44 protein-coding genes and 2 rRNA genes (2 of these 46 cut by a window edge) are annotated in these 57,671 nt (G+C 38.1%); 25 read left to right on the top strand and 21 right to left on the bottom strand.

The window, feature by feature from the left end; genetic code table 11:
- From LK994_RS07475 to LK994_RS07445, 7 genes are all read right to left on the bottom strand, one after another.
- Nucleotides 1-571 carry the start of an MBL fold metallo-hydrolase RNA specificity domain-containing protein gene (locus LK994_RS07475; protein ID WP_229762271.1) on the bottom strand. It extends 833 nt beyond the left edge of the window, so the window shows 571 of its 1,404 coding nt (coding positions 1-571); it begins with the start codon at nt 569-571; the stop codon falls past the left edge of the window.
- Between the two features lie 78 nt (nt 572-649).
- Nucleotides 650-1,138, bottom strand: coding sequence for a DUF4442 domain-containing protein (locus LK994_RS07470; RefSeq protein WP_229762270.1), 489 nt, complete (start codon nt 1,136-1,138; stop codon nt 650-652).
- 13 nt (nt 1,139-1,151) lie between these two features.
- A complete protein-coding gene (locus tag LK994_RS07465; RefSeq protein WP_229762269.1) occupies nt 1,152-2,726 on the bottom strand; it encodes a C1 family peptidase in 1,575 nt (524 codons plus the stop codon).
- Nucleotides 2,727-2,866: 140 nt separating this feature from the next.
- Entirely contained in the window at nt 2,867-4,075 is a 1,209-nt protein-coding gene (gene lysA, locus LK994_RS07460; protein WP_229762268.1) for a diaminopimelate decarboxylase, read from the bottom strand.
- 96 nt (nt 4,076-4,171) lie between these two features.
- Entirely contained in the window at nt 4,172-4,948 is a 777-nt protein-coding gene (scpB, locus tag LK994_RS07455) for an SMC-Scp complex subunit ScpB (RefSeq protein ID WP_229762267.1), read from the bottom strand.
- A gap of 80 nt (nt 4,949-5,028) precedes the next feature.
- The gene (gene atpG / locus LK994_RS07450) at nt 5,029-5,910 is read right to left on the bottom strand and encodes an ATP synthase F1 subunit gamma (protein WP_229762266.1); all 882 of its coding nucleotides are present in this window, start codon (nt 5,908-5,910) and stop codon (nt 5,029-5,031) included.
- A gap of 102 nt (nt 5,911-6,012) precedes the next feature.
- Nucleotides 6,013-6,720: a hypothetical protein gene (locus tag LK994_RS07445; RefSeq protein ID WP_229762265.1), complete on the bottom strand. Its 708-nt coding sequence runs from the start codon at nt 6,718-6,720 to the stop codon at nt 6,013-6,015.
- A gap of 263 nt (nt 6,721-6,983) precedes the next feature.
- Here LK994_RS07445 and secA point away from each other — a divergent pair, with 263 nt between their 5' ends.
- The 15 genes from secA to LK994_RS07370 all read left to right on the top strand — a co-directional run bounded on the left by secA (nt 6,984) and on the right by LK994_RS07370 (nt 24,461).
- Nucleotides 6,984-10,313, top strand: a complete 3,330-nt coding sequence (secA, locus tag LK994_RS07440; protein ID WP_229762264.1) for a preprotein translocase subunit SecA — start codon at nt 6,984-6,986, stop codon at nt 10,311-10,313.
- Between the two features lie 118 nt (nt 10,314-10,431).
- Nucleotides 10,432-11,355: a deoxyribose-phosphate aldolase gene (deoC, locus tag LK994_RS07435; RefSeq protein ID WP_229762263.1), complete on the top strand. Its 924-nt coding sequence runs from the start codon at nt 10,432-10,434 to the stop codon at nt 11,353-11,355.
- Between the two features lie 115 nt (nt 11,356-11,470).
- The gene (locus LK994_RS07430) at nt 11,471-12,952 is read left to right on the top strand and encodes an aldehyde dehydrogenase family protein (RefSeq protein WP_229762262.1); all 1,482 of its coding nucleotides are present in this window, start codon (nt 11,471-11,473) and stop codon (nt 12,950-12,952) included.
- 57 nt (nt 12,953-13,009) lie between these two features.
- Nucleotides 13,010-13,912: an aldehyde dehydrogenase family protein gene (locus LK994_RS07425; RefSeq protein ID WP_229762261.1), complete on the top strand. Its 903-nt coding sequence runs from the start codon at nt 13,010-13,012 to the stop codon at nt 13,910-13,912.
- An 11-nt stretch (nt 13,913-13,923) separates the two neighbouring features.
- Nucleotides 13,924-14,412, top strand: a complete 489-nt coding sequence (locus tag LK994_RS07420; protein WP_229762260.1) for a hypothetical protein — start codon at nt 13,924-13,926, stop codon at nt 14,410-14,412.
- Nucleotides 14,413-14,425: 13 nt separating this feature from the next.
- Nucleotides 14,426-15,610, top strand: coding sequence for a M20 metallopeptidase family protein (locus LK994_RS07415; RefSeq protein ID WP_229762259.1), 1,185 nt, complete (start codon nt 14,426-14,428; stop codon nt 15,608-15,610).
- A 90-nt stretch (nt 15,611-15,700) separates the two neighbouring features.
- Nucleotides 15,701-18,043 (top strand): NADP-dependent malic enzyme, encoded by a 2,343-nt coding sequence (locus tag LK994_RS07410; RefSeq protein WP_229762258.1) that lies wholly within the window; start codon nt 15,701-15,703, stop codon nt 18,041-18,043.
- Nucleotides 18,044-18,214: 171 nt separating this feature from the next.
- Nucleotides 18,215-18,952 (top strand): MlaE family ABC transporter permease, encoded by a 738-nt coding sequence (locus LK994_RS07405; protein WP_229762257.1) that lies wholly within the window; start codon nt 18,215-18,217, stop codon nt 18,950-18,952.
- A gap of 118 nt (nt 18,953-19,070) precedes the next feature.
- Nucleotides 19,071-19,880 (top strand): ABC transporter ATP-binding protein, encoded by an 810-nt coding sequence (locus tag LK994_RS07400; protein WP_229762256.1) that lies wholly within the window; start codon nt 19,071-19,073, stop codon nt 19,878-19,880.
- A 196-nt stretch (nt 19,881-20,076) separates the two neighbouring features.
- Nucleotides 20,077-20,952 (top strand): succinate--CoA ligase subunit alpha, encoded by an 876-nt coding sequence (sucD, locus tag LK994_RS07395; RefSeq protein ID WP_229762255.1) that lies wholly within the window; start codon nt 20,077-20,079, stop codon nt 20,950-20,952.
- 356 nt (nt 20,953-21,308) lie between these two features.
- Nucleotides 21,309-22,124 carry a choice-of-anchor V domain-containing protein gene (locus LK994_RS07390; RefSeq protein ID WP_229762254.1) on the top strand — a complete coding sequence of 272 codons (816 nt, stop codon included), beginning with the start codon at nt 21,309-21,311 and terminating at the stop codon, nt 22,122-22,124.
- A 19-nt stretch (nt 22,125-22,143) separates the two neighbouring features.
- Nucleotides 22,144-22,524, top strand: coding sequence for a c-type cytochrome (locus LK994_RS07385; RefSeq protein WP_229762253.1), 381 nt, complete (start codon nt 22,144-22,146; stop codon nt 22,522-22,524).
- Nucleotides 22,525-22,533: 9 nt separating this feature from the next.
- Entirely contained in the window at nt 22,534-23,070 is a 537-nt protein-coding gene (locus LK994_RS07380) for a YceI family protein (protein ID WP_229762252.1), read from the top strand.
- Between the two features lie 49 nt (nt 23,071-23,119).
- Nucleotides 23,120-24,016 carry a DUF5777 family beta-barrel protein gene (locus tag LK994_RS07375; RefSeq protein WP_229762251.1) on the top strand — a complete coding sequence of 299 codons (897 nt, stop codon included), beginning with the start codon at nt 23,120-23,122 and terminating at the stop codon, nt 24,014-24,016.
- A gap of 28 nt (nt 24,017-24,044) precedes the next feature.
- Nucleotides 24,045-24,461 (top strand): OB-fold putative lipoprotein, encoded by a 417-nt coding sequence (locus tag LK994_RS07370; protein WP_229762250.1) that lies wholly within the window; start codon nt 24,045-24,047, stop codon nt 24,459-24,461.
- Between the two features lie 74 nt (nt 24,462-24,535).
- On the opposite strand, the gene LK994_RS07365 is transcribed toward LK994_RS07370, so the two are convergent.
- From LK994_RS07365 to rpsF, 5 genes are all read right to left on the bottom strand, one after another.
- Entirely contained in the window at nt 24,536-24,949 is a 414-nt protein-coding gene (locus tag LK994_RS07365) for an RNA recognition motif domain-containing protein (RefSeq protein WP_229762249.1), read from the bottom strand.
- A 170-nt stretch (nt 24,950-25,119) separates the two neighbouring features.
- Nucleotides 25,120-26,730, bottom strand: a complete 1,611-nt coding sequence (locus LK994_RS07360; protein WP_229762248.1) for a L,D-transpeptidase family protein — start codon at nt 26,728-26,730, stop codon at nt 25,120-25,122.
- 138 nt (nt 26,731-26,868) lie between these two features.
- A complete protein-coding gene (rplI, locus tag LK994_RS07355; RefSeq protein ID WP_229762247.1) occupies nt 26,869-27,315 on the bottom strand; it encodes a 50S ribosomal protein L9 in 447 nt (148 codons plus the stop codon).
- A 74-nt stretch (nt 27,316-27,389) separates the two neighbouring features.
- Complete coding sequence (rpsR, locus tag LK994_RS07350; RefSeq protein ID WP_262907911.1) at nt 27,390-27,653, bottom strand: 30S ribosomal protein S18; 264 nt, start codon at nt 27,651-27,653, stop codon at nt 27,390-27,392.
- A gap of 2 nt (nt 27,654-27,655) precedes the next feature.
- A complete protein-coding gene (rpsF, locus tag LK994_RS07345) occupies nt 27,656-28,009 on the bottom strand; it encodes a 30S ribosomal protein S6 (protein ID WP_229762246.1) in 354 nt (117 codons plus the stop codon).
- A gap of 520 nt (nt 28,010-28,529) precedes the next feature.
- On the opposite strand from rpsF, the gene LK994_RS07340 reads away from it, so the two are divergent.
- From LK994_RS07340 to LK994_RS07315, 6 genes are all read left to right on the top strand, one after another.
- Nucleotides 28,530-28,829, top strand: a complete 300-nt coding sequence (locus LK994_RS07340; RefSeq protein ID WP_229762245.1) for a hypothetical protein — start codon at nt 28,530-28,532, stop codon at nt 28,827-28,829.
- Between the two features lies 1 nt (nt 28,830).
- Entirely contained in the window at nt 28,831-29,187 is a 357-nt protein-coding gene (locus LK994_RS07335) for a hypothetical protein (RefSeq protein ID WP_229762244.1), read from the top strand.
- 272 nt (nt 29,188-29,459) lie between these two features.
- A complete protein-coding gene (locus tag LK994_RS07330) occupies nt 29,460-29,963 on the top strand; it encodes a hypothetical protein (protein WP_229762243.1) in 504 nt (167 codons plus the stop codon).
- A gap of 326 nt (nt 29,964-30,289) precedes the next feature.
- Nucleotides 30,290-31,534: an outer membrane protein assembly factor BamB family protein gene (locus LK994_RS07325; RefSeq protein ID WP_229762242.1), complete on the top strand. Its 1,245-nt coding sequence runs from the start codon at nt 30,290-30,292 to the stop codon at nt 31,532-31,534.
- A 153-nt stretch (nt 31,535-31,687) separates the two neighbouring features.
- Nucleotides 31,688-32,926 (top strand): peptidase U32 family protein, encoded by a 1,239-nt coding sequence (locus LK994_RS07320; protein ID WP_229762241.1) that lies wholly within the window; start codon nt 31,688-31,690, stop codon nt 32,924-32,926.
- A gap of 3 nt (nt 32,927-32,929) precedes the next feature.
- Nucleotides 32,930-33,151 carry a ferredoxin gene (locus tag LK994_RS07315; RefSeq protein WP_229762240.1) on the top strand — a complete coding sequence of 74 codons (222 nt, stop codon included), beginning with the start codon at nt 32,930-32,932 and terminating at the stop codon, nt 33,149-33,151.
- Nucleotides 33,152-33,187: 36 nt separating this feature from the next.
- Here the strand turns inward: LK994_RS07315 and LK994_RS07310 are convergent, their stop codons facing one another.
- Nucleotides 33,188-35,617, bottom strand: a complete 2,430-nt coding sequence (locus tag LK994_RS07310) for an outer membrane beta-barrel family protein (RefSeq protein WP_229762239.1) — start codon at nt 35,615-35,617, stop codon at nt 33,188-33,190.
- 177 nt (nt 35,618-35,794) lie between these two features.
- On the opposite strand from LK994_RS07310, the gene LK994_RS07305 reads away from it, so the two are divergent.
- Nucleotides 35,795-36,319 carry a DinB family protein gene (locus LK994_RS07305; RefSeq protein ID WP_229762238.1) on the top strand — a complete coding sequence of 175 codons (525 nt, stop codon included), beginning with the start codon at nt 35,795-35,797 and terminating at the stop codon, nt 36,317-36,319.
- Nucleotides 36,320-36,361: 42 nt separating this feature from the next.
- On the opposite strand, the gene hemN is transcribed toward LK994_RS07305, so the two are convergent.
- Entirely contained in the window at nt 36,362-37,735 is a 1,374-nt protein-coding gene (hemN, locus tag LK994_RS07300) for an oxygen-independent coproporphyrinogen III oxidase (RefSeq protein ID WP_229762237.1), read from the bottom strand.
- Between the two features lie 265 nt (nt 37,736-38,000).
- On the opposite strand from hemN, the gene LK994_RS07295 reads away from it, so the two are divergent.
- Nucleotides 38,001-41,708 carry a M36 family metallopeptidase gene (locus tag LK994_RS07295; RefSeq protein WP_229762236.1) on the top strand — a complete coding sequence of 1,236 codons (3,708 nt, stop codon included), beginning with the start codon at nt 38,001-38,003 and terminating at the stop codon, nt 41,706-41,708.
- 354 nt (nt 41,709-42,062) lie between these two features.
- A complete protein-coding gene (locus tag LK994_RS07290; protein ID WP_229762235.1) occupies nt 42,063-43,289 on the top strand; it encodes a GDSL-type esterase/lipase family protein in 1,227 nt (408 codons plus the stop codon).
- Here the strand turns inward: LK994_RS07290 and LK994_RS07285 are convergent.
- The 4 genes from LK994_RS07285 to LK994_RS07270 form a co-directional block, all read right to left on the bottom strand.
- Nucleotides 43,278-44,918 carry an MBOAT family O-acyltransferase gene (locus tag LK994_RS07285; RefSeq protein ID WP_229762234.1) on the bottom strand — a complete coding sequence of 547 codons (1,641 nt, stop codon included), beginning with the start codon at nt 44,916-44,918 and terminating at the stop codon, nt 43,278-43,280. The genes LK994_RS07290 and LK994_RS07285 overlap by 12 nt on opposite strands.
- Nucleotides 44,919-44,935: 17 nt before the next feature.
- Nucleotides 44,936-46,297 carry an SGNH/GDSL hydrolase family protein gene (locus LK994_RS07280; RefSeq protein ID WP_229762233.1) on the bottom strand — a complete coding sequence of 454 codons (1,362 nt, stop codon included), beginning with the start codon at nt 46,295-46,297 and terminating at the stop codon, nt 44,936-44,938.
- A 15-nt stretch (nt 46,298-46,312) separates the two neighbouring features.
- Nucleotides 46,313-46,810: a glucosaminidase domain-containing protein gene (locus LK994_RS07275; RefSeq protein WP_229762232.1), complete on the bottom strand. Its 498-nt coding sequence runs from the start codon at nt 46,808-46,810 to the stop codon at nt 46,313-46,315.
- 75 nt (nt 46,811-46,885) lie between these two features.
- Complete coding sequence (locus tag LK994_RS07270) at nt 46,886-52,990, bottom strand: alpha-2-macroglobulin family protein (RefSeq protein WP_229762231.1); 6,105 nt, start codon at nt 52,988-52,990, stop codon at nt 46,886-46,888.
- 245 nt (nt 52,991-53,235) lie between these two features.
- Here LK994_RS07270 and LK994_RS07265 point away from each other — a divergent pair, with 245 nt between their 5' ends.
- Entirely contained in the window at nt 53,236-53,949 is a 714-nt protein-coding gene (locus tag LK994_RS07265; RefSeq protein WP_229762230.1) for a DUF4476 domain-containing protein, read from the top strand.
- A 60-nt stretch (nt 53,950-54,009) separates the two neighbouring features.
- On the opposite strand, the gene LK994_RS07260 is transcribed toward LK994_RS07265, so the two are convergent.
- The 3 genes from LK994_RS07260 to LK994_RS07250 all read right to left on the bottom strand — a co-directional run.
- Nucleotides 54,010-54,861: a diacylglycerol/lipid kinase family protein gene (locus LK994_RS07260; protein WP_229762229.1), complete on the bottom strand. Its 852-nt coding sequence runs from the start codon at nt 54,859-54,861 to the stop codon at nt 54,010-54,012.
- A 103-nt stretch (nt 54,862-54,964) separates the two neighbouring features.
- Nucleotides 54,965-55,076 (bottom strand): 5S ribosomal RNA (rrf, locus tag LK994_RS07255).
- 113 nt (nt 55,077-55,189) lie between these two features.
- Nucleotides 55,190-57,671 (bottom strand): 23S ribosomal RNA (locus tag LK994_RS07250); it runs 396 nt beyond the window's last position.

The following is a 57,671-nucleotide window of genomic DNA, read 5'->3' as shown; positions in this document are numbered from 1 at the left end:
TGCCCACATCACCGCTAAAAGTCAATCGTTTTGTTTTGCCGTTTTCCGTAACTTTTAAATGTACTGCAGCGCTACCTATAATATGGCCTGCATCAGTGTACATCACTTCTATATTCTCATCGATCTTAAACCATGTATCATACTGTACTTCTACAAAAGCATCCATTGCATTGAGTGCATCAATTGTTTCATATAAAGGCTTCACATAAGGCAACCCTTGTTGTGCTCTTTTTTTATTTTCATACTTGGCATCATTTTCCTGTATACCTGCAGAGTCTTCGAGCAACGCTGCTGTCAATTCCCTAGTGGCAGGAGTACAAAATACCTTTCCGCCAAAACCATCTTTTATTAATTTCGGAATAAGACCACTATGATCTATATGTGCATGTGATAAAATAAGATGCGTTACTTCTCCCGGCTCAAAACCCCAATGACGATTCATGCCATCGGTATCTTTACCCATGCCCTGAAACATACCACAATCCAATAAATATTTTTTACCATTACTAAGCGAAAGCAGATGCTTGGAACCTGTTACAGTTCTTGCTGCACCATGGAAAGCTATTTTCATCGTTAATTATTTAATTGTTTGTTACACGATTTTTTATGCCAGCATCACAATTATATTATCAATAACTTTTGTATGCTATTAATTTTTCTTGGCTTTGAATGACCATGTAATATAGAACTCTGCCACCAATTCTCCTGCACTATTTTTACCCGTTGACTTTACTTTAACAATCCTGCTTTCGCCGGTTTGTATAGCTTCGTCAACCGTTTCTGCAATCAATTTTCCATCTTCGCAAATAAATGCTGTGGGCCCTATAGCTTTTTTAAAATAATTAGCTTCCATACTTACCACTAACATTGATACAGCAGGTTTTCTTTTGTACGTGTTCATCATGGCTAACAAACCTGTGCTCAACTCTGCAGCCATTGCCAAGCAGGCAAAATAAGTTGATTTAAAAGGATTTTGTGAAAACCATTTATACGGCACCGTTACTATTGCTTTTTCTCTGGAAATACCTAATACGCTTACGCCGCTGAAAAATGCGGAAGGCAATTTAGAAAATAGAAATAGCCTGAATTTAATTGGATGTTTTACAAGGTCTATGAAATATTGTCTGCCATCTATCATAATAATAATATTATTATTGCTTATCAATCTCCACTACACATCCCACTACATTATTCTTTTCAGATGCATCGGCTTTAAAATATATAGCGCCTGTATTGGTACTGTTATATTTTACATTTTTGATAGATGCAGAACTGATCACTTCATTTAATTTACCGGCAAAACTTGATTGTGTACTTGAATTAATAGCTGTGTTCAACGCATTATAATCGAGAGGTTGTTTACTCACCACCACTCCCATAAAATCTTTATTTCCCACTTCATCGGCTCTGATCGATTCTTTACGTGGAAATAATCTTGTACCAGTAATGCCACAATAGGGCGAGTGAATTGGTTTGTAGGGAAACAACACAAAGCTGCTGCCATCTGCTTTTGGTGTAAATAAATAGATATAACACTCGATGGCATTTTTAATTTCTATTTTAAATTTAGTTCCTTTTTTGATGGGAGATGTGGTTGCAAAAGTATTGCCGCTGCTTACTCTTAATGGTATATTTTGCTTGGTGTCATTATCTACCAAGCCCACACTACATTCAAAATCTACATTCAATGCAGCTCCTGATTTTGGCATTGGATCAACTCCATACGCCTCTCTAACGAATTGTTTAAAGTCGCCATATTTTACCCAGCCGATTCCATTTTCACCCCACTCATGTCCCCAGCTATTCATTATCTGAAAAGCACCACCTTCTAATCCGTCATCATAACCTATCACACACAGCGCATGCCCGCCAAAACCCATTTGCGAATAATCATCACTGTTAGGATGCCATACTTTTTGCCCCAGCATGCCTTCCATAAAACTGCCTCCCACCATCATCCCAATTACTACCGGGGCATCTTTTGCCAAATGCTCTTTGATGGCCCTGAGATTCAGGTTACTTACACCATCATCTTCTGTTAACCTATTAAAGCCATGCATTTTATTTTGTGCGGCGAAATTCCATAAGTTCTGACTGGCCCCTCTGGAACAATCATTTTCATCATAAGGAAACTGGTCAAATGGCACAGCACCTTTTTGTGTCATAAATTCCATCGCTTTTATAATATATGACCCCTGACAACCATCTAACCCGATCTGATTATATAAAAATGCCGGACTAAATGCAACAGAATTAGGATCCTGCAATTTACTACTGCTTTCTATGATAGTACGGGCAGCATAGCCGCTACTCCAGGCAACACAACTACCTTGTTTTCCCTGATTTTTTCTGTCTGGTGCAAACCTTTCTAAAGAAACTCTTTCGGGCAAAGGATTTTTTGTATTGTCATCTTCCAATCCTTCGTAAACGCTGGCCTTTTTAAACTCGTTCGGATCCAGTTTTCCTCCTTTTGTAAACTGCGATACCACCTCACTGACCCCCGAACATGATTTACTATTCATCATAAAATATCCGGCAGCAACGATCAATAGTATCCAGATGATACCTTTGCCACCTCCCCGAAACAAACTAAATAGTAACGGAATAAAATTTAACAAGCCTCCGCCGCCACCGGTAAAGCCTCCTTTTCCTCCGCCACCGGAGTTACTGTCATTATCGTTATAATCCTTTTGATCCTGTGGATCGTCTACCATTTCTAAAGGCATAGCAAAAAATTTAAATTTATTCTTATTTGAAAATAACGTTTTTGATTAAGTAATCTACAAAATTTGAGGGTAGATACAAAATAAAAAAGCTATGTATGATATAAAATCACACATAGCTTCCTTTCTGTTTGTTGATATATTTATACTACTTGATTTTTTAACAGATCTTCAAACACATCTCTTTTTCGAATCAATTTTGCTTTTCCATCAACTACTAATACCTCTGCAGGTTTTAATCTTGAATTAAAATTAGATGACATTTCAAAACCATAAGCACCAGCATTGTAGAATACCAGGTAATCACCTTCTCTTACTTCATGTAATTTTCTATCCCATGCAAATGTGTCTGTTTCGCAAATATTACCTACCACAGTGTAAATTCTTTCTGCGCCGGTAGGGTTACTTACATTTTCAATATGATGATACGCATCATACATCATCGGACGAATCAAATGATTAAAACCGCTGTTCACTCCTGCAAAAAGCGCTGCCGGTGTCTGTTTGATCACATTTGTTTTTGTTACCAGATAACCACACTGACTTACCAGATATTTACCAGGCTCAAACCATATCTGTAATTTTTTACCTGCTTCTTTTTCATATTCTGCCAATGCAATAGAAACTTTTTCTCCTAAAGTATTTACATCTGTTTCTGCATCTCCGGGTTGATACGGCACTTTAAATCCACTTCCAAGATCAATGAACTTCAGGTCAGGAAAATGGGTGGCAATACCAAACATTACTTCCAATCCTTCCAGAAAAACATTGATGTCTTTGATCTCACTTCCCGTATGCATATGTATGCCGGTAACATTCAGTTTGGTTGTTTTTACAATCCTTTCAATATGCCTCATTTGATGCACAGAGATACCAAATTTGCTATCAATATGCCCGGTACTGATCTTGTAATTACCTCCAGCCATAATATGCGGATTCAAACGAATACACACAGGATAGCTATCTCCGAATTTGTTGCCAAACTGTTCCAAGATCGAAATGTTATCAATGTTGATATGTACTCCTAATTCTTTTGCCTCTACGATCTCTTCAAAATCAACACAATTAGGTGTAAACAAAATATTAGCTTTATCAAAGCCTGCCATTAAGCCCAGTTTAACTTCGTTGACACTTACACAATCCAATGAAGCTCCTAATAACTGGATATATTTTAAAACATTAATATTGGTCAAAGATTTACATGCATAAAAAAAATGTGCATCACAACCTTTAAATGCCTTCTTCAGTTTATTATATTGTTCTGCAATCTTTTCTGCATGATAGATGTACACAGGGGTTCCAAACTCGTTTGCGATCTCAATTAACTGTTGATGTGTTAGTTTTTTTGACATTTTTTTAATGGTTAAATGGTTATTTTTTTTCTTAATAAAAAAGGTATGAAAAGTTTCCGTTTCATACCTTAGTTTACATTCTTTATATACATAAGTTTATGATTCGGATTGATCCTCTTCCTTATCCTTTATCTGTTTATCTTCTTCAATAATTTCACCTTCGGTAGTTACCGCCAATACTGTTTCTTCTTCTATTATTACAACTTCCTCTTCTGTAGGTGCTTCTATAACTTCGTCGGCACTTCCTTCAGTTTCGATAATTGTTTCCTCGGCAGCCACAACTTCTTCTCCACTATTATTTACCACGGTAGCCTGCACTAACTCTTCCATCAATACTTCACTTATTTTAGGCAGATCATCTGTACTGTTAATTCCAAAATAGTCCATAAAAGATTTTGATGTGCCGTAGATCAGTGGCTTACCTACAGCATCTTCATTTCTTCCGGAAATAACGATCAGATCTTTTTCCAATAACTTTTGAACAGCATAATCACAGTTTACACCACGAATCGACTCTATCTCACTTTTAGTGATCGGTTGTTTATAGGCAATAATAGCAAGCGTTTCCAACGCTGCAATGGACAGCCGTTTTAAAAATTTATCGCCGTTTAATTGCGCTACGGTTTTGTGGTATTCTTTTTTGGTCAAAAACTGCCACCCGCCACCGCTTTGTTTCAATTCAAAAGCGTAGAATTCGGCATTATACTTTTCATATATACCCTCAATAGCAGCATCTACCTGTTCAGCAGTTGCTCTGTCATCTATGAATCCCATGGCATTATTCAGCAACTCCGTTAACTCAACATTGGTCAATGGCTTATCGCTTGCAAATATCAAGGCTTCAATATGTGGTATAATTTGAGAAAGTTCCATGTATTAATTTGGTGATTTAAAGATTTGAAGATTTGGAGATAATTGCTCAATTCCCAAATCTCCAAATTTTCAAATTAGTTTTATCCATTCAGTGCTGCTGCTCCACTCACAATTTCTGTCAACTCTGTTGTAATAGCCGCTTGTCTTGCTCTGTTGTAACTGATCTTTAAAGATTTCAACAATTCGTTTGCATTGTCACTTGCCTTATCCATTGCTGTCATTCTTGCTCCATGCTCACTGGCATTGGCATCCAACACTGCTTTAAACAATTGTGTATTCAATATCTTAGGCATCAACTCTGCGATCAACACCTCTTTGCCCGGTTCAAAAATAAAATCTGATTTTTTCTCTCCTGATTGCTGTGCCACTTTTTGAACAGGTAAGAAAGATTCAGCAATGAACATTTGTGTTGCAGCATTTTTAAATTCACTGTACACCAATTCTACCGCATCAATTTCTTTATTGGCAAAAGCATCCATTGCATACTTTGCAGCGGCCTGCACTTTATCAAAACTTAAGCCTGTAAAAATATCCCAGTATTTATCAACTACTTTAAATCCGTTTTTTGTAAAATGCTCATACCCTTTCTTCCCTATCGGCAATACTTGAACATTTCCTTTTGCACTTTGGGTACTGTATTTGTCCTTAATGGTTTGTTTGGCCAATTTTATCAGGTTACTGTTATAACCACCGCAAAGACCTCTATCACTGGTAACAACAATGATCAATACTTTTTCAACCGATCTTTCTGCTGCCAGGGAGATATCCACATTTCCATCTCCTCCACTGATAATATTGCTCAGCATTTCCTGCAGCTTTTGAGCATAAGGACGCATTTGAGTAATAGCATCTTGTGCTCTACGCAATTTTGCAGCACTCACCATTTTCATGGCTTTAGTAATCTGCTGTGTGCTCTGAACACTTTTAATTCGGTTACGTACTTCTTTTAATGCACCTGACATATCTGATACCTTGTTAAAAAATTAATACTTAGCTTTCGGGGTGCAAAAGTAGGGCAAAATATGTAAAATCAGGTATAAATTGAACAAATGTTGGCAATAAACCTACTTCAAGGTGATCGTTACCGGATTTAACGCATAACTAATGGTCAATTTTCCCCCTTCAGTGGTATTTTGCTGGAGTTGCCTTCTACGATAAAGAGTGGCCGAAATTGATAATGTTTTGCCTTTTTGACGCAATAGCTGAAGAACTGGAATTGTAATGGTTCCGGGTGCATCTACGGCACTATGTGTAATACTGAAGCTTGAGTCAGTATTGGCAGAAGCCAATTTTATGTAATCCTCCCCTGATAAAGGCGGTGTTTCATATTGTATGATCAAAGGCTGTTTTTTTTCTGCAGTAACAGGCACATTTACCAACTTAAACTGATCAAAAGAAAATTCATTTTCAAATTTTTTATTGTTGATATCAGTGAAAATAAAATGATGTTTGCCATAAAACCTATTAACCGGCTCATCGGTTCTGTAAAATGCTCCACTGTAATCGCTACTATCTACTTGTATAGGAGTTCCATCTAATTCAACCTTACTAGGGGTGGTTAGTACCAATGTAGTCCCCTTTTCGCCTGCAAACCTGAACTGCGAAAAAACTCCAACGCTTTGCTCACCTTGATTATAACTTACACTGTATTGCTGATATATTTTATCCTGCGCCACATCTTTGCTTTCACCTATTTCACTACTGGTACAGCCAACAAAAGCTATTGATAAAATACCGGTAACTAAAATTTGAATAATTGTATTGCGATTCATATATAGGGTTTATTAATTAATAAGACAAAACGTAAAAAGTAAGTTAACAAAAGCATAAATCTGAGTATCAACCTACTGCATAAGAATTTCCTCCAAACCCATCTTTAATCACTACCTGTAAACTAACAACAAATTTGTACCTTTGCTGCCCCGCAAAACGGGACAAGGCTGTCAATTTGGCTATATTTATAATTAAGCATCAAATTTGACTATGCAAGTAAATCAAATAATAAACATACACAATACCCAATAATACTGAATTTATGATAGGCTTTATATCGAAATTATTCGGAGGTAATAAAAGTGAGAAAGACATAAAAAAAATAACTCCGCAAATTGCTGTCATAAATCAGCATTTTTCTCAATACCAATCTCTATCCAATGATGAATTGAGAAATAAGACTCAGGAGTTTCGTGGTCGCATTAAAGCATACCTGAATGCAATCGAAACTGAGATCAATGCTAAAAAAGAAGCAGCAGAAAATTTACCTGTAGAAGAGATCAATAACCGTGATATCATTTATCAGGAAATAGATAAACTTAAAAAAGACAAAGACAAACAGATCGAAGAGATCCTGAATGAGATCTTGCCGGAAGCTTTTGCCGTAGTAAAAGAAACTGCCCGTCGTTTTAAAGAAAATTCTACGCTTGAAGCAACCGCAACAGAATTAGACAGAACGTTAGCCGTAAAAAAACAACATATCTCTATTGAAGGGGATAAATCTATTTATAAAAATACCTGGTTGGCTGCAGGTGGTGAAGTTACCTGGAACATGGTTCACTATGATGTTCAGCTGATCGGTGGTGCGGTTTTACACTCCGGAAAAATTGCCGAGATGGCTACCGGTGAGGGTAAAACGCTGGTAAGTACTTTGCCTGCTTATCTAAATGCATTAGCTGGCGAGGGAGTACATATTGTTACAGTGAATGATTACCTGGCCCGTAGGGATAGCGAATGGAACGGACCGATCTTTGAATGGTTAGGTATCACTGTTGATTGTATTGATAAACATGAACCAAATAGTGATGCAAGAAGAGATGCATACAATGCAGATATCACCTACGGAACTAATAACGAATTTGGCTTTGATTATTTGAGAGATAACATGGTACACAGTCCCGATGAAATGGTACAGCGCAAACATCATTTTGCGATGGTGGATGAGGTGGATAGTGTATTGATAGATGATGCCCGTACGCCTTTAATTATCAGTGGACCGATCGGACACAATGATAATATCCAACAATTCTTTGATCTGAAACCTCGTATTGAAAAATTAGTAGAGGCGCAGAAAAAAGCAACCAATCAATTTTTAATTGAAGCAAAAAAGAAAATTGCCGAAGGCAATGATGATCCTAAAGACGGTGGCTTAGCATTGATGAGAGCCCACAGAGGGTTGCCAAAGAACAGTGCTTTAATCAAATTCCTGAGTGAACCGGGAATGAGAGTGAAATTACAGAAAAGTGAAAACTACTACCTGGCAGATCAACAAAAAGAAATGCCTAAAGTAGACCAGGAATTGTATTTCCACATAGATGAAAAAAATAATCAGGTGGATCTTACTGATAAAGGTATTAACCTGATCACCGGCGCCGGAGAAGATCCTGAATTCTTTATCCTTCCTGATATCGCTACTAAGTTAGCTGATATTGAAAAAGCATCTTTGAGTGCAGAAGAAAAATTACATAGCAAAGAAATTTTATTGAATGAATATTCTTTGAAAGCAGACAGAATACATACCATCCAACAATTATTAAAAGCCTATACCTTATTTGAAAAAGACGTGGAGTATGTGGTAATGGATGGTGCTGTTAAAATTGTTGATGAACAAACTGGTCGTATTTTAGATGGTCGTAGATATAGTGATGGCTTACATCAATCGATTGAAGCAAAAGAAAATGTAAAGATCGAAGCCTCTACACAAACCTACGCTACTGTTACTTTACAGAATTATTTCAGGATGTATCACAAACTGTGTGGTATGACAGGTACTGCAGAAACAGAAGCAGCTGAGTTGTGGGATATCTACAAATTAGATGTGGTAACTATTCCAACTAACCTGAAAGCTATCCGTAAAGATGAACAAGACCTGGTATATAAAACCAAGAGAGAAAAATACAAAGCGGTTATTGATGAAATAGAGCGTTTACGCCTTGCCGGCAGACCTTCATTGGTTGGTACAACATCTGTTGAAGTAAGTGAATTATTAAGCAGAATGTTGAAACAAAAAAATATCCCTCACAATGTATTAAATGCGAAACAACATGCTAAAGAAGCACAAGTAGTTGCTGAAGCAGGTTTGGCAGGAGCTGTTACCATTGCAACCAATATGGCTGGCCGTGGTACGGATATCAAACTCGGACCTGGTGTAAAAGACGCAGGTGGTTTGGCCATCGTTGGTACAGAAAGACATGAGAGTCGTCGTGTTGACAGACAGTTACGTGGTCGTGCCGGTCGTCAGGGAGATCCTGGTAGCACACAATTTTTTGTGAGTCTGGAAGATGACCTGATGCGTATGTTCGGCAGCGAACGTATTGCCGGATTGATGGACAGAATGGGATACAAAGAAGGTGAAGTAATTCAGCACAGCATGATCTCTAAATCTATTGAAAGAGCACAGAAAAAAGTAGAAGAAAATAACTTCGGTATTCGTAAAAGATTGCTGGAGTATGATGATGTGATGAACAAACAACGTAATGTGGTGTACAGTAAACGTAACCATGCTTTGTTTGGAGAAAGATTAGCATTAGATCTTGATAATGCTTTCTATTCTGTTGCAGAAGGGCTTATTTATTCGTTCAGAGAAAGTGGCAACTACGATGATTTTAAACTGGCTGTAATTTTAAATTTCGGTATTGATACCACTGTAACTGCTGAAGAGTTAGAAAAAGGCGATATCAATATGATCGCAGAGAAATTGTATAGCGAATCAAAGACCAATTATAACAGAAAAACAAAAGCTATTGCAGAGCAAACCTATCCGATCATTAAAAATATCCGTAAAGAACAAGGCAGTCATATAGAAAATGTAGCTGTGCCTTTTACTGATGGTAAAAAAATGATGCAAGCATTGGCTAATCTGGATAAAACAATTGCTACTGAAGGAGCAGAACTTACCAATGCCTTGGAACGTAGTATCACATTAGGTTTGATTGATGATGCCTGGAAAGAACATCTACGTGCTATGGATGATCTGCGTCACAGCGTACAAACAGCAGGCTACGAACAAAAAGACCCGTTGGTTATTTATAAGATAGAAGCATTCAACGCATTCAAGCAAATGGATGACCAGGTGAATAAAGATATCGTAAGCTTCCTTTGTCATTGCTCAATTCCAGTTGAAGAAACCAATGCAGGAAAAATAAAAGAAGGCAGAGAGCAAAAAACTGATATGAGCAAGATGAATGTAAATAAAGCTCAGGTTGATGCTGTAGGTGCTGATTATGCAGCTAATGAAAGAGATTATTTCGATCCGTCTGATCCGATTCAAAAGCATGAACCTATCAGAGTAGAAAAAATGCCAGGTAGAAATGAACCTTGCCCTTGTGGTAGTGGCAAAAAATACAAACAATGCCACGGAAAAGAAGCTTAAGAATTTGAATAATAATAAATGAATAGCCCCCGATATAAGTCGGGGGCTATTCATTTATTGCATTTTTTGCAGAAAAAGTGAAAGAAAACCTTAAATTTGATATTTACAATAAGATTGTATGGCAACAGAAAAAAAGATTATTAGTTATTTACCCGATTTCAGCAGCTCTCCTCGTATTGATCAGGTAGGTATTGAAGAAAGAGCTTCTCGTTTTACCAAACGCAGCATTAAGAATGAAACCAAGATGAATGGTTTACTGCTTACCCTTAATATGATCGACCTAACCACACTGGAAGGAAAAGATACACAGGGGAAAGTAAAACAAATGTGCTACAAAGCCCAGCATTTACATGATGCTTATCCTGGCTTACCAACAGTAGCAGCAGTTTGCGTATATCCTTCAATGGTAGCTACTGCAAAAAAAGCGCTGGGTAATTCCGGTGTTAAAGTGGCGGCTGTAGCAACCGCTTTCCCTAGCGGACAAGCTCCTCATGATGTCAAAATTCGTGACACCAAATTTGCTGTACAAAATGGTGCTGATGAAATTGACATGGTGATCAGTCGTGGTAAATTTTTAGAAGGAGAATACAATTTTGTATTTGATGAAATAGCTGCGATCAAAGAAGCATGCGGTGATGCAAGACTAAAAGTAATTTTAGAAACAGGCGAACTGGTTACTTATGACAAAGTACGTCGTGCCAGCGATATCGCTATGTATGCAGGTGCTGACTTCATTAAAACTTCTACCGGAAAAATTTCCCCGGCCGCTACAATGCCCGTTACATTGGTAATGTTAGAAGCAATCAGAGATTTCTATTATAAAACAGGTAAAAGAATTGCAATGAAACCTGCCGGAGGTATTTCCACGGCCAAACTAGCATTGCATTACTTAGTAATGTTGAATGAAGTATTAGGTGAGGAATGGATGAACAACGAATGGTTCAGGTTTGGTGCAAGCAGTTTGGCAAATGATGTATTAATGCAGATCATGAAGCAAAAAACCGGCGTTTATCAGGGAAAAGATTATTTCTCATTAGACTAAAATCGTTTAACGTTTAAATCATTTAAGGTTTAACGTTAACGAATCAGAAAAAAAATTAAATAAATGGTGATAACGTTAAACGATGTAATCGTTGAACGACTTAAACGAATATCTCATGGCAAAAGCAGTTAAAAACAATACAATAAAATTGAAATTTGATAGTGCAAGAAACCTTGCGCCGGCTCCCGAAAGCAAGAGTGCTGCCAAAATAAATCCGCAGTATGATTTATTCATCAACGGCAAATTTGAAAAGCCGACATCAAAGAAATATTTTGACACAATCAATCCTGCAACAGAAGAAAAATTATCCAGTGTGGCAGATGCAAATGCTGCGGATGTAAACAAAGCGGTGGTTGCTGCCAGAAATGCATACGACAAGACATGGAAAAAGATGCCTGCGAAAGAAAGGGCAAAATATATTTACAGAATTGCCCGTATGGTGCAGGAAAGAGCAAGAGAATTTGCCATCATTGAAACATTAGATGGAGGTAAGCCAATCAGAGAAAGCCGTGATTTTGATGTGCCAACTGCAGCAAATCATTTCTTCTACTATGCAGGCTGGGCTGATAAATTAGAATATGCATTTCCGAATCGTACTGCAAATCCTTTAGGTGTAGCCGGACAAATCATTCCATGGAACTTTCCTCTACTAATGGCTGCATGGAAAATTGCACCGGCATTAGCTACAGGCAATACAGTAATTTTAAAACCTGCGGAAACCACACCCTTAACAGCGTTAAAGTTGGCTGAAATCATCCAGGAAGCAGACCTTCCGCCCGGTGTGGTAAATATTATTACCGGTGCCGGAGATACAGGTGCTGCAATCGTTAATCACCCCGATATTAATAAGATAGCCTTTACCGGTAGTACCAATGTTGGCAAGATCATACAACGTGCTATTGCAGGTACTAATAAAAAAGCCACACTTGAATTAGGTGGAAAAGCAGCCAATATCATTTTTGATGACGCTCCGCTGGATCAGGCTGTTGAAGGTGTTATCAATGGGATCTTTTTTAACCAAGGACATGTATGTTGTGCCGGTAGCCGTTTGTTTGTACAAGAGTCTGTTGCTAAACAAGTGATACAAAAATTAAAAGACAGAATGGAAACATTGATCGTTGGTGATCCATTAGATAAGAATACTGATATCGGTGCTATCAACAGCAAAGAACAATTAGCTACCATCGAAAAATATTTGGCCATTGGTAAAAAAGAAGGTGCTGAAATGTATCAAAGTTCATGTGCTATCCCTCGTAAAGGATTTTTCTGCAGACCAACCATTTTCACCAACGTAGCTCAGTCCAACAGAATTGCTCAGGAAGAAATTTTTGGACCGGTATTAACCATCCAGACTTTCAGAACAGATGATGAAGTAATTGAAAAGGCTAACAATACACCATTCGGCTTATCTGCTGGTGTATGGACAGATAAGGGTTCTAAAATATTTAACCTGACCACCAAATTAAGGGCTGGTGTTGTTTGGGCAAATACTTATAATAAATTCGACCCTACCTCTCCTTTCGGCGGTTACAAAGAAAGTGGATATGGCAGAGAAGGTGGATTGCATGGTTTGGGAGCGTATTTAGATTTAGTCTAGTATATTATCTCTGTGCATAACCATTAAACGTTAAACGATTTAAACGACATAGTAAACATGGCAACTATAACAAACGATACAAGACTCGAAGTTTTGAAAACTTATAAAATATATATTGGAGGACAATTCCCACGTACAGAATCGGGTAGATATTATGTGGCAACGAATGCTAAAGGTGCTCCATTAGCTAATATGTGCCTATCCTCCCGTAAAGATTTCAGAGACGCTGTAAGCAATAGCAGAAATGCTTTTGGTGGCTGGAGTGGAAGAGCTGCTTTCAACAGAGGACAGATACTTTACCGTATTGCTGAAATGCTGGAAGGCAGAAAAGCGCAGTTCATTGATGAATTAATAAAACAAGATGTAACGAGAGCTGCTGCCGAAAAAGAGGTGAATCTCTCAATAGACAGATTGATCTATTACAGTGGCTGGTGTGACAAATTCCAACAACTATTTGGCTCCGTTAACCCGGTGGCCTCATCACATTTTAATTTTTCTGTACCTGAACCTACAGGAGTGGTAGCGGCTATTGCCCCACAAGACACTTCCCTATTGGGTTTGGTATCAATAATAGCACCGATCATTGCCGGGGGCAATACTTGTATTGTTCTGGCATCTTACCAAAAACCACTTTGTGCAGTTACCTTTGCAGAAGTATTGAATTCATCCGACCTGCCGGGTGGCGTGGTAAATATCCTTACCGGAAAGATAAGTGAACTGGCACCGTTTTTTGCAGATCACATGGATGTAAATGCCGTTGTTTTTTGTGAAAAAGATGTTGAGTTACAAAAGATGATACAAACGAAAGCCGCACAAAATGTGAAACGGGTAATTCAGTATGATAAAAAAAATTGGCTAACTGATAACGGTCAGTCTCCTTATTTTATCACAGATTTGCAGGAAATAAAAACAACCTGGCACCCGATAGAAAATATCGGCGGAGCAAAAGCAGGATATTAAAAAAGCAGTTAATGAAAATCGGAGTATTATTATTTTCTATTATAATTTCACTACAAGCCTATTCGCAGGATACTTTAAGCACTGATCTTTCTGCAAATGAAGAGGCAATGGGCACGGTTACGGTTTATAAGGATAGCCGCATGGATATTTTGGCAAAAAAAGAAGCGGAGTTTAACGACTCTAAATTACTGCCCAACGGAACTTATGCCATGAAAGGATTCAGGTTAATGTTACTTAGTACCAGCGACAGAGCAATGGCGATGAATATAAGAGCACAATTATTACAACGCTACCCCGACCAAAAAATTTACATGAGTTTTCAGGCGCCTTATCTTAAATTAAAATTCGGGAACTTTGTTGAAAAAACAGATGCGGAAAAATTCAAAAATGAAATTGCCCGTACTAAACTGATAACTACTAATATTTATGTAATACCAGAAATGGTAGAAGTAAAAGTAGATAACCAGAAGGACAAGGAAAAAGAAAAAGAAAATAAGTAATAAAAATAATATTGTGGGTGATTCATTACAACTTACTATAAAAAATCTGGCACATAAATATGCAGAAGAGTTTATTGCCATCCGTCGCCATCTGCACGCCAATCCCGAATTAAGTTATAAAGAATTTGAAACATCTGCATTCATTCAGCAAAAATTAACAGAGCTGAATATTCCTTTCGACATTAAAGCTACCACAGGAGTTGTTGGTTTAATTAAAGGCAAAAATCCTGAAAGCAGGATCATAGCATTACGTGGGGATATGGATGCATTACCGATCACAGAAGAAAATGACATTTCATATAAATCTACCAAACCCGGCATTATGCATGCCTGCGGACATGATGTACATACAACTTGTTTATTAGGCGCTGCAAAAATTTTACAGGAAACAAAAGACAGTTGGGAAGGTACAGTGAAATTGATCTTTCAACCGGGAGAAGAAAAAAATCCAGGAGGTGCCAGCATATTAATCAAAGAAGGAGTTTTACAAAACCCTGCTCCGCAAAGTATATACGCTTTGCATGTTCATCCCGGATTAGAAACAGGTAAACTAAGTTTTCGTGGCGGAATGGTAATGGCCAGCGCTGACGAAATTTATATCTCAATTAAAGGTAAAGGCGGCCATGCTGCTGCACCACATTTAACTGCCGACACCATTTTAATTGCGTCGCAGTTGGTAGTAAGCCTGCAACAAATTGTAAGCAGAAACAATAATCCATTCAACCCTTCTGTATTAAGCATTACTTCTGTTCAGGGAGGAAACACTACAAATGTCATTCCTTCAGAAGTGAAGTTGATGGGAACTTTCAGAGCGATGAATGAGGAATGGCGTTTTAAAGCGCATGAATTAATAAGAAAACAAGCTACCCAATTAGTAGAAAGCATGGGAGCACAAATAGATATAAAAATTGATGTAGGGTATCCTTTTGTATTGAATGACGAAAATCTATCTGCAACTGCAAGAACAAAAGCAGAAGAATATTTGGGCAAAGAAAATGTAGAAGAGACCGAATTAAGAATGGGTGCAGAAGATTTTGGTTACTATTCTCACCAGGTACCCGGATGTTTTTTCAGATTAGGTGCAGGCAATAAAACAAAAGGAATTACAAGCGGTGTGCACACCCCTACATTTAATATTGATGAAAATGCCATTGAGATAGGTATCGGAATGATGGCTTTGCTCGGTGCACAAGGATAGGCTGAATTAAAAATTAAAAATTGTTCTTTCTTTTTATAGTTGATCCACTTCTGACTAAAGAGTAAAAACCAAGAACTAAAACAAATTAGCATGTCAAAAGAGTTAAGAAAACAACAGGCTTTGGAATATCATTCCAAAGGCCGTCCCGGAAAAATCGAAGTGATCCCTACCAAAGAAGCAAAAACACAGAGAGATCTTTCTCTTGCTTATTCTCCCGGTGTAGCTGCTCCATGTTTAGAAATTGCTGCCAATGTTGAAGATGTTTATAAATACACCGCCAAAGGAAATTTAGTGGGTGTGATCAGTAACGGAACTGCCGTATTAGGTTTGGGAAATATTGGACCGGAAGCAGGTAAACCCGTGATGGAAGGAAAGGGAGTATTGTTTAAAATCTTCGCAGATATTGATGTATTTGATATTGAAATAAATGAGACCGATCCCGAAAAATTTGTTCAGATAGTTAAAGCTTTAGAGCCAACATTTGGCGGCATTAACCTGGAAGATATAAAAGCACCGGAATGTTTTTATATCGAACAAAAGCTAAAGGAACAGTTGAAGATCCCTGTAATGCACGATGATCAGCATGGCACTGCAATTATTTCAGCGGCTGCTTTGTTAAATGCATTGGAAATTCAAAAAAAGAAAATAGAAAAAGTACATTTTGTGGTGAATGGAGCCGGTGCGGCAGCTGTATCCTGTACTAAATTATATATCAGCTTAGGAGCCAGAAGAGAAAATATAAAAGTGTATGATAGTAAAGGGCTGATCAGCAGAGATAGAACTGACCTGGATGAAATGAAAAAAGAATTCATTTCAGATTCTAAAGACACTACCCTTGTAGAAGGAATGAAAGACGCCGATGTTTTTATCGGACTAAGTAAAGGCAATATACTTACACCTGAAATGGTGAAAAGCATGGCAAAAAATCCTATCATTTTTGCCATGGCAAATCCTGATCCGGAGATTTCATATGAAGAAGCGATCGGAGCCCGTAAAGACCTGATCATGGCTACCGGCCGTAGTGATTATCCTAACCAGGTAAACAATGTATTGGGATTCCCTTACATTTTTCGTGGTGCCCTCGACGTTAGAGCTACCACTATTAATGAAGAAATGAAGCTGGCAGCTGTAAAAGCACTGGCAGAATTAGCCAAAACACCTGTGCCGGACATTGTAAACATGGCTTACAATGACCAGACCATTACATTCGGTTCTACCTATATCATTCCAAAACCTGTTGATCCTCGTTTGTTATCAACGGTAGCTCCTGCTGTAGCAAGAGCGGCAATGGAAAGCGGTGTGGCTAAAAAACCAATCACAGACTGGGATGCGTATGAGGTTGAATTAAATAAACGACTTGGATTAGATAATCAATTAAGCAGAGCAATTGGCAGCAAAGCCAGAAGAGATCCTAAGAGAGTTGTTTTTGCTGACGCCGAAAATATTAAAATATTAAAAGCAGCTCAGCTGGTACAAGAAGAAGGTGTTGGATATCCGATCTTGTTGGGAGATGAAACAAGGATCAATAAAATTGCGAGAGAAAATGGTATTGATATTGATGACATGCCCATATTTGACCCTAAGGGAGAAAATACAGTTGAACTGAGGAAAGAATTTGTTGAATTATTTTTTGCTAAACGTCAGCGCAGAGGGGTTAACAGGCATGAAGCCAATAAATTTTTAAGAGATAGAAATTATTTTGGTTGTATGATGGTAGAAACCGGTAATGCTGATTGTATGATCAGTGGCATCACCCGTAATTACCCGGATACCATACGACCGGCTTTACAAACAATCGGTACAGAAGACGGTGTTCGTCAAATTGCCGGGATGTATATTATGTTCACCAAAAAGGGACCATTGTTTTTGGCGGATACTACTATCAATTTCAATCCTACCGCCGAAGAATTAGCGGAGATCACTTTATTAACCGCTAAAGAGATCAAATCCTTTGGTGTAGTACCACGTATTGCAATGCTCTCTTACTCTAATTTTGGCAGCAGCGATTCTGCCGAAGCTATTTTAGTAAGAAAGGCAAGAGAAATTGTAAAAGAAAAAGATCCTACATTGGTTTGTGATGGAGAGGTACAAGGTATTGTTGCATTCAACAAAGAGATCTTAAAAGAAAACTATCCGTTCTCTGAATTATTAGACGGCGAAATAAATACACTTATCTTCCCTAATCTGGCTGCAGGCAATATCGCTTATAACTTATTGCAGGAAGTTGGTGGTGCTGATTCTATAGGTCCTATCTTATTGGGATTGAAGAAACCGGTGCATGTATTACAATTAGGCAGCTCAATCCGTTCAATTTTTAACATGGTACTGATAGCTGTAGTGGATGCACAAATAAAAGGAAAGTCAAATACCCAGGAAGAAATAAAAAAGGAAAAGGGATGGAAACGTTTTAAAAAGACGTCTCATGAATTATAATATTGGCAATTTGATCATTAGATGATTTGATAAGTATAATATTGAAAAATGAAAAATAGCTGCAAAGTGACTGCCGAACAAAATATTGGTTGTTACTTTGTAGCAGGTGTAACAGACAGAGATGCTGTCATTAGTAAAATTAATTAATCATCAAATTTCCAAATCAGGTAAATGAATGTATTCACTCATTTCGGCCGGTATATTTTAATGATCAGGGGCATGTTTACCAGGCCGGAAAACATGAAGGTATACTGGAAAGAATTTATGCATCAATGCGCTGAAATAGGCATTGGTTCATTAGGTATTGTAAGTATCATATCTGTTTTTATGGGAGCGGTGAGTGCTGTGCAAACTGCATATCAGCTGGTAAGTCCTGTTATTCCTAAATCCACTATTGCTCAGATCGTTAGAGATACCGTTATCTTAGAATTTGCTCCCACGTTGGTTTGTATTGTATTAGCCGGTGTGGTTGGCAGTAAGATAGCCAGTGAATTGGGGAATATGAGAGTTAGCGAACAAATAGATGCACTGGAAATAATGGGCATCAATACAAAGAGCTACCTTATCATGCCAAAGATTTTGGCGGCCTTGATCACTATTCCTGCATTAGTAGTTATTTCAATGGTATTGGGTATCTGGGGTGGCCGTTTTGCCGGTTCTGCTTCACAAATATTATCTACTGATACCTTCGACAAAGGATTACTCGAAAATTTCCTGGGATATAATGTCGTCTTTGCACTGGCAAAAGCCTATACATTCGCCTTTATAATCAGTAGTATTCCTGCTTATTATGGATATCATGTAAAGGGTGGTGCATTGGAAATAGGAAGAAGCAGTACAAAAAGCGTGGTGGTGAGTTGTGTGATGATATTATGTGCGGATTATATTTTGGCGGCGTTGTTGTTGTAAAACACCCCTCCGTCTCTAAAGGGAGAACTACGAAGAGTATTATTAAATTCAACAGAAGGCACTTAAACTAATTTTTAACCATAACAAAAGAAAACCCTTTTAGGGGGTTGGGGTAAAGATGATCGAATTCAAAAACATAGAAAAAAGTTTTGGCGAAAAGCAGGTACTAAATGATGTAAGTCACGTTATGGAGACCGGCAAGTGCAATCTGATCATTGGTACCAGCGGAAGCGGTAAAACCGTTTTACAAAAGTGTTTGGTAGGATTATTTGAGCCTGACAAGGGGGAAATCATTTACGATGGCGTAAGTTTTACTGATATGACAGATGATGAGAGAAAAGATCTGCGCCAGCAAATTGGTATGCTCTTCCAGGGATCTGCACTTTTTGATAGTATGACCGTAGAAGAAAATGTAATGTTCCCGCTGAATATGTTTTCTACAATGAATTACGCCGAAAAACAAAAAAGGGTGAATGAGGTATTGGCAAGAGTAAATCTGGTGGATGCCAATAAAAAATATCCTGCTGAAGTAAGTGGAGGAATGAAAAAACGTGTAGGTATTGCCAGAGCAATTGTATTGAACCCTAAGTTTTTATTTTGTGATGAACCTAACTCCGGACTGGACCCTCAAACCTCAATGGTGATAGATAAGTTGATCTACGATATTACCAAAGAATTCAACATGACCACCATAATCAATACCCATGACATGAACAGTGTAATGGAAATAGGGGAAAATATCCTGTACCTGTACCAGGGTAAAAAAGAGTGGAGTGGTAATAATCAGGAGATCATTTTCTCTAAGAATGAACTACTGAATGACTTTATATTTGCTTCTGAATTCTTACATGATGCCAAGGATATGCGTATGCTGGAAGCCAAAGGCAAGATCAGTGACGACAGGAATATGGACGACCTATTAAAGTAAAATTCCATACAAAAGCAAGATCGCATCTGTTTTTACGCTGTATGCCCTATTCAGCTGTAAAATCAGCCTGATTCACCTTCTATGTGTCCCGATTCTCGGGAACGTTGCCGCATTTAATCTTAAATTCTCTCTTTTATACTCAAGATTTTACCCTTATTTTTGCGCACCAATTCTCATCTTTAAATCAAGATTGCACATGTCGGTTTTAGTTAACAAAAATTCAAAAATAATTGTACAGGGTTTTACCGGTACAGAAGGAACTTTTCATGCTACACAAATGATCGAATACGGAACCCAGTTAGTTGGGGGCGTTACTCCGGGAAAAGGTGGAAGCACTCATTTGGAAAGACCAGTTTTTAACACTGTTGCTGATGCTGTTGCAGCTACAGGCGCTGATGTAAGTATCATATTTGTACCTCCTGCATTTGCAGCAGATGCAATTATGGAAGCTGCTGATGCCGGTATTGGATTAGTGGTGTGTATCACTGAAGGCATTCCGGTTCAGGATATGGTTAAAGTGAAAAACTATTTAAAAGGAAGAACCACCCGTTTGATTGGACCAAACTGTCCTGGTGTTATCACTGCTGAAGAATGTAAAGTAGGTATCATGCCTGGCTTTATTTTCAAAAAAGGAAGAATTGGTATCGTATCAAAAAGTGGTACACTTACTTATGAAGCAGCTGACCAAGTGGCAAAAGCTGGGTTGGGTATTTCTACAGCTATTGGTATTGGTGGTGATCCAATCATCGGAACAACCACTAAAGAAGCAGTTGAATTATTTATGAATGATGCTGATACAGATGCGATCGTAATGATCGGTGAAATCGGTGGTGGTATGGAAGCTGATGCAGCTAACTATATCAAATCTACCGGAAATAAAAAACCTGTTGTAGGCTTTATCGCCGGACAAACAGCGCCTCCGGGCCGTCGTATGGGACATGCCGGTGCTATTGTTGGTGGTGCTGATGATACAGCAGCTGCTAAAATGAAGATCATGGCAGAATGCGGTATCCATGTAGTAGCAAGTCCTGCAGATATCGGAAAGACTATGGCAGAAGCGCTAAAAAAATAATTTTATATACTTTTTTTTCTACGCCCCTCAAATGTTGAGGGGCTTTTTATTTACCTGGTATACCGTACACCCCTACCCGATTTTCGGTGGAGAAAAAATACAAACCGTTAACATAGATCACAACTACTTACTTTTAAGCAAATGCTCAGCTACTATCGTTAACCACAGGATAACAGTCAGCCGAAAAAAAATCGGGTACTTTAGAAGTTTCGAGGCAACGAAAACACATTTTTTTGCGTAAGGTAATTAGCGGCATAAAAATGAGCCGATACCTAAATATGGTTGATGTGTACTACTCCTTTTCTGTTACTAAAGAGTCGGCACAAAGTATCATCAAATCTTAATTCCTGCCATTCATGAAAAAAAATGTATCAATTGTTAGTCTTTTACTGATCTGCATTATTGCATTTAGTGCCGTTGGCCTAACTGTGCCTAATACACATCATCCATTACATGCAGCCCAACCTCCCGAAGGATATACAGGCACTACACCAGAGCTTTACTGTAATGATTGTCACAGTACTAATTCGGTTAATAATCCGGGAGGATCGGTGGTAGCACAAGGATTACCCTTAGGTACTTATACCGCCGGCACAAAATACGATTTCAGTATTATCGCTACACATAGTGCAAAAGATAGAAAAAAATGGGGGTTCTCGATAGCTGCAAGAAACAGTGCAAATCAACCTGTGGGCACATTCTCCTCTACTAATAATAACGCACAGATCAATGGCAGTGAACTCAGCCACTTTGATGCTGTAGGAACCACTTCGGCCTCTACTTACACCTATACCAACCTGCATTGGACAGCACCGGCAGCTCCTGGCCCAAATGATCAAACCATTATTTTTTATTATGTAGCCAATGCTGCAAACGGAAATTCTACAAGTTCCGGCGATTATATTTATGCAGATGCTACAACAGTAAACTACTCTCCTTCTGTATATACTTTTACGGGAAATGGAAGCTGGAACACTGCTTCCAATTGGAGTGGCAATTTGATTCCTCCCACCACTGTTACAGGAAATGTTGAAATAGTTATTGACCCCTTGTCAGGCGGCCAATGTCTTTTCAATGCAGGACAGGTACAACATGTAGGTGGCGGCGCCAAACTAACCGTAAAGACAGGAAAGAAATTGAACGTAAACGGAGACTTAAATATTACTAACTAATAACATTACCTATAAGATCATGAAAAACAATATCCTGCTTTTACTCATTTTTTTTATTGTTGCGATCATCAATAGCAGTTGCGAATCTAAAAAGGAAATTCTGATGTATGGCGCCAAAAGTTGCGACTCTTCTGATGTAAGATATACAGGGCCAATAACCAATATCATCAATGCCAACTGCAATTCATGTCATGCCACAGGCGTTGCCAATAGTTTGGGAGGAGGTGTTGCATTGGATAATTATGCCGGCTTGAGCTTTTGGGCAGCTAATGGCGTGCTTTTTGATAATGTATCTGAGGCATCGGGAGCCAATCCGATGCCCAAAAATGCGCCAAAACTTTCTGATTGTGATATTGCCAAAATAAGAATATGGATCAATAACGGATATCCTAATAATTAAACATATACCATGAAAAAAATATTCATCATACTTTGTTGTTGCCTGCTTACTGTTGTATCTTTCTCACAAAAAGTATATCAGACAAAATCAGCAAAAATCAGTTTCTTTTCGTCAACACCATTACAAAATATTGAAGCTACCAATAATGAAGGAAGCTCCAAACTTAGTACCAACGGACAAGTGGTAATGATGATCGCCATCAGGAGTTTTGTTTTTGAAAACAGTTTGATGCAGGAGCATTTTAATGAGAACTATATGGAAAGTGATAAATTTCCCAAAGCTATCTTTATGGGAAATATCACTAACCTTGCTGATATAAATTTTTCAAAAGATGGTACGTATACTGCAAATGTGGAAGGCTCCCTTGAAATTCATGGAGTAAAGAACAACATCAAAACGCAGGTAGAGATCAACATCAAGCAAAATAAAATAACAGCAAAAACTTCTTTTTCCATTAATGTAAAAGATTATGGAATAAAAGGAAATTATATCGGAAGCAAAATTGCAAAGACCATAAAAATAGCGGTCAATGCTATTTACGAATAAGCTGTTTTAACATTATTAATTTATATTGACAAGCCTAAACTAACCTATAATGAATCGTTCCATCATTTGTTTCATTCTATTTATAACCTCCTCATTGGCCGGCTTCGGGCAGGAAGAAGACATCTTTAATTCAGCTAAAAAAGAAGCCGAAAATGACCTGAAAAATAAAACCGTATACACCATTGCCACTTTTAAAAATTCAAGATTGATCAATGGGCATTCTATAGAAACAGTTGGCAGGGGCTTAATGGACTTTCGTATTCACCATCGGTTCGGGTATTTAAATCAGGGTGTAAATGATCTCTTTGGTTTGGATAATGCCATAACCTATATTGGATTTGATTTTGGACTAACCGACAGATTAATGATCGGCTTCAGCCGAAGCAGTTACTTAAAGCAACTGGAAACTTTTGCTAAATATAAATTGCTCCGGCAAAGTACCGGCAAGATATCCATGCCAATATCAGTAACCTTAATGACCGCTGCTACGCTCAGAACCGGCAAGCAAACAGATTCTGTGTATAAAAAAACAGTAAGCGACAGGATGGCCTACACTGCTCAATTGATCATTGCCAGGAAATTCAGTGAAAATTTTTCATTACAAGTAATGCCAACATTTGTGCATTTCAATATGGTTCCGGGATTAGATGACCCCAACAATCTGTTTTCTATCGGCATGGGGGTAAGACAGAAAGTATCGCATCGGGTAAGTGTAAACGCAGAATATTATTACCAAACGAATAATTTTTCAGGCTATACCAATTCATTAGCGCTGGGGGTAGATATTGAAACCGGCGGACATGTTTTTCAACTGCATCTCACCAACTCAACCGGTATGACAGCCCCATCATTTATTCATCAAACCACGGGTAAGTGGGACAACGGAGATATTCATTTCGGATTTAACGTATCCAGGATCTTTAATATAAAAAAGAAAAATAGTTAACTATTTTAGTTACACTAAAAACTACACAATGAAAAAGGTCATCAGCGCAATACTTATTATAGCAGTTGTAGCAGTAGCAGGTATCTGGTATTTTATTTTTTACCGTCCTACGCATTACAAACGGGATATCACCGTTGAAAAATATATCGGTATCAATGCTGCTGATATTGTAAAAGAATTTCAAAACAATGAGGATAGTGCCAATAAAAAATATCTGAATAAAATTATTCAGGTAACAGGCATTGTTGGTGATGTAAAGAAAAATCAGAATGGGAAAATGGTGCTCACACTTAATGGAGCAGATAATATGTCAAATGTAATTTGCACCCTGCAAAACAACAACACCACGGCTACAACCGGCGCCACTGTTACACTTAAGGGTATTTGCACCGGCTACCTGATGGATGTGGTTATCATTGATGCTATTATTATTGATAGCAAATAAAAAAAATCTCAACGTACAGACATAAAAAAATCCTTCACAAAAGTGAAGGATCTTTTTTATAGAAAAAGAATTGATTAATAATCTCTGTCTCTTCCGCCGCCGCCGTAACCGCCGCTTCTGCCGCCGCCACCACCGTAGCCGCCGCCGCTTCTGTTACCACCGCCGCCGCCGTAACCGCCTCTGCTGCCACCGCCGCCGCCGCCAAAGCTGCGTTTTTTGAATCCACCGCCGCCACCTGATCCTTCAGGACGTGGTTGAGATTCGTTAACGATTAATTTACGACCTTGAACTTCAGTTTCGTTTAAGTTAGAGATAGCAGTTTTAGCTGCTTCATCATCTTCCATTTCAACAAAACCAAAACCTTTTGAACGGCCGTTCATTTTGTCTTTCAAAATTTTAGCACTTGTAACGCTGCCGAATTGAGTAAAGAGGTTCAATAAATCGTCATCAGTCATAGACCAACTAAGATTTCCTACATAAATGTTCATTGTAAAAACTGTTTAAAATATTAAATAAAAAACTTAATGACTTAGTGAACTACAATGAACTGAATCCTACTTTTTTAAGCGTTCTGTCAGCCAAATTCGAAATACTAAAACCATTAGAGCTATACAAATGTAGGGTTTTATTTAAAAAAACAATGTTTTTCCACAAAAAATCATAAAGCTGCTTTTTCGAGCAACATTGCTGCCAATCTGCCATCTCTTTGATAAATATCATTCCTGAAACACAGCTCCCCGGCATCATTTACCCATGCGGTAAAATAGGTAATATAGACAGGTATCCGGTTTTTTAACGTAACAAATTGCTCCACACGGCTGTTCATAGCTGAATCTATTTTAATATCATCCCATTCGGGATCGTCTTTTAACAGGTAAAGCGCCAGTCGCCTTGCTTCCGCCAACCGTATACATCCATGACTGAAAGCCCTTTTATCTTCATTGAACAAAGATTTGGCAGGGGTATCATGCATATAAATATTATGACTATTGGGAAATAAGAACTTTACCAGCCCCAGTGCATTATCCGGACCGGGCCGTTGGCGAACACTACCACCATTCCATTCCATATTATGTCTTGCCAGGTAATGCCTGCTGCGCCGCATAGCCGGTAATAGCTCGTTATGCAAAATACTTGACGGCACATTCCAGTAAGGACTAAAAACAATATACTTCAACTCTCCGTTAAATACCACCGTTTGGTGCTGCGATTTTCCAACCACTACATTCATGCTCCAGGCCAAAGAATCATTTTCATAAATATGCAATTTGAATTCCGGAATATTGATCATGAAATAATTCTTACCTATTTTTTCCGGCAGCCATCTGCATCTTTCCATGTTCACCATTATCTGCTCTATTCTTTTTTCAATAGGATAATTCAGTTCAGCAATTAATTTCGTTCCCACAATTCCATCCTCTTTATAGCCAAACCGATGCTGCATTTTTTTAACGCCGGCGGTTAATGCAGCATCAAAAATTGCACTGCCATTATCAGTGGCCACATCACCCATTAAAAAAAGACATTTTCTGATTGCAACAATTTCCAAAGCAGCATCTCCCTGCTTATAACTTTTCTTCGTTGCTGATACTACAGGCCACCCTCCTTTGTTTTTTATATCCGTATAAATTTTTAATTGCTTTTTAAGCAGATCGTATTGCCTGTATAAAGGTGTATTATCTAAAATATTTTTTCCTGCAAGCAATGAATCCAGCAGTTGTTGATACGATACTTTTCTTCTGGGCAAAAACCATTTCAATGCCAGGCTTTGTTCTTCACTCATGCCCGCCCATACGTTTTTTGCATAGGTAAGATATTGAGCGGTCAGCATCAATTCCAGTGTAGCAGTGGGTTTTATTGCATTACTGTTTTCTAACAATGCCTCCAGCCTGTCGGCATAAGGCGGTGCAGCAGTTACACCATCTTCATTCATATTCCTGATCTTGTTCAGTAAATTATCCGCCTGTTCTATCAAACCTTTTCCATCAAACCAGGCATAAGAAAAATTTCTGCGCTGATAAAACTTTGTAAGATCACTACGAATATTTTTAAACGCCGGAAAACTATCTATGAATAATATCACCGCATTGCTGTCGAAAGTGATATTGGCAGATGCCGTAAAACCACCGGGTATAGTAATATCTTTTCGATAGGTATCTAATAAAGAATCTTTGTTGGTTTGGAGACGGGCAGAATTATCGGCATGACAATCACCCAAAATAAATGACATACAAATAAGGGCACATCCTAAAAATATTTTATATCGCATAGCAGGATTTTTATTCCGGTAACGAATACCATCCAAAGCTACTATTTACACGTTCCATTTTAGATGACTTCCATCAGTATGCCCAAATAAAAACGCCCCGAAAATTCGGGGCGTTCTATAAAAAGTATTTGCAAGAAATTACTCAGCTACTACTTCAAATTCAACTTCAGTTTCGTTACCGTTACTGAAATCGATCTTAGCTTTAAAGCTTCCTAATTCTTTAACCTCGTCTAAGATGGTAATTCTGCGACGATCGATCTCGTATCCTTTTTGTTCTCTGATCGCACGAGCAATCTGAACTGAAGTTACGCTACCGAAGATCTTACCACTGGTACCGGTTTTAGCACCGATCTTTAACGGACCGGCTTGTAAAGTAGCAATAACGCTGTTGATCTCAGCCAATAATTTAGCTTCTTTCTTAGCTTGTTGCTTCTTTTTTTCTTCCATCATTTTCACGTTAGAAGGACTAGCTTCTACAGCGAATTTTTTAGGAATTAAAAAGTTACGACCGTAACCATTTTTTACGGTTACCAATTCATTGATACCGCCTAGGTTATTTACATCTTGTATTAATATTACCTGCATGATTTTGCATTTTTACCCAACTGCGTTAACCGCTGCTTTCCCTACTGAAAGGTTAGGGTGGTGATTGAAATTGTTTATTTTAAAAGATCTGTAACGTAAGGTAAAATAGCCATTTGACGGGCTTTTTTCACTGCATCACTCACTTTACGTTGAAACTTCAAAGAGTTTCCTGTAAGACGACGTGGCAATAATTTACCTTGTTCGTTTAAGAATTTTTTCAAGAAATCGGCATCTTTATAATCGATATAACGGATACCCATTTTCTTAAAGCGACAATATTTTTTTGGACGCTTTTCAGCTTTAATAGCTGTAAGATATTTTATCTCATTCTTTGCCATGGTTATGCTTCCGTTTTTTCGTTAGTAAATTTACCGCCACTTCTCTTTTTGTTGTTGTAATCGACGGCGTATTTATCGAGTACAGTGTACATGTGACGCATAACTGATTCGTCACGTAAAAGTTGAGTTTTCAACTTTTCATTGAAGTCGGATGGCGCTTTATACTCCATTACCCAATATAAACCGGTGGTTTTTTTGGCAATGGGATAGGCCAGTGATTTCAGTCCCCATGGGTTACTGTGCACTACTTCACCACCGTTGTCTGTAACGATAGCAGCAAATTTCTTTTGAGCAGCTTTAAACTCCTCTTCAGAAAGCACAGGGGTAAAAATCACCATCAATTCGTAATTGTTCATTTCCCTTGTTTTGTGTGTTAAAAAATTGTTTATCCCGCCTCCTTAGTGGATTTGGGGCTGCGAAGGTAAGGCATTTAATTGATAATTGAAAGCTGATAATGGATAATTTTTGGGGGGCTGTGGGCAATGGGCAATGGGCAATGGGCAATGGGCAATGAGCAATAGGCAATGAGCAATAGGCAATGAGCAATAGGCAATGAGCAATAGGCAATGGGCAATGAGCAATGAGCAATGGGCAACTGTCTATAAATCAACTATTTAAATAGTTCGCCCATCCGTTTTATACTATACCAGACAGACATGGTAACCTAATAAGCAAAGGTTATACAACCTATTGGGCACTGGCTTTTGAAGAAATAAACTTGCGTTTTTTATATTGTCAATTAAACTGACAATACAAAAAACGCGGATTTATAAAACAATAACTAACTGATAATTAATGGTTTAAAAGTTTGCGTATTTCAAATCTTGCGTATATATTTGAGTTATGCGGCATTTTAAAATGACATCCTACACATAAATGAGTTTACAAGGACAGACTGTAAGAATTGTTGTAGCAGAACCATTTGAATGGGACTATGGGAATTTATTTGGGACAATTCTTTCTGACCGTGGTGGACAAAAGCTAAAAATTAAATTGACAAAGATTATAAAGGGTAAAACGTTTTCAAGCGACATAATTGAATTGACACCACGTTTTAAAGACGAAACATTTAAACCGTTGACCCAAAATTATTCAGTAACAGTAAATGGTGGACTCATCAAAGAAAATTCAGACGACTTTGACTTTATAATTATTGGGAACGTGACAATTGATTAAAATGGACACAGAAGAATTAAAACACAGAATTAACAATGCCCTTATTTTACTTGCTGACGGACATTCATTGAAAGTTGGAGACTTAACCTTTGGTTGCAGAGACAAAACAAATTTTTCTGTTTCAGGTTGGACAAACAATATTCTTTTAGAGAATGTAACACGACAATCGGCATTGACTGAACTAAATGACATCAAATCTTTGTTCTCAAAAATGGTTGACACTTCCAACGAATTAGCTGACTTCATTAAGAACAAACAAATTATTTACTATTTAGGCTACGACTATGGAATGGGTTCAATTGGAATTTGTAATAAAAAAAATGGACAATTAAAATGGGAAACAGAATTACGAGACTAAAAACGACCGCACAACATGAACTGTGTAAAAAACCAAATAAAAGTTGCTCTTTCTTACCAGCAACGTCTCCTCTTCAAGCATTGTGCGTGGGTAGGGACGTTGCGGCCTATAACTAAAGCTGTCACAATAATAGAAATTCAATCTCCTTCCTGCCGTTGTTGGTGTTTTTTACCAACAACCGAAGTAAATACATCTAAAAAAGATCATAATAAATTCCATCCCGGCGGGGCTTTAACCTTGTTTGGTACTCCCCCACTCATCGTCGATCAGTGATGACACTTACCTTGGGTCTCGGAAAGCTTCCTGTAACCCAAAACAGCACATCTGCCTATAGCGGAAAGCTTCCCACAACCCAAAGCAACACATCCGCTTATAGCGGAAACCTTCCCACAACTCAAAGCAACACATCCGCTTATAGCGGAAAGCTTCCCACAACCCAAAGCAACACATCCGCCTATTGCGGAAAGCTTCCCACAACTCAAAGCAACTCATCCGCCTATAGCGGAAAGCTTCCCACAACCCAAAGCAACACATCCGCTTATAGCGGAAAGCCTCCCACAACACAAAGCAACATATCTACATTAGGTAGAAAGCTTCCCACAACTCAAAGCAACAAATCTACATTAGGTAGAAAGCTTCCCACAACCCAAAGCAACAAATCTACATTAGGTAGAAAGCTTCCCACAACCCAAAGCAACAAATCTACATCAGGTAGAAAGCTTCCCACAACCCAAAGCAACGCATCTACATTAGGTAGAAAGTTTCCCAGAACTTAAAGCAACATATCTACATCAGGTAGAAAGCTTCCCACAACACAAAGCAACAAATCTACATTAGGTAGAAAGCCTCCCACAACCCAAAGCAAGAAATCTACATTATATGGAAGCGTCTCCGGTAGGCGCAAGACTCTTTCCTGCGGCCGGGGAGTTACTAAAGTATCATCACTTTAGTCATTAATTTAGTAATGTATAGGTGCAGGACTTCATCCTGCACCTATTATAGATGTTAATCAGAAAAGATCGATCGTAACGTCAAAATATTATTTAAGCGGTACCACACACTACAACCATATAATTAATTTAGCAGCATTAAATTAATAGATATGTACACCAGATACGCTCTCTTACTCATCTTTATTAATTCGATCTTTTTTACTCCGCTTTATAGTCAACCCAAAACAGAAAAAGGTATTGCCGATTTCACTTCTAAGCCGGTACTTAACTGGACATTCGCCACAGGCAAACCCATTTACAGTTCGCCGCAAGTAAGCGATGGTATTGTTTTTTTTGGTAGTTGCGACAGCAATATGTATGCGCTGAATACCGCTAAGGGAACGATAAAATGGAAATTGAAAACGGGCGGAGAAATAAGATCAACCGCCTGCATTAGCGGCGATGATGTCTATTTCTTAAGTGGCGATGGGTTATGCTATTGTGTAAACCGGCACTCCGGATCTGTTAAGTGGAAATTTGCTACAGCAGGTGAGAAACAATATGAGTTGTATAGCTTTGCCGACTATGTACAATCTTCGCCGGTTTATAATGATGGGCTGCTGTATTTTGGTTCAGGCGATGGCAGCATTTATGCACTGAATGCAAACAATGGCTCATTGGTTTGGAAATATGCTACAGGAGCGGTTGTTCATGCAACGCCTGCGCTGGATAGTAACTTCTTATATGTTGGATCATTCGATGGCTTTTTTTATGCAGTAAATAAAAAAACAGGAGACCTTGCATGGAAATTCAAATCAGTTGGATACAAGTATTTTCCCAAAGGCGAAATGCAGGGCACACCCCTGGTAGTGAATGATGTGATTGTTGTAGGCAGCCGCGATTATAATTTGTATGGCATCAACAAAACAGGCGGTTATTGTGAATGGAACAGAAAATTCCCGAAGGGTTGGGCTATGGGGTCGCCAGCATTCAACAACTCAGTAGTATTCGTCGGCACTTCCGACGACTACGAAATGCATGCTATAGATCCGGCTACAGGTTTGTCAAAATGGAAGACGAATGTTAAGTTCAATATCTTCGGGTCAACCTCTTTCACCCGTTCCATGCTTTACTTCGGCACATTAATGGGTAAGCTTTTTGCTTTAGATGAAAAAACCGGCAATATTGAATGGTCCTTTTCCACCCCCGGCTATAAAAAAAACAGGTCAACATTCTTCACCGATAGAGATGAACTCAAAGAAAATATTTTCGGTACTGTCATCAAAAAAAATGAAGATTTCCTGAGTATGTACATAACACTTGGAGGTATCTTTTCTACTCCTGCAATCACTGATGATCAGATCATATTTACCTCTCTTGATGGTAATATGTATGCGCTGAAAAGAACAAAGTAGAAGATGAACAAAGACATAATGTAAAGGGAGAAATAATACTAACCCGGCTTTAACAAGCTCTGCCTGACAGCTTGTAAAATTGAAGCCCCTCCTGCCACTTCATTCTCTGCCAATCCTCAATAAATAATACCTTTGTACCCTTATCGAATCAACGTGAAAAACAACTCAACCCCTGAGATCCTTGCTCCCGTAGGATCTTTTGAATCTTTACAGGCAGCTATCAATGCCGGAGCCGATGCCATTTACTTTGGCGTAGAGCAACTGAACATGCGTACTAAATCGAGCGATCCTATTACCATTGCAGATATACAGACCATTGCGGAAAAATGCAAGGCACATCATATCAAAGCATATATAACGCTCAATACCGTGATGTATCAGCATGACCTGCAACTGTTGCGTACCATACTTACAGAAGTGAAAGCTGCAGGTATTGATGCCGCTATCGCTGCCGACTTTGCTGTTATAGAAATGTGTCGGCAAATGCAGATACCCCTGCACATCAGTACACAAGCCAATGTAAGCAATATAGAAGCGGTGAAATTCTTTGCTCCTCTCTCCGATGTAGTGGTGCTGGCAAGAGAACTTACGTTGAAACAGGTAAGCGATATAACGGCAGAGATCACCCGAAAAGATATACGGGGTATTTCCGGCAAACCTTTGCAAATAGAAATATTTGTACATGGTGCTTTGTGTATGGCTGTTTCGGGTAAATGTTTTATGAGCCTGCATACACAAAACTCATCAGCCAACCGCGGCGCCTGCACTCAAAACTGCCGCAGGCCTTATAAAGTAACCGATCTTGAAACAGGAATAGAACTGGAGATAGACAACGAATACATTATGTCGCCGAAAGATCTTTGCACCATCGATATTTTAGACCAGGTAATTAACGCCGGTGTTACTGTATTAAAAATTGAAGGCAGAAGTAAAGGCCCCGATTATGTTTACACCACCACCAAATGCTATCGTGAAGCCGCCGAAGCTGTTATCAACGGCACTTATACACAGGAAAAAATTGAAGGCTGGAAAACTGAATTGACAAAAGTGTACAATCGTGGTTTCTGGGAAGGTTACTACCTTGGTCGTAAGTTGGGAGAATGGACAGAGAGCCCCGGCAGCGCCGCCACAGAAAAGAAAATTTACCTGGGTAAAGGCAGCAATTATTATCCTAAAAAGCAAGTAGGAGAATTTACGATAGAAAGCGGCTCACTAAAAAAAGGTGATACCATTATGGTTACCGGTCCTGCATGTGGCATGGTAAAAGAAACAAGAGAACAACTGTATGTGAATGGAGAGATTGCTGAAGAAGCAGGCAGGGGAGATAAGATCACTTTTCCTTTTGCAACAAAAGTAACAGCAAAGGATAAATTGTATAAAATAGTTTTGTAACCGATGCCTAAAATTATCCATTACCGTCATAAGTGCATTGGCTGCAACATCTGCTATGAAAAGCAACCGGACTACTGGAGGCTTTCTAAAAAAGATGGTAAAGCCACATTATTAAACGCTGTCGAAAAAAAAGGCATCTACATTCTGCAGATACCGGAGTTTGCTGCAGCACTCACACGTACCATTGCACAGGATTGCCCGGTGAACATTATTAAGGTAATATAGTAGATACATTTTCCGATAGCCACTATACACCACCAATTATTTTCTCATCCTGTTTTGCTCTTCATCCGAAGCCGAGTTATGGCTACGATTGGCGTTTAGCTTTTTATTACCAAAGCTTTGCGTATAGGTGAGTTTAAACGTACGGTAACCAAAACGTAATTTATAATCTACATAAATATTTTCGGCGGGTATATCGGTGATAGCTCTCCATGCTCCTCCATTAAAGACGTCGGAAATGGCGAAGCGAAGTTTATTATTATTTGCACCAAACTTTTTTTGTATCCCAACATCTACCATCTTAAAACTTTTACTAACAGCTGCCCCATATAAATATTTAGACAAATAGAACCCGGACAATTCAACACTATATTTATTGGGTAACGTAAAACTTTGTGAACTATTCAAACTATAATTTTTCTGTTCAATACTAAAAGGGCCATTCTTATAAATAGTATTTATCTGTTGCCAGTTTCCCTGTATATTGTTTTGCATGGTCCACCACTTAGTAACGGTAACAGGAATACTTAAACTGATGTTGACCGTTTTTATATTATCCAGGTTTTCAGAAGTATATATCTGCTTATTATCTTTTGATAATTTCGGCTGAAAATTTGCGATCGACCCATCTTCTTTTGTATAAGAAACAGACAACACAAAACTCTTATACATGTAATCAGCTTTATAAATATCAGAGAATGCAGGTTGCAATGCACTGTTGCCCGAGAAGAATGTATAAGGATCCATAAAGATCACAAAAGGTGCCATATCATTGAATGTTGGCCTGGTGATACGGCGGCTGTAAGATACATTGACAGCGTTTTTATCATCCAGTTTTTGATTGATATAAATGCTGGGGAATAACCGTCCGTATTTTCTATCCACAATATTTTGTTGCGTATTGCTACCCAGGTTGGATGCAGTTTGCTCGTACCGCAACCCCAGTTTTAAGCTTGTTTTGGCAGAAGCTTCAATACTCAGTGAAGTATACAACGCTCCTATATTTTCTTTCAATTTATAATCTGCCGTTAGTTCAGGATCTTTCACCCAATTGCCGGCGCCTCCGTTTTCCACCGATACACTATTAGAAAATTTCGACAATGCCAATTTAGCCCCTGCCTCCAGGTTCACTTTTTTGCCGAGCTTTTTTGTATAATCGATCTTACCTACCCAAAAACTCAATGGGGTAAGTTTGCCGCTTCTTGTTTGCTCCTCACTCAATAAGGTGCCGGCGCTGTTAAAATATTTATTATCGTAATCATTGGGGTTATTATCCTTGTAATACAAATAATCAAGGTCTGCAGTAATAACCTCTCCTTCTTTGAAGGTATGTGAGAAATTAATATTCCCCATGATATGTTTCCACTGATTCAATTCATGATTAAGCACAGTAATATTGGTATCAGGAATATTATTTTTTGAAGTAGCCAACGAATTATCTGCATTCATTTGCCATTTTGTATTGTAGCCGGAAACCAATGCACCTATCACCGTTTTAGGTGTTACCTGAATATCGATCCCCAGCCTTGCATTCTGTCCTCCTTCTTTCGGATGCCGAAGTGATACAGTATAATTATCTGTTACCACTCCTTCATTGATATAACTTCTGAAAAACCTGAAATCCTGCTCCTGGTTGTTCCAGTTAAAAGAGTAATCACCAAAGAGATTTATTTTTTTATTGCGATAATTAAAGTTGACCGAGCCTGCCGTAGTATAGCCTTTCCCATAACCGATAGTAGAAGAAAAAGAACCATTCAATCCTTTGTTTGGATTTGAAAGTAAAATGATATTGATAAAGCCTGCATTGCCTTCTGCATCAAAATTAGCCGGCGGTGTGGTTATTAATTCTATTCGGTCAATATTAGATGCATTCATACCCGAAAGCATTTGCACCAAAGCATCAGAAGACATTCTGGATATCTTTCCATTGATCATTACCACTACACCACTTTTCCCGTTCAATCCGATAGAATTACTTTGCCTGTTAACCACCACACCCGGTGATTTTTCCAATACTTCCAATGCTGTGCCGCCTGCAGAGGTAATGCTGTTCTTTACATTGATGACCATCCTGTCTATCTTTTGTTCAAACATTGGTTTACGTGCCACCACTGTAACATCAGACAATAATTTTTCTTCCCCTTTTAATTTTATCACTCCAATATTTACATCTTCTTTTGCAACAATCACTTCATTGCTATAATAGCTTGTATATCCATTGAAAGATGCTGAAATTATATATCTGCCGGCATTTATATTTTCAAAATTAAAAGTACCGTTTGATGCAGCTATAGTTCCCTTCACTAAGACAGAATCTGTTTTGTTCAATAATAAAACATTGACACCTTGAAGTGGCTTGTCAGTATTGCTTGTAACTACTCCATAAATTTTTACCTGGGCATGCAAGTTCAGCATTGTCAGATTCAGTAAAAACAAGAGGGCAATAAAAAGCTTATAACTTTTGGTCATGATAGTAAGGTTGGTTAACGACGGGAGCTAATTTGAAAAAGAATAAATATAAGGTTTATTTTCCATCTGTTTTATTCCGCTTAAGCATGCCAACGAGCCGTTCAACATAAATTTCAGTGAGGCAAACAACTAATTTAATTTTATCTTTAGCTATATAATTAACAAAGAAAACAAACAATGAATTTTTCTTTATCAAAATCAATAGAGATACTTGAGCGTACACCGGAAGTGCTTATTACTATGGTACAACACATTTCCACCGACTGGACCTCAAATAACGAAGGCGCTGAAACATGGAGTGTATATGATATTATTGGCCATCTTATTCATGGCGAAAAAACAGATTGGATTCCCAGAATGGAAATTATTCTTTCGGATAAAACAGACAAAACATTTGAGCCTTTTGACCGCTTTGCACAATTTGAAGAAAGTAAAGGAAAATCGTTGTCGCAACTTTTAGAAGAATTTAAAAAATTACGTTCTACGAATATTGATCAGTTGCGTTCAAAAAAGATCACAGAAGAAAACAGCAATAAAAAAGGCATCCACCCTGCTTTTGGAGAGATCACCTTATCCCAACTTCTGGCTACATGGGTTGTACACGATCTTAACCATATCGCTCAGATCTCCCGGGTAATGGCAAAGCAATACAAGGCCGAAGTTGGCCCCTGGGTGCAGTATTTGAAAATATTACAGCAGTAAATTTCAATAGAGAAAATACTCCTCTGCCCTGTCCGCTCTGAATTATATCGCTTTACTAAATGTTGGCTTATTACTGTTCGATTGATCACGTATTAGATACAGGTCGAATGCACTGCAGATATTACGTATAAAATTTCTGCCCAATGGAGTTACCTGCAAACAGGTTTCGTCCCATTCAATCAAACCATCTGCTGCCAATTTTTCCAAAACAGGAAAACTGCATTCTTTTAATGTTGCAAGATTTTCTTCCTGAAAAACTGTTTTATTCTGACAACTGATATCTAATATATATTTCCTGAAAGCAATATCTTCTTTATTTAAAAAGTATCCACGAAAAACAGCTGGTTCATTATTATTTACCGCAGCATAATAATCATGTATTGTTTTTTCATTTTGAGCAAATGCAACACCGGCATCACTGATACTCGACACTCCTAACCCAAGCAACATGGCTGTGCGCTGTGTGGTATAGCCCATAAAATTTCTATGCAGCCACCCTTCCTGCCAGGCTTTATACAGATCATCTGATGCCAATGCAAAATGATCCATACCAATATCATGGTAACCATTTTCTGAAAAGAGTTGTTTCCCTAATTGATACAATTCCATTTTTTGCTGCGTTGTTGGCAGATCATTCTCATCAAACAAGCGTTGTCCTCTGCTTGTCCAGGGCACATGGGCATAACTATAAAAAGCGATCCTGTCGGGCCTCATAGCAATACACTGCTCAATGGTTTTTTTCATTCGCTCCATATTCTGCAAAGGCAAGCCATAGATCAGATCGAAGTTTACTGATCGGAAGCCAATTTTTCTTGCATTATCTGTGGCTCTTTGTACATTTTCTACAGGCTGTATTCTGTTGATGATACGTTGCACTTCAGGGTCATTATCCTGCACTCCATAACTTATTCTTCTGAACCCCAGATCGTACAATGTTTGCAGATGTTCTACTGTTGTGTTGTTGGGATGCCCTTCAATACTAAACTCATGCTCAGCATGAATAATACTGTCAGCATAAATGGTATTAAGTAAATACGCCAGGTTTTTGGGAGAGAAAAAAGTAGGGGTACCTCCGCCCAAATGGATTTCACGGATAATTGGTTTTTCCGACATCAATTCTCTGTACATCTTCCACTCTCGTAAAATAACAGCTATATACTCTTCCTCAACAGAGTGATTGGTAGTGATCTTTTTATTGCATCCGCAGTAGGTACACAATGATTCACAAAAAGGCAGATGCAGATAAAGGCTTATCCCCTGTTGTTGATTTTTCAGACTGAATTGATTATTAAACACTTGCTTCCATTGTTCTTTATCAATTCCCTCTTTCCAAACGGGTACGGTTGGGTAACTGGTATACCTTGGTATGGGTAGATTATACTTCTTTACCAGTAAGTTATCAATGCCTTTAGTCATTGTGCAAATGTAAACCTGCAAATTTTACACTGATATGATTGAGATAATAAACACAGATGATTTTCATCAGAACCTGAATTGCCTACAATCCGTATTGGCTGATGTTTACATTGATTTGAGCGCATCGGACAAGGTATTATCAAAATAACATAAATTGCGGTATTACTACTATATAACTAAACCTTCCTTTTCAAGCTAATTGAAGTTTATGCAAAAAAAAATACAATATTTTTTTGTCATCCTTTTTTCTCTGGGCATAATAAATATGCCTGCCTTTGCCCAAAAAAAAGAAAACGAATTCATAAAACAATGGATCACTAAGAATGCAAAAACACTTCATTTAAGTGACATCGATCTGTCTGAACTGCTTATCACCAACAATTATACTACTGCCAATAAATTAACATTTGTCTATGCACAGCAGATCTATAAAGGATTAAAAGTGCATAATGCTGTCTATTCTATTTGTCTGAACAGTGATGGCACATTGCTGAGTAATAAAAGCAATTTTGTAGCCGGGATAGAAAAAAAAACGACAGTTGCAACCCCATCCATTACTGCAGCTGATGCCGTAACAAAAGCGGCAGCGTATCTTACATTAAGCAACCCTGTTGATTTGAAGATTGTTCCTGATATCAACAACACCAATAAATACATTGTATTTTCTCCGGCAGGTATTGCAAAGCAAAATATTATAGCCTCTTTAATGTGGGCCAGTGTTGATGATGGCAACGCTGTAAAATTAGTATGGAACATTACTATCGATGTGTTGAACAGTGCTGATTTTATGAATGTAAGGGTTGATGCTGTGACAGGAAATATCATTGATGCAGACAACAGTACCGTGTATGAAAATAATGCTGAAAAAAAAACTAATGTACAGCAACCTGTCTCCAATAAACAAACAGAAGAAATAACAATTGAGAATACCAATCAACCCAATGCGGTTGCCAATGCGGCTTACTATGTATTACCTTTCCCCTTAGAAGCGCCAACATTCGGATCTTTGACAACAGTTAACAACCCCTGGTTAAATGCAGGAGTTAGCAATCCGGTTACCGTTTTTGGCTGGCATTCTGATGGCACCAATGAATACAATTATACCCGTGGAAATAATGTTGCTGCTTATGATGACAGAGCAAATACAAATGCGCCGGGCCGTTATGATACATCATCTACTGCATCGCCAAATTTTACATTCAGTAAAGTGCCCAACTTTACATTGCCCCCTACTGTTACCAATAACATGAGAGCGGCCACTACAAATTTATTTTACGCTACTAATATCATACACGACATTACTTATCAATATGGATTTGATGAAGCCTCGGGCAATTTTCAGGTGAATAACAATAGCAGAGGCGGTGTTGGTAATGATGCATTAAAAGCACAGGCACAGGATGGAGGCGGCAGTAACAATGCAAATATGAGCACTCAACCCGATGGCCAGGCCCCTACAATGCAAATGTATTTATGGAGTGGCTCCAGCTCACTAACAGTAAATAGCCCTGTTATTATTGCAGGCAATTACAATAGTGTTGAGGGCGGAGTAAGCACAAATAATATTTTAACTACACCGCTTACCGGCACTGCTGTTTATTATAATGATGATGCAGGTGGCACTACACATTTAGCCTGCGGCGCACCGGCCAATACATTGACAGGTAAGATAGCATTTATCGATAGAGGGAGTTGCAATTTTGCTCCAAAAATAAAAAATGCACAAAATGCCGGAGCTATTGCTGTTGTAGTAATTAATAATGTTGCATCTGCACCCTTTTCTATGTCGGGTACAGATAATACGATCACCATACCTGCATTTATGATCAGCCAGGCAGATGGTGCTACAATAGTGCCGCAAATTTCCGGCGGTGTATCTCTTACATTAAATCCATCTGTTGCACTTGATGGTGATTATGATAACGGTATCATTGCACATGAATACATGCATGGTATCTCTAACAGGTTAACCGGAGGAGCAGCTAATACTAGTTGCCTTGCAAATGCAGAACAGGGAGGCGAAGGCTGGAGTGATTACCTGGCTTTAATGACCACACAAGACTGGAGCACAACAACGTTGGCTGATAGCCTGATGAAACGCTCAATTGGAACATATGTTTTTAATCAAAATACTACCGGAAGCGGAATACGTAATTATCCATATTCATTGAGCAAAACAATCAATCCGCATACTTATGCAGACCTGAACGGAACCGCTTCAGGCAGTGAGGTGCATAATATTGGTGAAGTATGGGCTAGTGCATTATGGGATATGACCTGGAGGATCATCCAACAGGAAGGAACGATAGAACCGAATATATATAATGCTGCAAGTTCGGGAGGCAATGTTATTGCCTTGAATATTGTAATGACAGGATTAAAATTACAGGTTTGCAGCCCGGGTTTTATTGATTCCAGGAATGCTATTTTAAAAGCAGATACCATACTCTACAATGGCAGTCATGCATGTGCTATATGGAATGCATTTGCTCGCCGGGGCATGGGACTAAGTGCTTCACAAGGCAGTAGTAACAGCACCTCCGATCAGGTCGTTGCTTTCGATCTTCCGTCGAGCAACAGTATTGAACAAGTGGCTTCTGTTGATTCTACCAATTCAGGAAATAACATAACCTATACCGTTAGTGCTACCTGCGGATGTACGGTTCCTGCAAATTTAAAAATAGTAGACTCTCTGCCGGTGGGCATGAATTTTATCAGCAGTTCGGCAGGTACAGCAAACGGGAATGTAGTAACTATTCCATTGAATTTTACACAGGCACAACAAACACTGAGTTTTACAATAAATGCACAGGTAACTTCAGCCGGTTGTAATATCACCTATCCTATCAATGATAATAGAAATGGCAGTACCATCGGAGGTTTTACAACTGCAGGTGGATGGGCTGTATCTTCTGCAAAATCTTACAGCCCGGCTTCTTCTTGGTTCGCATCTGAACCTACCACAGCCGCCAATAAAACATTAACATCTTCTGCTATAACTCTTACTGCTAACGCAGCAGTATTGAGCTTCCGTCATTATTTTAATACAGAGACTACTTTTGATGGTGGCGTAGTTGAAATATCTACCAATGCCGGCAGCAGCTGGCAAGACCTTGGTACAAAGATCATTAAAGGCTATTATACGGGCACTATGGACGCTTCGACAACTATTGCTGGCAGACAAGCATTTACTGGTTACAACGGTGCAACTTTTACACACACACTTATTGACCTATCTGCTTACACAGGCCAAAGTATTATGGTACGCTTTCGCTTCACAACTGATGTCGGAAATTCAACAACAGTAGAAGGATGGTATGTAGACGATATAAAGTTGATCAACGGTTGTGGTGTTAAAAATCCAACTTACATTTTCAATGCTGTTCCGGCAATAATAAATACAGGCAAAACTGTTGCATTTATAAAATCGACAGCAATACTCCCTGTGCTGTTAAAAGATTTCATCATAAACGAAGTGGCTGATCAGCAAAAAGTGAAAGTATACTGGAACGTAGAAAATGAAACCAATATCGGGCAGTATATTATTGAGCACAGCGCCGATCAACATATATGGGAACCGCTGTATACGATTACACAAACAGGAATGAGTAGCTATAATTATTTTGACAATGATCCTGCTGATGGTGCTAATTATTATCGAATCAAAATAATTGAAAAAGATGGAAGCTTTACATATTCCGCTATCAGGATGATCAATTTTAATAAACGCCTAAAAGACTTTATTACTTTATCTCCCAACCCTGCTCATAATTATGCCGATATTATCTTCAATACCGATGCACTCAATACCACGATCAATATATTTGATGGCACAGGAAAATTGGTCATGACAAAAAAGACAAATGGCAATACAAGGGTTCATACCAACACATTATCGCCGGGAGTATATTATGTAACAGCTACAAATGAAAAGGGATATATGTGTAACAAAAAATTAATAATTATCAGGTAGCAATTACAACACCATTTCCCTAATAATTATGCACACGCTGGTGCATAATTATGTGCCTAACATGTGCTAAACAATGAGGCAAAAAATTTGCAAAAAAATATTCTTGAAAGTATCTTAGAGTTACAATTGAAAGCAGAAAATTTGGTAACAAAAAGAAAGTTTTCAAAGGCTACAAAAAATCTATTATGGAGGAAATGTAGCGAAGGGACCATCGGGTTAGAAAGTATAAAAGTGTGAACTGATATATGGACGGAACTTGGTGGTTCTTTTTTTATGCCTATTCTATCTTTCTCTGTAAATCACCAATAAAATTAATCAAGTATATTTGATGTATACATGCATGCATCAATACCAATGAAGATCGTAATTTTTATTGCCGGCACCTTATTATATGTAACTGCCGGCTTTGCCCAACCAATAGAATTCAAAGTACCTGTTCCAACAAAAAATATCCCCCACATTAATATTGCACTTAACAGGATTGCCAATGGCAAAATGGATTTTTTCTATGATAAGCTTTTACAGGTAAAACAGCGTAAGAATGGAACGATCAACGTTGTGCATATTGGCGATTCACATATCCAGGCAGATTTTATGTCATCAGTTGTGCGTAACGGATTACAACAATTTTTTGGCAATGCCGGCCGTGGGCTTACTTTTCCTTACCAACTGGCAAAGTCAAATGGTCCGGGTGATATCAACAGTACATCAAATATAAACTGGAGTTATAACAGACTAGCACATCCCGAGATTCCAATTAGTAATGGCATTACCGGTTTTTGTATTCAGACAAATCGCCCCGGTGCCACAATAAATTTGTCGTTAAAAGCAAATGAATATGGTCCGCAATATTTCAATAAACTAAAGTTCTTTACAGACACTGTTGCTTCATGGTTATTGCAAACTGATAATGGGGAGCAACTTTCTATCATCAGTACCGAAACATCAGACAGCATCACATATAAAGAAGTGTCATTTCAAAAAGAGTTAAGCAGTTTTACTTTGTCTGCAAAAACAACAGGAGAGATGCAGTCCTTTTATGGCGTATCGATGGAAAATGGTCAGCCCGGTGTTTTGTATCATACAATCGGTGTAAACGGTGCCCGGTACGAACAATATAATAATACCCCGCTTTTCTGGAAACAATTGCCGGCATTAAAAGCCGATCTCTATATCATTTCATTGGGCACTAATGAAGCTCAAAAAGATGATTACACAGATAGTGCGTTTATTAACCAGGTACAATTATTCATTCAAAATATAAAGACCATTTCCCCTGAAGCATCTATTCTGGTGACCACTCCTCAGGATTCGTATAAAGGAGAGACCTCTAACCGTATAATGAAAAAATTAAATTTCACGTTATCAACTTTTTGTTTACAAAACAATATTGCTATCTGGGATCTATATAAGGTAACTAACGGATATGGTTCAGCGAAAAACTGGTTTAAAAAAGGATTACTGAATAAAGACAAAGTTCATTTTACCTCTGCCGGTTATAAAATACAAGGCCAGTTACTGCTAAGTGCTATAGCAAAAGGTTATAACGACTATATACGCAGCAGAGCCCTAAAATTTTAAATAGATAGGCAATACCTGTTCGGAAGATTTGCAAAATCCGTATACGATCACAAATAAAAAGAAGATTGCAATATACCCTGCCAGCGGGATTTTTTGAAATTTACCAATAACACGATCAGCCAGATCGTCCGAGATAGCGTGTATTACAAATGCCCCTACGATCATCCATAATACAAGTTTGTAGTTATAGTAAAAGGCTCGCCATACATCAGCTCCAAAATCAAATAAGATCTGATGTATCATATTGCCTGCAATCGTAAAGTTCTCTGCTTTAAAAAATATCCAGCAAAAACAAACAAAATGAAATGTAATAACAACGGCGATCGCATTATACACTTTAGATTGACCAATTTTTTCAAAAGCTTTGCCCGTTAACAATGTCCATGTTTTGTGTATAGCCAGCGCTACTCCATGCAATGCCCCCCATATAATAAAATTCCAGCTTGCACCATGCCAGAATCCACCCAGCAACATAGTTGTCATTAAATTAAATCCTGATGCAACACCTGCTTTTTCTTTTTTTATGATAGCGGGCAAAATGAAAAGGAGCAATACAGAGCCGCTTATTGCAGCCGACCAGGCATAAGACAATTGTAACAGGTGGGTACCTGTAATAAAAATGCCGATAAAAAATACCGTAGCAAACAAATAAGTTGCAACAGTTCCCTTACGATTACCTCCCAATGGAATGTATAAATAATCTTTTAACCAAGAGGACAAAGAGATATGCCATCTTCTCCAGAATTCTGTAACACTTTTACTTTGATAAGGAGATAAGAAATTAGTGGGGATACTAAATCCAAGCCATTTTGCAATACCAATGGCAACATCACTGTATCCGCTGAAGTCGCAATAGATAACTGCAGCGTAGCCATATACAGCAAACAGATTTTCCATGCCGGTGTACCGCATAGGATCATCAAATATATAATCTACATAGTTTAGTGTAATGTAATCCGATATGATCAATTTTTTAAACAAGCCGGATATGATCAAATAGAACCCTTTGGCAAAATCACTTTCCGACACATGCAATGGTTTATTGATCTGCGGTACAAAATCATGTGCTCTTACAATGGGGCCCATCACCAGCTTTGGAAAAAACGAAAGAAATAACAAATAGTCACTAAACTTACGGGCCGGCTCAAATTGTTTACGATAGATATCAATAGTGTAACTCAGGTTTTCAAAAGTGTAAAACGAGATACCGACAGGCAACAGTATATTTAACGGATGAATAGTACTGGTGCCAAAACTATTATAAATAGAAATAAAGAAATTGGTATACTTAAAATAAAACAATAAGCCAAGATTAAAAACAATGCTGCAAAGCAATAACAAAAGCCTTTTATGCTTATTTTCCTGGCGAAAAATAGCATTAGATAAAACAAAATCAACAATAGCAGAGATGATCACAAACACTACGAAAACACCACTTGCTTTGTAAAAAAAATATAAAGAGAAAAAACAGAAAATATAACGCCTTACAGTAAAATTGTTCCTGAAAGAATAATACAGTGCGATGAACAATGCAAAAAATAATACAAAAAAACCATTGTTAAATAATAATGGATTTTTAGGATCATATAAAAATTGTTCTAAGAAGGCATCGATATTAAAGGATGGCATATGTTGAGGCTGATTGCCTATTTTATATTGTTGGTGTATTTTTTATAATCTTTCATGATAGCATCAAAAAAATAATGCCCAAGTATTACCGCTCCACGATCATTTGGATGCACATAATCTTTATTTGCCAGCGAAGGTTTTCTATCTGCCCAGTCTACTATTGAATTGTGCCCCCCCATTGATGCAAATTGATTATAAAAGCAACTACCGGTTTGATATGCCACCGTTGCCTGTATTTTAATAAGAGAGTCTATCCCTATCGCAGATTTGTATTCATCATCATAGCGAAATGCTCTATCAGCAGTACTTACAATCAGAAAATCAGTATTAGCAAAACTCTTTCTTAGTTTTTTTACCGCAGGCAATAATGTACGGGCATACCAGTTAAAATTAACATCATTCGGACGATACAATACATTTACACCATACTGAAAAATAAACAGATCGTACAGATTCGCTTCTGCAATACTGTTTAATAATGTGGTATCAATAGAAGCAAACTCTGTTCCGGAAATCCCTCTGAAAGAGAAGTTGTCAACTATCACTCCCGACTCAGATTCGAGACTGATACCATATAAAGGCAAATTATTATTTGCTACAGAAAGCCTTACTGACTTGCTCAGATCTTTACCAATCAACGCTGTATTGAAAGGTTTTTTGGCTTCTACAAGAATATCATTATTATTCACCTTAACCGAAACTACAGTATCTGCCGATCCATAAAATAATATTTTTTCAAGAACAGTCGCACTGTCTCTAACAGTCCTATCGGACATTTCAACCCAATCATTATTCCCTCTGAAAAGATGACCCGATAAAAACAATCTATTATTCTTAGGCGAATTTTTAAAATTCTCATCTAGCCAACCTGCAGAATAATTATCAATTACAGTTTGTCTGAACTTAGATGCCGCGGAAGTGATCGGTACAAAACCTACTCCTGCACCACCAAATTCTTTTTGCAATAACTCACGTAAAGTTTTAGATAACAGATCCCCTTCGATCATACTGTCTCCAAAATAAGCAATACGAATTTTTCTTTTCTTCCCTTTTTTTAACTCATGTAATTTGCTTGCAAAAAATGCCAACGAAGGCTGCATTGTATCTTTATGAAAAGCTGTGATATAGTCCGGACGGGTATATAGATCAAATTTCTTTTCCGGTGTAACGGCCAAAACAATGGGTGCATTATTCTCAATACTATCATTTTGCAACTTGTCAGACACCGCTGTTGAATCGGAAGAAACAATATCTCCTATCAGATTAATTCTTTTAATGAACCCTTCATTAAAATTAAAAGCAATAGCAAAAAAAGAAATGAGCAAGTAAAGAGTAATACTGCTTAGTACAAAAACAACAATACGCCGATCGGTATTCATGCTAGGTAAATCTTATTATAGCCTGTGCTTTTTAATAGTTGAAAGCACTCTCTGTTTCCAAACGGAAGGTACTTCAGAATAACCGCTTTTACTAATCGCATCCACCCATAAATTATAATTTAAGTTTTTTTTAAGTTTTGGATAAAATTTTCTCTTACTCAGCAATTCACAAAATCCAATATAAGATGCCGTTCCGGAAGGATAATATTTATAGCGTGTTCTGATGCCTTTTGATTTTAGCATGTGGTTCTTACCTACAATCCCAAAATGATTATTCAGCAAACGACAGTTTTTACTTGTACCGGCTGAAGATTCTATAATTGCCACTCCTAATATTACAGCGGCAGGAATACCGTAAACTTTCCCTAAAGAATCAGCAACTGATCGGTATTGTTTAATGTATTTTGTCTGGGAAAATGCATATCCGGAAATGGTAACCAGCACAACAAAAGTGAAAGCAACCCTTAGGCTCCTTCTCATTGCAGCATTCAACAAACTTTGCTTATTTACCATACGCATGATTTTATATGAAGATCAAGGGCTGAAAAAGCCCTTGATCTTCTGAAAGATACAAGAATTTTTAAATATCTACTGTACGTTTACCCTAACTCCTTCGCTATGACTTGTAAACTCCGGTGCATACATACACTGTATCGTTGTGATGCCGTTACTGAAATTACCGCTATGTGTTACAAACATAGGATACTCAAAAACATAACTTCCTCTGTTTAAATAATTAAAAAAGAAATTAGTGCTGGCATCTTTAGTACTTTCATAATACCCCAAACCGCCTTGCCATTTATATTCACTGATAACATTTACAGGCTCCATACAAGCCGCTCTCATATCTTTCATATGGATGTATTCCATATCTCTATCTACCCTTAATTCGATACGTACTTTTATTTTATCTCCAACCTTAATAGCATCACCATCTTTGATCGCAACTAATTCCGGGCCTCGTTCTGTATTTCTTTCCACAAATAATTTTTTGACCAATTTTAAAGGAGTTGCTGCAGGAGTGATCTTATCTAAGTCTTCGAAGTATTGCCAGTATATAGCCCCCCAACTAGTACTACCCCCCCCGCCTTCTAAAGGGGGAACTTTCGAAGAGTTTGATGATACAGAAATATTCCCCATTTGAGGCACTACATCTTTCCCTTCAATTCTTTTTTTGAAATAACCTGTACCGGCCTCTGTTGATGCATCGGTACTTCTGATCGTAGTGTTACCCAACTGAATAGTTATTTCCTTTTCTTCTGCCAACCAGTTACTACCTCCTAATAACAATGCATAACATGCTTCTGCTGTAGCTTTGGTGGTTTTCCAGTTTTGTGTTTGTTTTTGCTTTAATAACCATGTTTTCAAATCATCAACAGTAGCTGCATTTTTATCAATATCTGTAAATGCTTCTACCATCAACGCCTGACTTTCAATCGGTGCCTGATGCCACCAGTACCCGCCAGTTGTCCATTCTTTCCAATACATACCCATCTCTTCTTTGGTTATGGCATTTTCTTTTAACGATTTAATGATGGCTTTTGGAGTAACCGCATCATCCCCCCGGTGCAATGCCAATGCGATCATAGCCTGCATATATTTCGTTTGTCCCAGCCAATATTTTTTCGATTGATCACGGTAATAGGTGTAAGCTGTTTGAACATTCGCCGAAATTTTATACTCAGAGAAAAAACTCCTCATATATAAATACTGAATAGCCGTATAACTAAGATTATTCTGTGCAAGGTTTACTTTATGTTTAACCAGGTATTCATACTCTTCTTTTATCTTTTTATCCAGGTAAGGAATCGCTTCGCTTACGATCAATAATGCCTCCCTATTTTCTTCTACCGGCAAAGCATTCAATTTTTTCAGATGGCCAATACCGGTAAGAATGTATTGAGTAATATATCTGTCATCCGGTCCTCCTTTAAACCACACAAAACCACCATTACTGCTTTGCATTTCTTTCAATTTGGCAATCGCTTTCTCCGCTTCAGTGCTCATCTTAACCATATCAAACAACAACGCAATATTCTTTTTTTGTTGAGATTCATTTTGTGCTTCCATTACCCACGGCGTTTCCTGTAACAATGCAGATTTTAATTCTTCATTTTTTTGAAGATTGCTCATCAATGCAGCTGTATCTACATTTTTCCATTTTTCAAATACCGCTTTTATCTTTGGCATTGAGTTACTGATATGTGTTGCCAGTGTATTTGCATAAAAACGATTGAATGTTTGCTCGGCACATTCATAAGGATACTCCATCAAATAAGGCAATGCCTGCACAGCATACCATGCAGGATTACTGGTATACTCTACAGTAAGTGAATTATTACTGATTGTTGAACTAACTCCGCTACCCAATAATTTTTCGAATTTGAAATCTTTTTTTGTTGTGCTCCGCAGATTGATCGGCATTGTTTCTGTTACCAACATCCTGTTAGTTAATACGGGCAGTGCCATCTCTTCGCCATCACTAAACGTTTCTCCATTTTGATAATTTGGGACTGCAGCTTCTGCTTTAATCCTGTATAACAAAGGTCTTCCGAAATTAGATGGTATTTCTATCGGGAATTTAACTAACGCACTTTGTTTTGGCCATGTAAGAAAACTTTGCGTGAAAGAAATATTCTTAAACAATTTATTTACTGGTTCATTTGTAACTGCATCAAATAGTTCCAATGTTGCTTTTCCTGCAAAAAAAGTATCCAGCATATTTACAATTTTAGCGCTGAATTCAATTTTATCTCCCTCTCTCAAAAACCTAGGAGCATTAGGTTGTACCATTAATGGTTTTTGTGTGATCACTGATTTTTCACTATATGCACTTGCAAGATTTTTGTTGTGTGCAAATGTCATCAACTTCCATTTCGTTAATGCTTCCGGCATGGCAAAACTGAATGATACGTTTCCGTCTACATCTGTTGTAAGATCAGGAAAGAAGAAGGCTGTTTCGTTGAAGTTTTTTCGAATTTGAACCGAAGCTTCATTAGCTTTGTTCTTTAGCTCGCTAGCAGCATAATCTAAAGGATTGATCCACCAGAGTGGTTTTGAAGAATCCGCCGCCGCAACATCCTCATCTTTTACAATTTTTGCTGGGGTATATTTTGATGATGTTATAGATGGTGCTGCTAGTGCATCTTCTAACTTAGCTTCTTTACTTGATTCACTCCTTGCTGATTTATACATCCGTTCTCTATAAGATCTTACATATTCATTCCCAAAAGAGAGTAACCTGTCGTAAGATTTTGGTAATTGAGTAATATCTTCCCTTTCTGCTTTGTTGTAAAGCTCAGCATATACTGACCTGAATCCGGTACTTGTCCAATCGATCGTATTATACAGATTTGGCCAGATATCTAATTTATTCCAGTTATGTGGTTTAAATTGATCGAGACTAGCATCATACATACCAGCTAATATTTCCGCTGCAATTTTTTCACCTTTGTTACCACTTATTTTTACAGTCCATTTTTCTTTAGCACCCGGCAATAATTTATCTCTGAATGTAGAATAAGAAATTGTCAGTTCTTTATTACTCCATGGGATAGTAAAATTTTCACTACCGGTGTATATTCTGTTGTGTTTTACAAAAACATAATTCAACCCAATCCCTCCCCGATCATTTTCTGTTGTAACAATTTCATTCTGGTAAGGTTGATTATTATTTACACTGAGATAAGATGGCAAAACAGTCTTATCCATTTTACTGATTGTATGTATCAGCCAGATATTATCAAAACCAGTTTTAATATTGTATTGTATTTTTTCTCCTGGTTCTACAGAAGTTTTTTTACTATCGATTGTTATCGCAGTTCTGACATCCGTCGTCAGTCGTCCATCACTAACCTCAATATATTTTTCAGCTTTTACATCTTCCCCATATTTATCTTTTGCAATGGCAATTATTTTGTACCAACCTAAAGACAATTTCACATGCTGAATGTTGAATGTTGAATTTTCACTCGTAGTATCAGTAATATCCACCACTTTCTCTTTTATCTCCCAAGCCTTCATCTGATCTTCATCTTTATATACATCATATGGGAAGATCGTATAATATTCATCCTTACTCATTATAAACTGATCCGGCTGACCCCAAAACCTCTCTCTGAAAATTTTATCTGGGCTTTGCACTTTATAAATGGTAACATTTACCGTAGCCTTTTCAAATATATCATTGATATTAGTGCTGCTGATCTGTATATTTTTTAAACTATCGGCTTGCAGTTTCTCCGCAGTTACAATATCAATTTTCAGCGCCTGATACGCTACAGCCATTGAAGTCTCCGCACTTCTCGTTTCACCATTTATATCAGTAACATCAGCATTCACTTCATAATAAAAAGTTGGCTGATTTTTTTTATTGATACTTTCGTCTGGTAATGCTTTAAAATCAATTACAAATTCTCCTTTGGCATTTGTAACCAATTCCCCATTGGCAATTTCCATTTCTTCATTTCTTCCCATGGGATAACCTCCACGACCTTTACGAATATATCCACCCCAACCCCACCAAATAGGATATCTTACTTTTCTTACTACACGATATTTTACAGTTGCTCCATCTACATTATTTCCGGCATATGCTTTAGCTGTACCTGTAACATGAATGCTGTCATTTACATGATAAGTTCCTTTAGGTTTTTCTACTTCAACAAAAAATTTAGGCCGCTTATACTCTTCTACATTGAAATATGCTAAACTTCCTGTTGTCATATCCTCCAAACTGAATTGACCACCCAACCCTCCTACAGGTAATTTAAAAGACCCATGATAAGAGCCATATTCATTTGTGGTCATCGTTATATTACCAACTTTTTGACCGTTAGCGTCTTTTAATTGAACATCTGAAACAAATGATGATACTATTTTTTTATCTGAAACTTCAGTTCCATTTTGTACAACAATCCCTTTGAAATAAATTATTTGGCCCGGACGATAAATACTTCTGTCGGTAAATAAAAAGGTAGTCGGCTTTGGTTCTTCTACATAACTATTGTAAACATTATCATATTGATTGTCATCCATAAACAATTCATCATTGCCATTTTTAAGCTGTAATAAAAAATTACGATAGGCTGTTGCCTTTTTAATAGTAAATGATCCGTTTTTATCCGCTACATACTTCTCGGCCTTTGTGTCTTCATATTCACTCTTGCTGTAGTTGTACCTACTTTCCCATAGTTGCACTTCGGTACCAGCTAGTGGAAAACCATTATCTCTATTTAAAACATAAAACTCTTTTTTATTGTTACTGATATAGCTTATGTTGCTTACATATACCAGTTGTCTGGCTAAAATATTTTTTGATACAGAAAACTTTTCATCCAGGCTGGCTAAAATAAAATAAGTCCCTAACGGCAACCCCTCAACTTTTACCTCTACACTATGATCTTGATAATCTGCAGGATCAGGTAAAGTTACACTCCAATTTTTTTCGTATTTTATTGAAGCCACATCCTTCCATAATTTTTCGTAGTCCCTTCTATCCATTTTTTTTATTTCATCTCTGCTGGTTTTTATGATACGGAAATAAACATTCTTTGAATTCTTATATTTAACCAACGTCCGAAATGGCTGATTCGGAATATTTACTTTCTCGCTTTCAAGATTAAGAGATGGCTGTAATATCTGATTGAGTAAATTTTTACAATTTATTCCTCCTTCACTTTTTGGGAATTTATTGATCGTGGCTTCGCAGATCTCTTTAGCTCTTTTTATTTCATATTGATTGTCAGTTTTTATGATAGGATCAAAATCCTGTCCTTTGTTAAAATAAATTTGTGCTCTTAAATAACTTGCCTGCGCTGACACAGAATTATCTCCATATTTGCGTTCAATACTTTTTAATGCTGCCTCATACAATTTTTCTTTATTTTCATTTACAGCATACTGATTCACAAAATCCAGCCTGATCAGGTCTGCGTCTAATAATGCGTCCGGTTTTGTATCATTTATGTGAAACTGTAAAACATTTTGCAACAGCAACAAAGCTCTGTGATGCATACTCATAGTATCTTTCGTGATAAAAGAAGCATGTATGAATTCATTTGCCGGAGCAAATACTTTTGCATCTTTTATTTCAAATTGATAAGCTGGTTTTGTCAAATCATTTTCATCCGTCATAAAATAACTCAAAGCTCTGTGAGTTAAAAAATCAAATAAAGTAGCACGAAGTTGTCTGGTATTTTCTCCTTTAATAATAATTGCTTCCAATCCCTCTAATCTCGTTTTTTTCAGCAAAGCATCATTTGCAATCGAGGATATATATAATTCAGAGATCGTTGCATGTATCTTATCAATACTCCAGGTGGTTATATCATTGCTTTTTTCTTCCGCCAATTTTGTTCTGCTGTAAAATTTCCAGCGATTGTTTTGTAAATATTGCCAAAACATTTCAGCCTGCATACTTTGTAAAATATTTTTTGCAGGAGCTTTAGCTTTTGCTATCAATGTATCTATCAAGAAAATATTATTCTCCCGGCTATCTTCTTCCATCATATTTCTATACTTGATTTGATACATGCAACTTTTAATTTGCTGAGCATCATTTTTATCTTTTATAGCAAGAGTATAAATAACCAACACTTCTTTCAAGGCACTTTTGGTTAAACCCTTTTTTTCATACGCTTCTACTTTCTTCCAATTTGCTACAAAATCATTTTTCGTTTGTGCTATACCCATTGATGTTATTATTGTTATTATAAATAACAGAACTATTTTTTTTAAAAGCATGATCTACTGATTTTATTTATAAGATACAATTTTTTTTGTAAAGGGTTGTATTGAAATGCCCTCATTTCCTTGATGTAAAGTAAGGTTGATTTACATAAAAGCAAAGATGATTTTTTCTTTAACTTTTTATTATGATTGAAATTTGGCACTACGGCATATCATTTGAATTTAGTGTATCAAAGGAGAAACAAATTATGAAAAAGACATTTACACTATTAGTTACACTGTTACTATCTGTAGCAATGTACGCCTACCCGAAACAATCAACGATAACTGTTTCAACTACCGGCAACAATACGATTATGGTAGTTATAAACGGTGCAAAGTACAAGGCAAACAACAATTACGTTACAATCGATAATTTACCCGAAGGTTACCATTCGATAAAGATCTATCAGCAACGAAGCGGAAGAAGAATGAATCTGCCCAACAGCAATCTCCAGTTAATTTATAACAATAGTATTTATATAAAGCCAAGGTATGATGTAGACATCATTGTTAGCCGCTTTGGAAAAGTATTTATCGATGAACAATTGAATACCGGAAATAATAATGACGATTGGAATAATTACGATAATAATTGGAACTATCAGGACAACAATTGGAGCTACTCAAATTATCAGGCGATTAATACTGCGGATTTCGAAAATTTGAAACAGGCTATAAAAAGGGAGGTCTTTGAAGACACAAAACTTTCTCTTGCAAAACAGGTTGTTTCAACTAATTATTTTTCTACTGATCAAATCAAACAAATACTTCAGTTATTTGTGTTTGAAGATAACAAACTGGCAATTGCCAAGTATGCTTACAAATACACGATAGATAAGAATAATTACTACACGTTATTGGATGCATTTATTTTCAGCAGCAATAAAAACGAATTGTTGGAATTCATACAAAAAAAATAAGAATATCTTTATTCCCTATCAAAACAAGGCCTCGTCAACATAAACGAGGCTTAATTTTTATCAGTATTTGAAAAGATACCTGGCAGGTAATACTTCGATTACAAATTTCCTGGCACTTATCAGTTCTCCATCCAATTGAGCCGGAACTTCCACATCACATTCCACTTCAAATGATCTTCCGGTAAAATGTTTAATAAAAGATAAACCTAAATGCTTGCCCTTTTCAATTACCGGCAAATACTGTAATCGTTTAGCAATTGATAACTTATTACATAAAACTAAATTCAATAACCCGTCGGTTATATTCGCCAATGGTGATACATGAAAACCGCCTCCCGTTCTGGAAGAGTTACTGATCATCAATAAAAGAAATCTATCCTTCATTGCAAGCATGTCATTTCTAATATTAAAACTATATTCTTTGAAAGTAAAAATCTTTCTTAATACAACTATTAAATACCCAAGATGCCCTCCAAATAAACGAATAGCTCCCATTGATTTCAATACTTCTCCATCAAACCCAATTCCCACTCCATTTATAAAAATTTTATCATTACATCTTGCAGCATCAACAGCTTTTGGATTTGAGTGTAATACCAATTCCAATTGTTCCTTCAGTGAAATATCTCCGTATAATTTCCAGGCAAAATCATTGCCGGTTCCACCTTTAAACAAAACCAACGGGATATTTATTTCAGGAAAATAATTGAGAAAGTAATTAAGTGTGCCGTCGCCACCGATGATCCATGCTTCAGAAAATTCTGCATAATCCTTTGGCCAATCTTTAATAAAAGTGGTAAACTTAGTATTCTCTTTGTTCAGCAAAAGCTCGATAACTGTAAGTAGTTCCAAGCTCTTACCCTTACCTGCAGCGGGGTTTACATAAATGGCAATATTCTTATCAAATGACATATCACTATAAAGAAAATGAAAATAAGGTATCTATCCAAATCAATATAAAAGTGAGAGATATGGGCAATAAAAAAGCCCTCGATAAATCGAGGGCTTTCAATGAATATGGCAGCTACCTACTCTCCCAGTTGGAATACCAGTACCATCGGCCATAAGGGGCTTAACTTCTCTGTTCGGTATGGGAAGAGGTGAACACCCTTGGCAAAACCACCATAAGACGGTTAATGCTAAGTCTGTAACAAGATGCTTCAAGAATTAATTCTATTAGCGTTACATGTCAACATTATAATAATGTACATATTGGGAAAGTTGAAAATTAGAGTAAAAAAAAATAAAGCTTACGGGTAATTAGTACTACTCGGCTTCGATGTTACCACCCTTATACCTGTAGCCTATCAACGTCATAGTCTTTGACGGCCCTTAAAAGTAAACTCATCTTGAGGAAGGTTTCACGCTTAGATGCTTTCAGCGTTTATCCTTGCTGTACATAGCTACTCTGCATTGCACCTGGCGGCACAACAGATACACCAGCGGTACATACGACCCGGTCCTCTCGTACTAAGGTCATGTCCTCTCAATTTACTAACGCCCATCACAGATAGGGACCGAACTGTCTTGCGACGTTCTGAACCCAGTTCACGTGCCACTTTAATCGGCGAACAGCCGAACCCTTGGGACCTTCTCCAGCCCCAGGATGTGACGAACCGACATCGAGGTGCCAAACCTTACCGTCGATATGAGCTCTTGGGTAAGATCAGCCTGTTATCCCCAGAGTACCTTTTATCCTTTGAGCGACGGCCCTTCCATACAGAACCGCCGGATCACTTTAGCCGACTTTCGTCCCTGATCGGCTTGTAAGCCTCACAGTCAAGCTCCCTTATACTAATACGCTCTAAGTACGATTACCAACCGTACTGAGGGAACCTTTGCAAGCCTCCGTTACATTTTAGGAGGCGACCACCCCAGTCAAACTACCCACCATGCACTGTTTCCCGTTAGGGATTAGATTCTAAATGTTTAAAGGTTGGTATTTCAACGACGACTCCATGATGCCTAGCGACACCACTTCAAAGTCTCCCAACTATCCTACACATCAAAAATTCAAAATCAATGCAAAGTTGTAGTGAAGGTTCATGGGGTCTTTCCGTCCCGTGACGGGTAACCGGCATCTTCACCGATACTACAATTTCACCGGGCTCGTGGAGGAGACAGTGTTCAACTCATTAGACCATTCGTGCAGGTCGGAACTTACCCGACAAGGAATTTCGCTACCTTAGGACCGTTATAGTTACGGCCGCCGTTTACTGGGGCTTCAGTCAGAAGCTTTGGCTTGCGCCGAACATCCTTCCTTAACCTTCCAGCACCGGGCAGGTATCAGGCTCTATACGTCATCTTTCGATTTTGCAGGGCCCTGTGTTTTTGCTAAACAGTTGGTTGAACCATTTTACTGAGACCGTCCGAAGACGGTACGCTTTATCCCGAAGTTACAGCGTCAATTTGCCTAGTTCCTTCTCCACGGCTCACCCGAGCGCCTTAGAATATTCATCCCACCCACCTGTGTCGGTTTGCGGTACGGGCTGCTTATACCATAACTTAGAGGTTTTTCTCGGAGGTTTGATTAGGATCACTATCAGCGCTGCCGAAGCTTTGCTGTACTATCAGGTTCGACTAGTCGTGCGGATTTGCCTACACAACCAATATCTACACCCTTTAACCCGGTATTCCGTAACCGGGCGGATCTTTCACTACCTCGTCACCCCATCGAAGTATAAGCAGGTGTTGGAATATTAACCAACTTGCCATCAGCTACCCCTTTCGGGTTTGCCTAAGGACCCGACTAACCCTGATCTGATTAACATTGATCAGGAAACCTTGGGTTTACGGCGTTAAAGTTTTTCACTTTAATTATCGTTACTTATGCCTACATTTTCTTTTGAAACCACTCCAGCATGCGTCGCCGCACACCTTCGCTGTTGTTTCAATGCTCCCCTACCACAATACTATCTAATAGTATGTTTAGAATTTCGGTTCGTAGTTTGATGCCCGATTATTTTCCGTGCAGAGTCTCTCGACCAGTGAGCTGTTACGCACTCTTTAAATGAATGGCTGCTTCCAAGCCAACATCCTGGCTGTTATAGAAACTCCACCTCGTTTGATCAACTTAACTACGTATTAGGGACCTTAATTGCTAATCTGGGTTATTTCCCTCTCGGCCATGGACCTTAGCGCCCACAGCCTCACTCCTGGAGATATTTGACAGCATTCGGAGTTTGTCAGGATTTGGTAGGCGGTGAAGCCCCCTAGTCCAATCAGTAGCTCTACCTCTGTCAAACGTCTATAATCCAAGGCTGTTCCTAAAAACATTTCGGGGAGAACGAGCTATCTCTCAGTTTGATTGGCCTTTCACCCCTATCCACACGTCATCCCAAAACTTTTCAACGTTTATGGGTTCGGTCCTCCAGTGTGTGTTACCACACCTTCAACCTGCACATGGATAGATCACAAAGTTTCGCGTCTACCCCCACTGACTAGTCGCCCTATTTGGACTTGCTTTCGCTGCGGCTCCGTTACTAAAGAACTTAACCTCGCCAGTGAGGAGTAACTCGTAGGCTCATTATGCAAAAGGCACGCCGTCACCATTACTGGCTCCGACCGCTTGTAGGTGTACGGTTTCAGGTACTATTTCACTCCCCTGTTTGGGGTACTTTTCACCTTTCCCTTACGGTACTGGTTCACTATCGGTCTCTGAGGAGTATTTAGCCTTACCGGATGGTGCCGGCAGATTCAGGCAGGATTTCTCCGGTCCCGCC

Origin of the sequence: Ferruginibacter lapsinanis, assembly GCF_020783315.1 — a bacterium.
GTDB lineage: Bacteria > Bacteroidota > Bacteroidia > Chitinophagales > Chitinophagaceae > Ferruginibacter > Ferruginibacter lapsinanis.
The sequence above is the reverse complement of the archived record's forward strand: the minus strand, read 5'-3'. Positions and strand labels throughout refer to the sequence as shown.

Bases quoted from the DNA above. Each gene is read 5' to 3' on its own strand.
- LK994_RS07270 (WP_229762231.1), bottom strand. From the start codon at position 52,990: ATGGGTATAGCACAAACGAAAAATGATTTTGTAGCAAATTGGAAGAAA.
- rpsR (WP_262907911.1), bottom strand. From the start codon at position 27,653: ATGGCAAAGAATGAGATAAAATATCTTACAGCTATTAAAGCTGAAAAG.
- LK994_RS07425 (WP_229762261.1), top strand. From the start codon at position 13,010: ATGGCAACTATAACAAACGATACAAGACTCGAAGTTTTGAAAACTTAT.
- LK994_RS07400 (WP_229762256.1), top strand. From the start codon at position 19,071: ATGATCGAATTCAAAAACATAGAAAAAAGTTTTGGCGAAAAGCAGGTA.
- LK994_RS07370 (WP_229762250.1), top strand. From the start codon at position 24,045: ATGAAAAAGGTCATCAGCGCAATACTTATTATAGCAGTTGTAGCAGTA.
- hemN (WP_229762237.1), bottom strand. From the start codon at position 37,735: ATGACTAAAGGCATTGATAACTTACTGGTAAAGAAGTATAATCTACCC.
- LK994_RS07280 (WP_229762233.1), bottom strand. From the start codon at position 46,297: ATGAATACCGATCGGCGTATTGTTGTTTTTGTACTAAGCAGTATTACT.
- LK994_RS07285 (WP_229762234.1), bottom strand. From the start codon at position 44,918: ATGCCATCCTTTAATATCGATGCCTTCTTAGAACAATTTTTATATGAT.
- sucD (WP_229762255.1), top strand. From the start codon at position 20,077: ATGTCGGTTTTAGTTAACAAAAATTCAAAAATAATTGTACAGGGTTTT.
- LK994_RS07405 (WP_229762257.1), top strand. From the start codon at position 18,215: ATGAATGTATTCACTCATTTCGGCCGGTATATTTTAATGATCAGGGGC.
- LK994_RS07410 (WP_229762258.1), top strand. From the start codon at position 15,701: ATGTCAAAAGAGTTAAGAAAACAACAGGCTTTGGAATATCATTCCAAA.
- LK994_RS07365 (WP_229762249.1), bottom strand. From the start codon at position 24,949: ATGAACATTTATGTAGGAAATCTTAGTTGGTCTATGACTGATGACGAT.
- LK994_RS07275 (WP_229762232.1), bottom strand. From the start codon at position 46,810: ATGGTAAATAAGCAAAGTTTGTTGAATGCTGCAATGAGAAGGAGCCTA.
- rplI (WP_229762247.1), bottom strand. From the start codon at position 27,315: ATGCAGGTAATATTAATACAAGATGTAAATAACCTAGGCGGTATCAAT.
- deoC (WP_229762263.1), top strand. From the start codon at position 10,432: ATGGCAACAGAAAAAAAGATTATTAGTTATTTACCCGATTTCAGCAGC.
- LK994_RS07430 (WP_229762262.1), top strand. From the start codon at position 11,471: ATGGCAAAAGCAGTTAAAAACAATACAATAAAATTGAAATTTGATAGT.
- LK994_RS07330 (WP_229762243.1), top strand. From the start codon at position 29,460: ATGACACTTACCTTGGGTCTCGGAAAGCTTCCTGTAACCCAAAACAGC.
- LK994_RS07390 (WP_229762254.1), top strand. From the start codon at position 21,309: ATGAAAAAAAATGTATCAATTGTTAGTCTTTTACTGATCTGCATTATT.
- LK994_RS07340 (WP_229762245.1), top strand. From the start codon at position 28,530: ATGAGTTTACAAGGACAGACTGTAAGAATTGTTGTAGCAGAACCATTT.
- LK994_RS07335 (WP_229762244.1), top strand. From the start codon at position 28,831: ATGGACACAGAAGAATTAAAACACAGAATTAACAATGCCCTTATTTTA.
- LK994_RS07380 (WP_229762252.1), top strand. From the start codon at position 22,534: ATGAAAAAAATATTCATCATACTTTGTTGTTGCCTGCTTACTGTTGTA.
- LK994_RS07310 (WP_229762239.1), bottom strand. From the start codon at position 35,617: ATGACCAAAAGTTATAAGCTTTTTATTGCCCTCTTGTTTTTACTGAAT.
- LK994_RS07445 (WP_229762265.1), bottom strand. From the start codon at position 6,720: ATGAATCGCAATACAATTATTCAAATTTTAGTTACCGGTATTTTATCA.
- LK994_RS07325 (WP_229762242.1), top strand. From the start codon at position 30,290: ATGTACACCAGATACGCTCTCTTACTCATCTTTATTAATTCGATCTTT.
- LK994_RS07260 (WP_229762229.1), bottom strand. From the start codon at position 54,861: ATGTCATTTGATAAGAATATTGCCATTTATGTAAACCCCGCTGCAGGT.
- scpB (WP_229762267.1), bottom strand. From the start codon at position 4,948: ATGGAACTTTCTCAAATTATACCACATATTGAAGCCTTGATATTTGCA.
- LK994_RS07290 (WP_229762235.1), top strand. From the start codon at position 42,063: ATGAAGATCGTAATTTTTATTGCCGGCACCTTATTATATGTAACTGCC.
- LK994_RS07420 (WP_229762260.1), top strand. From the start codon at position 13,924: ATGAAAATCGGAGTATTATTATTTTCTATTATAATTTCACTACAAGCC.
- LK994_RS07465 (WP_229762269.1), bottom strand. From the start codon at position 2,726: ATGCCTTTAGAAATGGTAGACGATCCACAGGATCAAAAGGATTATAAC.
- LK994_RS07295 (WP_229762236.1), top strand. From the start codon at position 38,001: ATGCCTGCCTTTGCCCAAAAAAAAGAAAACGAATTCATAAAACAATGG.
- LK994_RS07360 (WP_229762248.1), bottom strand. From the start codon at position 26,730: ATGCGATATAAAATATTTTTAGGATGTGCCCTTATTTGTATGTCATTT.
- LK994_RS07385 (WP_229762253.1), top strand. From the start codon at position 22,144: ATGAAAAACAATATCCTGCTTTTACTCATTTTTTTTATTGTTGCGATC.
- lysA (WP_229762268.1), bottom strand. From the start codon at position 4,075: ATGTCAAAAAAACTAACACATCAACAGTTAATTGAGATCGCAAACGAG.
- atpG (WP_229762266.1), bottom strand. From the start codon at position 5,910: ATGTCAGGTGCATTAAAAGAAGTACGTAACCGAATTAAAAGTGTTCAG.
- LK994_RS07305 (WP_229762238.1), top strand. From the start codon at position 35,795: ATGAATTTTTCTTTATCAAAATCAATAGAGATACTTGAGCGTACACCG.
- LK994_RS07265 (WP_229762230.1), top strand. From the start codon at position 53,236: ATGAAAAAGACATTTACACTATTAGTTACACTGTTACTATCTGTAGCA.
- rpsF (WP_229762246.1), bottom strand. From the start codon at position 28,009: ATGAACAATTACGAATTGATGGTGATTTTTACCCCTGTGCTTTCTGAA.
- LK994_RS07470 (WP_229762270.1), bottom strand. From the start codon at position 1,138: ATGATAGATGGCAGACAATATTTCATAGACCTTGTAAAACATCCAATT.
- LK994_RS07315 (WP_229762240.1), top strand. From the start codon at position 32,930: ATGCCTAAAATTATCCATTACCGTCATAAGTGCATTGGCTGCAACATC.
- LK994_RS07375 (WP_229762251.1), top strand. From the start codon at position 23,120: ATGAATCGTTCCATCATTTGTTTCATTCTATTTATAACCTCCTCATTG.
- secA (WP_229762264.1), top strand. From the start codon at position 6,984: ATGATAGGCTTTATATCGAAATTATTCGGAGGTAATAAAAGTGAGAAA.